The 56,802-nt window shown below is 50.0% G+C and carries 60 protein-coding genes (1 of these 60 only partly in view); 48 read left to right on the top strand and 12 right to left on the bottom strand.

The genetic code is table 11. The annotated features are described in order from the left end of the window. Window positions 1–122: 122 nt before the first annotated feature. Entirely contained in the window at window positions 123–407 is a 285-nt protein-coding gene (locus AC0TOY_RS00730; protein WP_023321974.1) for a ribbon-helix-helix domain-containing protein, read from the top strand. A 93-nt stretch (window positions 408–500) separates the two neighbouring features. Here the strand turns inward: AC0TOY_RS00730 and AC0TOY_RS00735 are convergent, their stop codons facing one another. The 4 genes from AC0TOY_RS00735 to AC0TOY_RS00750 form a co-directional block, all read right to left on the bottom strand. Next, entirely contained in the window at window positions 501–1,277 is a 777-nt protein-coding gene (locus AC0TOY_RS00735; RefSeq protein ID WP_196106718.1) for a site-specific integrase, read from the bottom strand. After that, on the bottom strand, window positions 1,277–2,095 hold the full coding sequence (locus tag AC0TOY_RS00740) for a hypothetical protein (RefSeq protein WP_196106719.1): 819 nt from the start codon (window positions 2,093–2,095) through the stop codon (window positions 1,277–1,279). The genes AC0TOY_RS00735 and AC0TOY_RS00740 overlap by 1 nt, the downstream gene beginning before the upstream one ends. Window positions 2,096–2,162: 67 nt before the next feature. Then, window positions 2,163–2,474 carry a hypothetical protein gene (locus AC0TOY_RS00745; protein ID WP_196106720.1) on the bottom strand — a complete coding sequence of 104 codons (312 nt, stop codon included), beginning with the start codon at window positions 2,472–2,474 and terminating at the stop codon, window positions 2,163–2,165. 38 nt (window positions 2,475–2,512) lie between these two features. Continuing rightward, a complete protein-coding gene (locus AC0TOY_RS00750) occupies window positions 2,513–2,839 on the bottom strand; it encodes a hypothetical protein (RefSeq protein WP_196106721.1) in 327 nt (108 codons plus the stop codon). A 564-nt stretch (window positions 2,840–3,403) separates the two neighbouring features. Here AC0TOY_RS00750 and AC0TOY_RS00755 point away from each other — a divergent pair. From AC0TOY_RS00755 to AC0TOY_RS00770, 4 genes are all read left to right on the top strand, one after another. Continuing rightward, window positions 3,404–3,976: a hypothetical protein gene (locus AC0TOY_RS00755; protein WP_240152786.1), complete on the top strand. Its 573-nt coding sequence runs from the start codon at window positions 3,404–3,406 to the stop codon at window positions 3,974–3,976. Window positions 3,977–4,132: 156 nt separating this feature from the next. Then, entirely contained in the window at window positions 4,133–4,837 is a 705-nt protein-coding gene (locus AC0TOY_RS00760; protein WP_001067848.1) for an IS6-like element IS26 family transposase, read from the top strand. 57 nt (window positions 4,838–4,894) lie between these two features. Then, window positions 4,895–6,118: a glutathione synthetase gene (locus AC0TOY_RS00765; RefSeq protein WP_248241411.1), complete on the top strand. Its 1,224-nt coding sequence runs from the start codon at window positions 4,895–4,897 to the stop codon at window positions 6,116–6,118. A 376-nt stretch (window positions 6,119–6,494) separates the two neighbouring features. Next, entirely contained in the window at window positions 6,495–6,782 is a 288-nt protein-coding gene (locus tag AC0TOY_RS00770; protein WP_196106686.1) for a thermonuclease family protein, read from the top strand. Here the strand turns inward: AC0TOY_RS00770 and AC0TOY_RS00775 are convergent. Beyond that, window positions 6,749–7,420: an SOS response-associated peptidase family protein gene (locus AC0TOY_RS00775; protein WP_196106687.1), complete on the bottom strand. Its 672-nt coding sequence runs from the start codon at window positions 7,418–7,420 to the stop codon at window positions 6,749–6,751. The two genes, AC0TOY_RS00770 and AC0TOY_RS00775, sit on opposite strands and share 34 nt — an antisense overlap. 155 nt (window positions 7,421–7,575) lie before the next feature. On the opposite strand from AC0TOY_RS00775, the gene AC0TOY_RS00780 reads away from it, so the two are divergent. Continuing rightward, on the top strand, window positions 7,576–7,905 hold the full coding sequence (locus AC0TOY_RS00780) for a hypothetical protein (RefSeq protein ID WP_047361365.1): 330 nt from the start codon (window positions 7,576–7,578) through the stop codon (window positions 7,903–7,905). On the opposite strand, the gene AC0TOY_RS00785 is transcribed toward AC0TOY_RS00780, so the two are convergent. Further along, complete coding sequence (locus AC0TOY_RS00785; RefSeq protein WP_096989114.1) at window positions 7,880–8,683, bottom strand: DUF4225 domain-containing protein; 804 nt, start codon at window positions 8,681–8,683, stop codon at window positions 7,880–7,882. The two genes, AC0TOY_RS00780 and AC0TOY_RS00785, sit on opposite strands and share 26 nt — an antisense overlap. Before the next feature lie 266 nt (window positions 8,684–8,949). Further along, entirely contained in the window at window positions 8,950–9,450 is a 501-nt protein-coding gene (locus tag AC0TOY_RS00790; RefSeq protein WP_095453880.1) for a ProQ/FINO family protein, read from the bottom strand. 217 nt (window positions 9,451–9,667) lie between these two features. Between AC0TOY_RS00790 and AC0TOY_RS00795 the strand changes: the two genes are divergently transcribed. Next, entirely contained in the window at window positions 9,668–10,165 is a 498-nt protein-coding gene (locus tag AC0TOY_RS00795) for a hypothetical protein (RefSeq protein WP_096989113.1), read from the top strand. An 880-nt stretch (window positions 10,166–11,045) separates the two neighbouring features. Here AC0TOY_RS00795 and repA read toward each other — a convergent pair. Next, complete coding sequence (gene repA, locus AC0TOY_RS00800; RefSeq protein WP_043135439.1) at window positions 11,046–11,906, bottom strand: incFII family plasmid replication initiator RepA; 861 nt, start codon at window positions 11,904–11,906, stop codon at window positions 11,046–11,048. A gap of 786 nt (window positions 11,907–12,692) precedes the next feature. On the opposite strand from repA, the gene AC0TOY_RS00805 reads away from it, so the two are divergent. The 40 genes from AC0TOY_RS00805 (at window position 12,693) to AC0TOY_RS01000 (ending at window position 52,619) form a co-directional block, all read left to right on the top strand. Beyond that, entirely contained in the window at window positions 12,693–13,247 is a 555-nt protein-coding gene (locus tag AC0TOY_RS00805) for a transcription termination/antitermination NusG family protein (RefSeq protein WP_192984836.1), read from the top strand. Beyond that, complete coding sequence (locus tag AC0TOY_RS00810; protein ID WP_196106688.1) at window positions 13,234–13,446, top strand: TraR/DksA C4-type zinc finger protein; 213 nt, start codon at window positions 13,234–13,236, stop codon at window positions 13,444–13,446. Before AC0TOY_RS00805 ends, AC0TOY_RS00810 begins: the two co-directional genes overlap by 14 nt. 114 nt (window positions 13,447–13,560) lie before the next feature. Next, the gene (locus AC0TOY_RS00815) at window positions 13,561–13,803 is read left to right on the top strand and encodes a hypothetical protein (protein ID WP_052977953.1); all 243 of its coding nucleotides are present in this window, start codon (window positions 13,561–13,563) and stop codon (window positions 13,801–13,803) included. After that, on the top strand, window positions 13,800–14,840 hold the full coding sequence (locus tag AC0TOY_RS00820) for a TcpQ domain-containing protein (RefSeq protein WP_248083240.1): 1,041 nt from the start codon (window positions 13,800–13,802) through the stop codon (window positions 14,838–14,840). Before AC0TOY_RS00815 ends, AC0TOY_RS00820 begins: the two co-directional genes overlap by 4 nt. 9 nt (window positions 14,841–14,849) lie before the next feature. Continuing rightward, complete coding sequence (pilM, locus tag AC0TOY_RS00825) at window positions 14,850–15,278, top strand: type IV pilus biogenesis protein PilM (protein WP_196106690.1); 429 nt, start codon at window positions 14,850–14,852, stop codon at window positions 15,276–15,278. A 50-nt stretch (window positions 15,279–15,328) separates the two neighbouring features. Further along, window positions 15,329–16,942 carry a PilN family type IVB pilus formation outer membrane protein gene (gene pilN, locus AC0TOY_RS00830; protein WP_248083239.1) on the top strand — a complete coding sequence of 538 codons (1,614 nt, stop codon included), beginning with the start codon at window positions 15,329–15,331 and terminating at the stop codon, window positions 16,940–16,942. 3 nt (window positions 16,943–16,945) lie between these two features. Beyond that, a complete protein-coding gene (gene pilO2 / locus AC0TOY_RS00835; RefSeq protein WP_196106691.1) occupies window positions 16,946–18,223 on the top strand; it encodes a type 4b pilus protein PilO2 in 1,278 nt (425 codons plus the stop codon). Beyond that, the gene (gene pilP / locus AC0TOY_RS00840; protein ID WP_196106692.1) at window positions 18,210–18,719 is read left to right on the top strand and encodes a type IV pilus biogenesis protein PilP; all 510 of its coding nucleotides are present in this window, start codon (window positions 18,210–18,212) and stop codon (window positions 18,717–18,719) included. Before pilO2 ends, pilP begins: the two co-directional genes overlap by 14 nt. A 4-nt stretch (window positions 18,720–18,723) precedes the next feature. Further along, complete coding sequence (locus AC0TOY_RS00845) at window positions 18,724–20,244, top strand: GspE/PulE family protein (RefSeq protein WP_196106693.1); 1,521 nt, start codon at window positions 18,724–18,726, stop codon at window positions 20,242–20,244. Next, on the top strand, window positions 20,234–21,385 hold the full coding sequence (locus AC0TOY_RS00850; protein ID WP_248083237.1) for a type II secretion system F family protein: 1,152 nt from the start codon (window positions 20,234–20,236) through the stop codon (window positions 21,383–21,385). The genes AC0TOY_RS00845 and AC0TOY_RS00850 overlap by 11 nt, the downstream gene beginning before the upstream one ends. Before the next feature lie 97 nt (window positions 21,386–21,482). Continuing rightward, a complete protein-coding gene (locus AC0TOY_RS00855; protein ID WP_043135452.1) occupies window positions 21,483–22,064 on the top strand; it encodes a type 4 pilus major pilin in 582 nt (193 codons plus the stop codon). 48 nt (window positions 22,065–22,112) lie between these two features. Further along, window positions 22,113–22,592 (top strand): lytic transglycosylase domain-containing protein, encoded by a 480-nt coding sequence (locus AC0TOY_RS00860; protein WP_196106694.1) that lies wholly within the window; start codon window positions 22,113–22,115, stop codon window positions 22,590–22,592. Further along, window positions 22,593–23,237, top strand: coding sequence for a prepilin peptidase (locus AC0TOY_RS00865; protein WP_196106695.1), 645 nt, complete (start codon window positions 22,593–22,595; stop codon window positions 23,235–23,237). Beyond that, complete coding sequence (pilV, locus tag AC0TOY_RS00870) at window positions 23,234–24,658, top strand: shufflon system plasmid conjugative transfer pilus tip adhesin PilV (protein WP_196106696.1); 1,425 nt, start codon at window positions 23,234–23,236, stop codon at window positions 24,656–24,658. Before AC0TOY_RS00865 ends, pilV begins: the two co-directional genes overlap by 4 nt. Before the next feature lie 696 nt (window positions 24,659–25,354). After that, the gene (locus tag AC0TOY_RS00875; protein WP_196106697.1) at window positions 25,355–26,479 is read left to right on the top strand and encodes a tyrosine-type recombinase/integrase; all 1,125 of its coding nucleotides are present in this window, start codon (window positions 25,355–25,357) and stop codon (window positions 26,477–26,479) included. Between the two features lie 111 nt (window positions 26,480–26,590). Next, window positions 26,591–27,052 (top strand): DotD/TraH family lipoprotein, encoded by a 462-nt coding sequence (locus AC0TOY_RS00880; protein WP_196106698.1) that lies wholly within the window; start codon window positions 26,591–26,593, stop codon window positions 27,050–27,052. Then, entirely contained in the window at window positions 27,049–27,843 is a 795-nt protein-coding gene (locus tag AC0TOY_RS00885) for a type IV secretory system conjugative DNA transfer family protein (RefSeq protein ID WP_043139477.1), read from the top strand. The genes AC0TOY_RS00880 and AC0TOY_RS00885 overlap by 4 nt, the downstream gene beginning before the upstream one ends. Continuing rightward, window positions 27,840–28,997, top strand: a complete 1,158-nt coding sequence (traJ, locus tag AC0TOY_RS00890; RefSeq protein WP_196106699.1) for a plasmid transfer ATPase TraJ — start codon at window positions 27,840–27,842, stop codon at window positions 28,995–28,997. Before AC0TOY_RS00885 ends, traJ begins: the two co-directional genes overlap by 4 nt. Beyond that, a complete protein-coding gene (gene icmT / locus AC0TOY_RS00895) occupies window positions 28,994–29,254 on the top strand; it encodes an IcmT/TraK family protein (RefSeq protein WP_192984854.1) in 261 nt (86 codons plus the stop codon). Before traJ ends, icmT begins: the two co-directional genes overlap by 4 nt. 14 nt (window positions 29,255–29,268) lie before the next feature. Further along, the gene (locus tag AC0TOY_RS00900; protein ID WP_196106700.1) at window positions 29,269–32,568 is read left to right on the top strand and encodes an LPD7 domain-containing protein; all 3,300 of its coding nucleotides are present in this window, start codon (window positions 29,269–29,271) and stop codon (window positions 32,566–32,568) included. Window positions 32,569–32,575: 7 nt separating this feature from the next. Then, window positions 32,576–33,055: a hypothetical protein gene (locus tag AC0TOY_RS00905; protein WP_072008254.1), complete on the top strand. Its 480-nt coding sequence runs from the start codon at window positions 32,576–32,578 to the stop codon at window positions 33,053–33,055. Window positions 33,056–33,071: 16 nt separating this feature from the next. Then, a complete protein-coding gene (locus tag AC0TOY_RS00910; RefSeq protein WP_196106701.1) occupies window positions 33,072–33,788 on the top strand; it encodes a DotI/IcmL/TraM family protein in 717 nt (238 codons plus the stop codon). 18 nt (window positions 33,789–33,806) lie between these two features. Further along, window positions 33,807–34,820, top strand: a complete 1,014-nt coding sequence (locus tag AC0TOY_RS00915; protein ID WP_072008255.1) for a DotH/IcmK family type IV secretion protein — start codon at window positions 33,807–33,809, stop codon at window positions 34,818–34,820. Window positions 34,821–34,822: 2 nt separating this feature from the next. After that, entirely contained in the window at window positions 34,823–36,088 is a 1,266-nt protein-coding gene (gene traO, locus AC0TOY_RS00920; protein ID WP_196106702.1) for a conjugal transfer protein TraO, read from the top strand. A gap of 9 nt (window positions 36,089–36,097) precedes the next feature. Continuing rightward, complete coding sequence (locus AC0TOY_RS00925) at window positions 36,098–36,913, top strand: hypothetical protein (RefSeq protein WP_196106703.1); 816 nt, start codon at window positions 36,098–36,100, stop codon at window positions 36,911–36,913. Next, the gene (traQ, locus tag AC0TOY_RS00930; protein WP_043139498.1) at window positions 36,913–37,440 is read left to right on the top strand and encodes a conjugal transfer protein TraQ; all 528 of its coding nucleotides are present in this window, start codon (window positions 36,913–36,915) and stop codon (window positions 37,438–37,440) included. The genes AC0TOY_RS00925 and traQ overlap by 1 nt, the downstream gene beginning before the upstream one ends. A 24-nt stretch (window positions 37,441–37,464) precedes the next feature. Further along, window positions 37,465–37,848, top strand: coding sequence for a DUF6750 family protein (locus AC0TOY_RS00935; RefSeq protein ID WP_043139501.1), 384 nt, complete (start codon window positions 37,465–37,467; stop codon window positions 37,846–37,848). A gap of 68 nt (window positions 37,849–37,916) precedes the next feature. After that, a complete protein-coding gene (locus AC0TOY_RS00940; protein ID WP_196106704.1) occupies window positions 37,917–38,123 on the top strand; it encodes a hypothetical protein in 207 nt (68 codons plus the stop codon). Beyond that, window positions 38,117–39,070: a hypothetical protein gene (locus AC0TOY_RS00945; protein ID WP_196106705.1), complete on the top strand. Its 954-nt coding sequence runs from the start codon at window positions 38,117–38,119 to the stop codon at window positions 39,068–39,070. Before AC0TOY_RS00940 ends, AC0TOY_RS00945 begins: the two co-directional genes overlap by 7 nt. A 22-nt stretch (window positions 39,071–39,092) precedes the next feature. Beyond that, window positions 39,093–42,170 (top strand): hypothetical protein, encoded by a 3,078-nt coding sequence (locus tag AC0TOY_RS00950; RefSeq protein WP_063434111.1) that lies wholly within the window; start codon window positions 39,093–39,095, stop codon window positions 42,168–42,170. Window positions 42,171–42,183: 13 nt separating this feature from the next. Continuing rightward, a complete protein-coding gene (gene traW, locus AC0TOY_RS00955; protein ID WP_043139513.1) occupies window positions 42,184–43,380 on the top strand; it encodes a conjugal transfer protein TraW in 1,197 nt (398 codons plus the stop codon). Continuing rightward, window positions 43,377–43,889 (top strand): conjugal transfer protein TraX, encoded by a 513-nt coding sequence (traX, locus tag AC0TOY_RS00960; protein WP_043139516.1) that lies wholly within the window; start codon window positions 43,377–43,379, stop codon window positions 43,887–43,889. Before traW ends, traX begins: the two co-directional genes overlap by 4 nt. A 53-nt stretch (window positions 43,890–43,942) precedes the next feature. Next, the gene (locus AC0TOY_RS00965) at window positions 43,943–46,090 is read left to right on the top strand and encodes a DotA/TraY family protein (RefSeq protein WP_196106706.1); all 2,148 of its coding nucleotides are present in this window, start codon (window positions 43,943–43,945) and stop codon (window positions 46,088–46,090) included. A gap of 88 nt (window positions 46,091–46,178) precedes the next feature. Next, window positions 46,179–46,430, top strand: a complete 252-nt coding sequence (locus AC0TOY_RS00970) for a type II toxin-antitoxin system Phd/YefM family antitoxin (RefSeq protein ID WP_043139525.1) — start codon at window positions 46,179–46,181, stop codon at window positions 46,428–46,430. Continuing rightward, window positions 46,427–46,714, top strand: a complete 288-nt coding sequence (locus AC0TOY_RS00975; protein ID WP_043139530.1) for a type II toxin-antitoxin system RelE family toxin — start codon at window positions 46,427–46,429, stop codon at window positions 46,712–46,714. Before AC0TOY_RS00970 ends, AC0TOY_RS00975 begins: the two co-directional genes overlap by 4 nt. A gap of 17 nt (window positions 46,715–46,731) precedes the next feature. Next, on the top strand, window positions 46,732–47,412 hold the full coding sequence (gene excA / locus AC0TOY_RS00980; RefSeq protein WP_196106707.1) for a plasmid IncI1-type surface exclusion protein ExcA: 681 nt from the start codon (window positions 46,732–46,734) through the stop codon (window positions 47,410–47,412). Between the two features lie 95 nt (window positions 47,413–47,507). After that, window positions 47,508–48,770, top strand: coding sequence for a secretion/conjugation apparatus DotM-related subunit (locus AC0TOY_RS00985; protein WP_196106708.1), 1,263 nt, complete (start codon window positions 47,508–47,510; stop codon window positions 48,768–48,770). Between the two features lie 4 nt (window positions 48,771–48,774). After that, the gene (locus AC0TOY_RS00990) at window positions 48,775–49,839 is read left to right on the top strand and encodes a DsbC family protein (RefSeq protein WP_196106709.1); all 1,065 of its coding nucleotides are present in this window, start codon (window positions 48,775–48,777) and stop codon (window positions 49,837–49,839) included. Between the two features lie 10 nt (window positions 49,840–49,849). After that, window positions 49,850–52,180 (top strand): F-type conjugative transfer protein TrbC, encoded by a 2,331-nt coding sequence (gene trbC, locus AC0TOY_RS00995; RefSeq protein ID WP_196106710.1) that lies wholly within the window; start codon window positions 49,850–49,852, stop codon window positions 52,178–52,180. After that, on the top strand, window positions 52,101–52,619 hold the full coding sequence (locus tag AC0TOY_RS01000) for a phospholipase D family nuclease (RefSeq protein ID WP_142966679.1): 519 nt from the start codon (window positions 52,101–52,103) through the stop codon (window positions 52,617–52,619). Before trbC ends, AC0TOY_RS01000 begins: the two co-directional genes overlap by 80 nt. Before the next feature lie 64 nt (window positions 52,620–52,683). On the opposite strand, the gene AC0TOY_RS01005 is transcribed toward AC0TOY_RS01000, so the two are convergent. Genes AC0TOY_RS01005 through mobA form a run of 3 tightly spaced genes read right to left on the bottom strand, consistent with a single transcriptional unit; the run spans window position 52,684 to window position 56,001 of the window. Beyond that, window positions 52,684–53,697 (bottom strand): hypothetical protein, encoded by a 1,014-nt coding sequence (locus AC0TOY_RS01005; protein ID WP_059295139.1) that lies wholly within the window; start codon window positions 53,695–53,697, stop codon window positions 52,684–52,686. Between the two features lie 26 nt (window positions 53,698–53,723). After that, the gene (traI, locus tag AC0TOY_RS01010; protein WP_248083254.1) at window positions 53,724–55,655 is read right to left on the bottom strand and encodes a TraI/MobA(P) family conjugative relaxase; all 1,932 of its coding nucleotides are present in this window, start codon (window positions 55,653–55,655) and stop codon (window positions 53,724–53,726) included. Window position 55,656: 1 nt separating this feature from the next. Continuing rightward, window positions 55,657–56,001, bottom strand: coding sequence for a plasmid mobilization protein MobA (gene mobA, locus AC0TOY_RS01015; RefSeq protein WP_043139551.1), 345 nt, complete (start codon window positions 55,999–56,001; stop codon window positions 55,657–55,659). A gap of 280 nt (window positions 56,002–56,281) precedes the next feature. Here mobA and AC0TOY_RS01020 point away from each other — a divergent pair, with 280 nt between their 5' ends. Continuing rightward, a complete protein-coding gene (locus AC0TOY_RS01020) occupies window positions 56,282–56,605 on the top strand; it encodes a hypothetical protein (RefSeq protein WP_052977998.1) in 324 nt (107 codons plus the stop codon). Between the two features lie 161 nt (window positions 56,606–56,766). Here AC0TOY_RS01020 and AC0TOY_RS01025 read toward each other — a convergent pair whose 3' ends face one another. Beyond that, window positions 56,767–56,802, bottom strand: the 3' portion of a protein-coding gene (locus AC0TOY_RS01025; RefSeq protein WP_196106712.1) for a DUF932 domain-containing protein. The gene runs 798 nt beyond the window's last position; 36 of the gene's 834 nt are visible here — the last part of the coding sequence; its start codon lies beyond the right edge, outside the window — the gene reads right to left on this strand; its stop codon occupies window positions 56,767–56,769.

Raw genomic sequence — 56,802 nt, forward strand, 5'->3', positions numbered from 1 at the left:
GAGCTGAAATTACGTTCGCATGAAAAGATTGCAGTGCAAGAGTTAGATGCTCTCATATCAATGCTATTTAAATAGTCAAATGCAATCAAAATGATATTAAAATAATGTTTAGGTGATATGAAATGGCAATCCAAAAAAAACCCAAAACTCAACCACCCGTTTCAAAGAATGATGCAGTAGAGAACTTTATAAACTCAGCACCTGATGCAAAAGTTCCCGCTTCGAAGGGAGTGGTAAAAGGAAAAAAACAGCAGATCACAATCACAATGGACCCTGAACTGATTCAGCGTATTGACGAGGCTGCTGCAGAGAACGGGCAATCGCGCGCTGCATTCATAAATATGTCTTGCATCAACATACTGGACTATGGTTTGCAAATTGCGGGCAAGAAGAAAATAAGCGAGTAGGTAACATCAAAAAACAATCAAAGAAATCTCCGTTTGATGTTGTTTTAATATTAAAACAACATCAGATTGAGGTGTTAGATACTTTCAGCTTTCTTAGATTTTTTTTAACAGCGCCACTGCCTCATCGCCAGGCATCTGGAACTGTACCCTGTGCCGTGCCGCCACATCGAGCGCAAACACCTTCGTATACACCTCCGTCGAGCTGATGCTCTTATGTCCCATTAAACTCTGGAGCACCTTGAGTGGTATACCGGCATACAGCATGTGCATGGCGTAGGAATGACGGAACGTGTGCGGTGTCACCGGCACGGAGAACGTCACCCCGTCGGCCGCAGCCGCTTCAACCGCTTCGCTGAGCCAGGTGCGGACCGTCCGATCGGTGATCTCCCAGATACGCGCCTTCTCGGTTCTGCCGCTTCGCTTGTTGCGTCGTTCAAGAGGTATTTTCAGCGTGGCCACCATCATCTCCAGCTGACCGACATAGTTCGCATCGGAAAGCGGAACCAGGCGATGCGCCTGACTGCCGGCAGGCGAGCGGCCGGCCGTTCGGGCCGCTTTCTCCGCCCGTTGCTTGAGTGTGGCCAGCTGCACGAACGGGTAGGGCGGAGTCAGAGAAAAATCACTCCGGGTCAGGGCCAGCGCCTCGTTAATGCGCGCGCCGGTGTTCCAGAGGGTGGCCAGCAACATCTTGCGGTGGAGATCGGGTACATAGTGGAGCAGGGCACTCACTTCCGGCGCCAGCAGATATTTCGGCAGTTCGTCCTGAACCAGTGCCATCTGACGCAGGGCCAGCGCCGCCGGATAGTCGATAGAAACTGGTAACTGAGCACCTGTGGCCGAATACCCTCCCAGGGTTACGAGTCCGGTCATCAGGATGATTCTCCGCCCGGGGATATGCGCAGTGCTGCCGCAATGATTTCCCGGTTTTCTTCGGTACGCGAGTTACCAAAATAGTCCACTTCCAGACGCAGGGAATGGTCTGCAGCCTCTATCAGGTCTGACACTTTCTGCAGGGCATTCTGTAGCTGCGGTGCCGATATCTTCCTTGGCACATCATGTTCATCCACGCCGTTACGGTGTACCAGGTCGTTACGCCAGTCAACGATGATACCCAGCGGCTCAGTTGGCCAGACGGGCGGAATATGAAGCACGGTCCCGAAATAGCGCTCAATGGTTTTCACATTATGAAACGTCATATTCGCAACAACATTCCTTGCCACAGGGCGGAACTTGGTAAGCTCCATCTCGCGGGCCGCCCGCTTCTCTTTCTTGTCTACCTTAGCAAAAGGTAAGTAATACTCTTCAAAGTATCTCTCGAGCGGCCAGTCCTCTTCCAGCAGAGCCCTGGCGCAGTACATCAGGTACGCCTCCATGACCGTCACGGCATGGACGAAAGACATCCTGTACACCAGTTCAGGCTGCTCTGTATCGAGCAGGGTATACAGCTCCTTCAACTCCTGCCTGGCGTGTCGGTAACGCTGATGAACATTGTTCAGGGAAGCCACAAACAGCCCGTGTTCATGATCCCACTGAGCCTGATCGGCGAGATACTCCTGTTCCCAGTAATACAGGTTAGCGGCCTGTTCCCATTCTTCTGAGCCGGGGACAACATCCGGATAATTTTCCGCAAGCCATTTATCAAATCGTTCAGATTCAATATCCATCATCTGGTCTTTCATGCTTCCCATAATGCCAGTACCCTTCAGTGTGGTTCTGTAAATGAAAAAATCCCGCCGATCATACTGACGCAGCGCCTCAACGTAACGGCTCAAAGGCCCGCATGGCGTCGGCCCTGGAGGCCAGTTCGGTACAGTCCCCGCACTGCGGGTCGATCTCTTCGTCAGTGGCCTCGTTATACCGCATACGCAGCCGCCATCCCGTCACGGGAGGAGCGTTCTGTATGGCCAGCACCATCCCTTCCGGTGACAGCAGTTCTCGGAGGGTGTAGCACGCGCCAATCCGGGTCGAATCCCGCAGCCACATCACAGGGTACTCACTGACCAGCTGGTCATACACACATTCCGGCGTATGGAAGTAATTCCCGTCCGCCCTGCATAAATCACACATAATCCTTCCTTTACTGAGAAATCCCGCCGGTCGGTACGTTAGTCAGGCTCGGTAAAAAATCTATCTCTATCTATAAAGAACTGCGCATTTTTAAGAAAGTTAGATGTGAGCAACTCTTTGTTTGTATCTTCATCGGGAAAATCCAGTGGACCATCTGGGATCTGATGCCAGACAGACAGGCTCCAGTCATCAGCCCCCCCTACCTGGAACGCCAGAATTCTTCCTCCAGCAGACCTGATAGTTGAGGATTGCCATAAATCTGGATATAGATCTGTGGAGCCCTCAAATACTGAACCAACATAAAACCACAGACTGTCATGTATCATTTGCAACCCAAATACAGCTTCCTTAAAAGTAAGGACCATTTTTAGTTCCTTATTAAATTATCTCGCCACGCAACCATAACGCACTCACCAACTGCTACATCTGACAGTCACACTCAGTGATTTTCCCATTCAGGCATCATTGCCTAAGTGATAATAAGCAGCCATATAGCCCCGCTATTAAATTACCGGAGAGCCGTTTCCGGCAGATCCGACTTTCTGGCGTACAGCGAATTTCCGGAAGTGTACCACGCACACGGAATAACCACACCGCCCTTTTCCGGTGGTGAGCGGGCGGTCGCGGGGCAGGGGGTAAACACTACATATGGCAGAAACTGCAGCAGACGACGTGGCATATCTTGTGTTTACGGGCCGCAGCGCGCCGGGGCGTTTTCGTTAGATCCGGAACAATGAGTTTTCGGATCCCGGGAAAAAAGGCGAGCCCTGCAGGGCATCAGCGATGCCGGAATGCAGGCAAATAAGACAGAAAGGTACCACCAATGAAAAGTGATGCATATTTTAAATACTGATGCATAACTGCAATACAAGACGTAAAATACATCAAATGTGATTATGGTGAGGAATATAAGCATAATGAATAATGGCATGAAAAAATCACAGGATGCGGCATTCTCCACCCTGACGGTGCGACATGTACCTGCTGACGTCGATGCGGCCATCACCGCCCAGGCAAAAGCCGCCGGCAAATCGAAAAGTGATTTTCTGCAGGCTTTTCTGTCGGCTGCGTTTGGGGATCTGATCGGTAATTTCTCACGAACCAGCGAGCTGGTCGCGCTGATGGATAAAGAGCTGGCCGCAGTCACCGGCCTGCCGCTCACGGATAACTGGTATGACGCTGGCCAGACACTCTCAGAAAACCGCGAATACTGCCGGCTGCTGAACATCGGCAGTGAGGCGGATCTGCAGCGTATCATGATGGGGGCCGTTCCCTGGCTTGCCCTGCGTGTACGTCAGCTTGAGACCGGCATTCCGCTGCTGCCACAGGGGATCTCGCTGACCTGTGCACTGTTCATCGAAGCTGCAGGGCATGAACTGCCGGCGCTGCAGCTGTTTCGCCGCCACCTGTTCTGGATGGCGGAAGAAAAGCAGTTTCGTGCCGACGTGGATGCCATCCGGGCCGCCCGCCTGCTGCCGCCACTGGCCTGGCCGGTATTCTGAAATCATAACGACGGTAATAGCCTTAAAAAAAGGAACTCCTGCCCGGTACTTTGTCCGCACAAGCCGGAGCCGGTACCAGGCAGCAGAAAATCTGGCACTGTTGCAAATAGTCGGTGGTGATAAACTTATCATCCCCTTTTGCTGATGGAGCTGCACATGAACCCATTCAAAGGCCGGCATTTTCAGCGTGACATCATTCTGTGGGCCGTACGCTGGTACTGCAAATACGGCATCAGTTACCGTGAGCTGCAGGAGATGCTGGCTGAACGCGGAGTGAATGTCGATCACTCCACGATTTACCGCTGGGTTCAGCGTTATGCGCCTGAAATGGAAAAACGGCTGCGCTGGTACTGGCGTAACCCTTCCGATCTTTGCCCGTGGCACATGGATGAAACCTACGTGAAGGTCAATGGCCGCTGGGCGTATCTGTACCGGGCCGTCGACAGCCGGGGCCGCACTGTCGATTTTTATCTCTCCTCCCGTCGTAACAGCAAAGCTGCATACCGGTTTCTGGGTAAAATCCTCAACAACGTGAAGAAGTGGCAGATCCCGCGATTCATCAACACGGATAAAGCGCCCGCCTATGGTCGCGCGCTTGCTCTGCTCAAACGCGAAGGCCGGTGCCCGTCTGACGTTGAACACCGACAGATTAAGTACCGGAACAACGTGATTGAATGCGATCATGGCAAACTGAAACGGATAATCGACGCCACGCTGGGATTTAAATCCATGAAGACGGCTTACGCCACCATCAAAGGTATTGAGGTGATGCGTGCACTACGCAAAGGCCAGGCCTCAGCATTTTATTATGGTGATCCCCTGGGCGAAATGCGCCTGGTAAGCAGAGTTTTTGAAATGTAAGGCCTTTGAATAAGACAAAAGGCTGCCTCATCGCTAACTTTGCAACAGTGCCATTTTTTGTACTCTGCGATTTATCCCATCAAGGCCGGGAATGCCTTCTTTTCAGCCCTCCTGAACATGCATCAACAAATCCATTCATCATCAAGGCATGCTCCTCGATTACCATTACTCATTATGCGTAGCGACTTTATGGATGATAATCGTGATGGGTTCAGGCTTATAGAGTTCAATGGTATAGCTGCAGGAATGGGGCCGTTTGGTCAGCGGATACATGATCTGCATCACTATCTACAACGGCAATGTCCCGCTGTCTTTTCTGATTTATCGAATCAGGCAACAGGGGCGCTTGTCGACAATCAAGCGATCGAAGGGTTATCAGCAGCGATTTGTCAGGCAACTTGCAGAATTAAGCAGGAGTTCGGAGACCCCGGCCCTGCCAGGTTCCTGATGATTGTGCAGGAGAATGAAAATAATGTGTTTGATCAACACTTGCTTGAGCTCGCCCTCCAGCAAAAAGGAATCGAAACGCATCGCAGGACTTTTCGTGAACTGCATAATCAATTGAGTACAGGCGCCGACAACAGGCTCATTCTCGAGGGTGTAGGCCCACTTGATACCGTCTACTTACGTGCCGGATATCAGTATTCTGATTATGAAGCATTCAATATCGATGAGCAGGAGTGTTGTCAGGCGCTGATGGCGACCCGAGTATTCATTGAGCAGCACCGGGTTGCAGTGAACGCCACAGTTGGCCAGCAACTGGCGACCAGCAAGCGAGTACAAATGCTGCTCTCGCAATTGGGTTACGACGAGTTTGTCGCATTTGGATTAACACTGCAGGAAGCTAAAATAGCAAAAACGATACTGGGTGAGATGTTACCCATCAGCCCGGATAGTATCAACCTTGCAAAAGAGTCTCCTTCGGAAACCTGGGTTCTCAAAAATCAGGGTGAAGGCGGGGGGCATTGTCTGTTTGGTGCGGATATCCTGACAAAACTGACGGAACTCACTCCACAACAATATCAGTCCTGGTCGCTGATGCGCCGTTTACACCCTCAGCCCCGAGCTATGCCCACCTTGATTGTGCGTAAAGGGGAGTTGCATAAGGTGAATGATTTGATAAGCGAACTTGGAATGTTCTCCGTGCAGACAGATAACAATCCCTCCAGTGCTGAGCACAGTTTTGCTGGATATCTAATTCGTAGCAAATCAGCTGAATCGACAGAGGGAGGGGTCCATAGTGGACAAGGTGTTTTAGACTCGCTGGTATACAGCGATTAGTCCCTTTCAAGGGGGCTGAAATCTGGTTATATGAAAGCATGCGGTAAGTGGTGTTTTAGCCCCAGTGGAGATGATGCTGTTTCTAGACTGAGTCGTAGTAAGCTAATAATAGTATTATAAATGAAGCCATGAGGGTATTTACAGGGCATATCTTATTAAGGGAACAACAGCAAAAACTGCTGCTATAAGAGGCTGCACCCAAAGTTCTTCAAGGTTCACATCATCGCTGCTGGGTCGATGCTGTTTCAGTTACGGGTCAATTTTCAATACCATTAGCTGTTCCTGTGACTACGGTCATTACGCGCTGTCGACATCAATTTGTACAGCAAACAGTCTTAGCGTGGGATATTTTCCGTTTTCCAAGCGGACCCCATCAATGGTGGCGCAGCGTAACGTAACCATCACGGGTGAAGAAACGGATCGCTACGGGCGGCGGCTGGGCACCGTGTGGCTTGGCGCGACGGATGTGAATGCCGCGCAGATCCGCAAAGGGCTGGCCTGGGTATACCGGTACCACGAAAAACCGACCCGGACTGACTACGCTCAGCTGGAAGCCGAAGCCCGCCGTCAGGGTATCGGGCTCTGGTCAGTTCCGGGTCAGACAGAACCATGGCGCTGGCGGAGCCATCATCAGGAGAGAGGTTCTGTCAGATACGCTCCCTGATTCCGCACGTTGCCGACCGCCGGGGAAACCGGATGCCAGGTGAATGCCTCAGCAGGCACCGCCCCCTGTCTGGCTGTCATGCCCGCCTCGTTACCACTGAGACTTTCGCGCAGCCAGTCCCGGGCGGCATCCGGCATCAGCACCAGAGGACGACGATCGTGGATATCGAGAAGCCCTTTGTCCGCAGCTGCCGTGACAATGACAAACCCTTCCCCGTCATCCCTCAGCCCAAACGGCCGCGCACCAATGGCAGCCATGAACACGGGCTGACCGTCCCTGCGGTAAATAAAATACGGCTGTTTTTTGTTCCCCTGGCGCACCCACTCGTACCATCCGTCAGCAAACACTACGGCGCGGCCGCGTTCCCACAGCGGACGAAACATACGTCCCTCAGCTGCTGTTTCAGCACGGGCATTAATCAGGGGCGCTTTGTGCCACCACGGCGGGGAATATCCCCACAGAACAGGATCGAGCTGCAGCTGGTCATTGCTTTCACTGAGCAACAGCACCCGGGTCCCCGGCGCCACGTTGTAGCGTCCGATAGGCTCCGGTACTGCAGAAAACCTGGCATCAACCTCACCGGCCAGATAAGCCAGGTATTCGGCGCGGGTCTGTGACTGAGAAAAACGTCCACACATAAGCGTTTCCTGCCGTTAAAGGGTAAGTATAGGAAAAATGGGATGCATGGATTGTTTAACGGCAACGGCACAACGATCCGGACAGGGAGGCAAAAGCAGGAAGGTACGGGACGTCTAAATAGTGTATTCTTTTTATCAGGTTAAAGGAGACGTGAATGACAGTGAAAAACCAGGAACTTATCGCGGCAGGATTCACCAGTAAGGATATCGAGCGAATCAAACGTCACCAGGCGACGGGGGACTCGCAGGAAAAGGTTCTGAAGGATCTGGCCGGCTATTTCCTGTCGGTAGCCTGGATCACCGGCGGGATGGCCATCATCACCCTGCTCACCGCGTTCTTTGGCAGCGCCAGCCATCTTATCTCCTGCGTGGTTGCCGTCGTCTTTCTGCTGATTGTGCTGCTTCTGGTGATGCCGGTCAGACTTGGCTATAAATCATGGAAGCTGATGAGATCACATATCAGCGATTCCGGTCATCACGGGTAAGGAGTTCCAGTACCACCTTTGCACTGACCCCCCATCCCAGAACCTTCATCGTCAGTTTGCCCGGAGACATGGTTTCCACCTTGCGGTAATAGTCTCCGGGAAGATAACGGAAAAGACGCCAGGCCTCAGCTTTCCCGGTCAGACCAAACACACCATAAACGCTGGCTGCAAGCGTGGTTGCATTAAAGATCCCCAGGCCGACATCGCGGCTGAAGCCCATAAACTCCGCTACGGACATGGCACCGTCCGCAAGGATCCCCTCTGAAGCAGGTTCATTCAGGAACTGACGGGCAGCCTCCCGTGATACCGTATTAAGGGCATCACCGACCAGAACGGCACCGGCAAGCATACCAGCAGGCGTCATCGTTGCGATCATCACACCGCCAAACACAGCCTGAACGCCGGCGAGAACGACCTTAATCCCGGATATGAAGTATCCGACAATTTTATTCTGCTCTGTTACATACTGAATTTCAGCGTAGATCCGGGCATAACCGGTTTTCAGCATGCGCGACTGTTCAAGCAGGAACTCATTCTCAGCCCTGAGGTTCTTCAGGCAGGCAATGCATTCTTCATCGCTCCTTGCTCTTCTCGCCGCGTCAAACTGTTGCATGACAACCTGTCTTATTTCATCCACGAATTTCAGACGGGTCAGTGAATCACTGAGGTGCGTGGCCGCGACGGTATTTGCGGTATTCACAAGCTTACGGGCTTCCAGATTGATCATTGTATCAGCCCACTGACGCCGGCTCTGCCCGGGAAAAAGCGCGATATCCATTACACATTCCTTATCTGTCGTCAGGACGAAATAACATTTATCGACCAGAAGAAGTAATATGTCTTCCCCTCTGGCGTTACCGAAATCAATCCACCCGAGAACCTCACTGTAAACCAGACCGCTACGGTTAGTTACCAGCCATTCATCAGCTGTTCATTCGGCATATCCATGTTTCTGCACAGATTTAAACTTTACCAGAACTTAATGAAATACGTCAGGGCAGGGGAAGAAACTCGAGCTAAGTGGCCATAAACTAGAGCGAAATGTTACTTCGAGTTCATTGCTTTTCTCAGCTTTAGTATCTTTTCCCTGGCGCGTTCCCTGTGTTCATCGCTGATAAGATCCACCGGCTCACCATTAAGGTTAAAACGGTGAGTTCCTTCCACAACCGACATGACATAGCGCGCACTCTGGGTATATCTGACCAGATATTGCTTAATCTGCACCTCAGAGATTGGCAAATCACGCTCTCTGGCATCATTCACCATTGCTTCAGATATCTTGAGGGCCAGCGGCTTGTATTCAGAAAACAACAATGGCCAGAACTGGCTGAGCCTTTCCTGGGTCCTGGTATTTTTCTTGTAATTCCGTCTTGCGCTGCCGCGCAATTTTGCCGGAATATCCTCGCGCATTCCTGGGGGACAATGTAGTTTTTGAACGTCCACTTTCCCTACCTCAACAGGTTCGGCCGGAGCTTTAACCTTAAGCTCTTTCGGCTCAATAATAATGCGCCGACGTTTTTTAATGATGATGGTGGTATCGGCCATGGCTTTACCTCTGCTGGGATCATTCTGCACGGGCAAGTACAGAAGGATTAAGTACCGGTTAAAAGACAACAACTACTCAAATTATAGTCTATTTTCAAAGGGTTAACTATGCCCAGGGCTGAAAATCAAGCAAAAACATGCTCACATTTTATTAGCAATATCAGCTACTTAAAAGGTTGCTCGAGGGTTTACAATATTAGGAATATTCTTTTGCGCAGTGCCGGAAACGGCGGCAAAAATCCTGTGCATCAGCCAACATAAGAACCGGAAAATGACGCTCCTGAATCACGAAACTCGGTACTATCTGGAAGTGACCACGTTGCTCAAAGAAGACATTGATGATTATAACTTCTATTGTCGCAGCAATAATGTGCCCAGCATTACCATATGGCGTTCAGTAAGTTACAGAAGATTTGATGTCGTATGTTCCTGGGAACATCTTGAACATAAAAATCATGAAGTCGTTTGCCACCCACTGTTCGGGCCATGTATAACCGCATACGCAGAAAAGCAGCTGAAAAAAATGATAAACCAGCATGACTGGCGCGGGCCGACCCCTCCTACCCTGGAACTCTCAAAGTGTCGCCAGCTGGTGACCTTCAGGTTGATTCAGAATATAGAATGCGCACGCAAGCTGGCAATCGACAGTTACCTGTTTATTACCTGCCTCATGGAGGAAGTACGAAATCTTCAGGAAGGGGAGCGGATTCTATGATGCGCGTTAGCGCATGTAAGGCGCTAGGAAGAGTTTCATAATAAACAACAGTCAGAGGCGCCGATACCCGGCGCAGCCGGCTACTGTTTTGATAGATTCCGCCAATCGGTCCCTTCGCCCTGCAAAGCCATACCCGCTAAAAGCTACGCAGAAGCTGCTGTAAGCGGTCGGAGTGAGCACGTCAAGGGTTTACCCGCTGACGGGCTGTATCTCCGCGTTAGCGCCGTCAGGCGCTTACGAGCGCACTACTTTCTTACCTCTCGCGATATAACCTCCAGCGCGCAGATGACTAGTTACAACATCCATCATTAAAAGCGACGTTGTTCCGGGCCTTCGGCCCGGGGCGGCCTCGCTTTTCAGTGGTGGGTTCCGGCTCAGAAATTACAGATTTGCACCCGCGCAGTTCAAAAACTCAAATAGTATGTTGTAACTGGGCCGTCTGGGGCCCGCCGCTTTGCGGTGGGAGGTAGCTTTGAAATCTGAGCGGCGCGACCGTAGGTCGCTGCAAGTGAAGTCATTCTTGAGTCTGGCCACAGGGCAGACGACGAACAGGTTATGTTTTTATATGAAGTATTTATATGTCTTTAACAGAGAGTACAGAGCAGGGGTTTAAAAGGATCTACGCACTTTAAAACATGAACGTTTAGCGCTTTAGAACCATATCGAGTTTAACTTAATGGAACGGTCCCTTGCAGTTATGTGGGGACAATTCATTTTGGCGTTCTGTGACATCATCCAGGGGGCATAATTTGTCGGTTTTGATGATACTGAAGGGCCTGGTTCCGGCGCCTTGCATATCGCAATGTACATTAAATGTACGATGGTTTTTGACTGACGTGAGTAATCCTCCGGCGCCAGCCGGATAGCGTATAGGTAAGGCTCAAGTTGTGGTGGCCAGGCGGGTGTGATTATTACCGCGGGACATCAGCATTCGCTCTTTGACACGCCGCGATACTTCTCTGCGAACTGCATCATGATTACCGGTGAACCGTCCCTCAGCGATTTCACGCGTCAGTTGTTGCTTCACGATCGATTCAATATCACGGCGGGTGCGGGTAACGTCCTTGCGAGCACGCGCACGTTTCAGGCCGTGCAGCTTACGTTCCGACTGGTAGCTACGGAAACGTTCGCGAACATAACGCCATGCTCTGGCGATTAACTCATCCATTTCCAGCCGTGGCTTATTCTGCTTTTCACGCTGCTTATTTTCCCATTCAACGCGACTGCGCCGCGCAGCTGCAACAGCAACATCTGAAACATCAAGAGCAGAGAACAGCGCCGGCGTGAACGTTATGTCCGTAGGAATATTGCAACCGATCTGCGGATCATATTCAGTCTGATACGTGATGAGCCCCAGTTCCGCCATAAAGCGCAGCGCCCGGGTAGCCCGGGTAATGGATAGGTTACCCTTTTTAGATTCGGTGGCCAGACCGCACTCAATGGCAAGGTTTGTAATTGAACGCTGAACACGGTTGGCCAGCGGATCGTAGTGAAAACATAATCCCTGGAGTAACGCATCTATGGCGCGCCGGCGAAGCACTGGCGGCATCCTGCGACGAAGCCCTAAGGAGCGCATAAATGCGACGTGCATAGAAAAATCAAAACGGGACGTAAAGTCAGCAGATTTTTCCATCAGCTTACGGCAGAACGGCAAAGTTTTCTTGCCTTCACGTGGCGTAAATTCAGGATTCGGGTTCCGGACCTGCAGATATTGCGAGACCAGAGTTGGAGAGTTAGCCACCGCACCCTGCACTTATGACTGGCGCGGTTAAAATGAGTTGAAATGGGCAACACATAAGATATAATTCTTCCTAGGTTATACCTATCGATACCCTCTTGTTCTACGACGGCCGGTCAAAGCGACAGTAGAACAGAGGGTTTTCACTTTCTGAGGCTTCGTTCACCTCTTCTGCCGCTGATATTACCCCATCTTTTCTAAGTTGCAAATCCTAAGATCTTCTAAGATCTCGTTTTCTTGTCAACGCGATGTGATCTCCTTCACACCAATTTTTAGCACAACGCTTACTGCCCCCCTGGCACTGTCAATGCGTATTAATCCTAATAACCCCCTTAAATGTTCAAAAAACACTCAATTAATCAACTTTTTTGTAAACGTCACCTGATCAAAAAACAAACACCGCCACGATCTTTTATTCTGCTCATTGGATCTAACGCAGGAGAAATGATCGAGGTGAGCAAAAACAACGATCATTTATTCTGATTACTCTGCATGTTATCCACAGGGCAGTGTTATTACGCTGTTTTGCAGGATGTTTACAGCGTTAAATATTGAGGTTATAAAGCAACACAATATGACTGAGCCATAAAGGCAACCAACCAGTCTGGCTTTACTGAACTTTGTTCCTTCGGGGAAGAGTGAGCACGCCTCTTCTAATCAAACTGCAGGTACAAATATCAGTAAGGTAATGTTCATTGTGAACGCCTTTCTTTCTTGGCCACTTATCCCACGGTCAAGAAATGGCGGAGCTTGCAAAATAATCCATACCTCTAATGCGAGACACTTATCATGGAAGCGTGGTATCTGCTTTGCTACCAACCGGGCAAGGGAAATTTGTACAAGGCGCAATTAAGCCTCGACAGAAAAAACATCAATTTCTTTTGTCCTATGTTACGTACCTATCGGGAACGCAAAGACTGTAACAGTTTTAGAATGAGTGTTGAGCCATTGTTTAATGGCTACATATTTGTTGCGTTCGACCCTGAGATAATTCATCCGGCTAAAATCGAAACGGAATGTCCCGGTGTTAGTAAATTTGTACGCTACGGAAATGAAATAAAAAGCTTGCCGCCTCATGTTATTGAAAGCCTGATGGACCTTCCTTTTTGTACAGATGAACTCGACAGATACCGCCTGACGTCTTCATCGACAAAAACCCGTCCAAAGAGACCACCCAAAAAAACCAGACGACGCATGAACAATCCTCAAAAGGTCCAAAGCAGCCTCTACAGCAAAATCAGAGAGATTGTTGAGATCGACGAGGAGCCGTTACGTACGGCGATGTTCGTGGCATTTGCTGAAAGCCTGGCTGAGCAAAGGAGGAACGTTAATGGATATAATTGATCATCTTCAGGATGAAGAAGAATTTTTATTAAATCTAAAAATTGAATCTCGTCGCGCTAAACCGATTATGCCATCTGCAACTCATTGCCAGCGCTGTGATGCTGAAATACCAGAGACCCGACGGGAACTGGTTCCGGGAACTCAACTCTGCGTATACTGCCAGGCAGCAAATGAAAAACTACAAAAACACTTTCACTAATGCCCTTTAGTACCCTTGCTACTCTTGGCCAGCTTATGCTGGCCTCTTTTATTTCAACGCCCCCCTTTTATTTCTAAACAGACCTTCTTATGAAGGCTCATCTTTAGGCCCATCATGAAAAATAAATACCTAATGCACCGCGTTACACCAGAACGCAAAGATGAATTAAATGGCGTAGCTGTCGATCTTGGATATAAACAACGGCAGCCTATTACCGTCAGTGATGTTCTTAATGCGCTTATTGATATGTGCGTAACGGGTGCTGTAAACCGGGAAGATCTTACCAAACAGATCCTGGCCAACTTTGAGAAACCCAAATCAGCTCCAGGCCGGCGCGTCACAGGACAAAAATTATGAATAAGCCCATTACCTGTTTAATTCCCCTTTGCCTGACTGCGTGCCAGACCACTCACGTCAGTAGCCAGCCTGATGCCTTGAGTCTTGTCGATCAGCTGCTGGGCGCTCAGCTGGTAAAAATCCAAATCGAACAAAAAAGCCTCGCGCTTGCAAGTGGCCTAAATTTCCAGCCATTAAAAACGAGTCAGCCAGTTGCGGTACAGAAAGCACAGCTTACGCCTTCAGTTAAAAGCCTACCGGCGCCAAATAGCCTGCTTCCTAAACCAGTTATTGCTAACTCTCAACCGGCCAAAATCCCCAATGTCAGTTTCACCGGGGAGGCCAGCAGCCTTCCGGGCCTGGTGTCAAAGGCAGGGAACAAACAATCTCTGGATAATGCCCTGGGAGTAATCATCCCCTCAGGCTGGACAACGGTGAAGTCTGCTCGTTTAAAATCGGGCTTCAAAACTCTGGTTAGCTGGAGTGCGGGCGATCAATGGCCACATACGTTAAGCAAACTCGCGCGCGAAAATAAACTCCAGGTGACCATTCAATGGGCCTCTCGCCAGGTTCTGGTAGATTTGGCCGATACTCAGCAAGAAACAAAACCTGTGGTGTCTAATCCGTGGGCACAACCTAAATTACTGTCCACGCCGGCTACACCGGCCAAACCTGCCGATCCGGATAAATCCAAAGCTTCTCTGTTAACCACACAAAAGGCCAGTACCCAAAAGGCATCTTTACCACCCCCTCCGCCGACCAGGAAAATCTGGCGCGCAGAGACAGGTACAACCCTTAAAGACGCCATTTTCACCTGGGCTGCAGAAACAACCTGTGAGGCTAATCCTGGGAAAAAATGGACCGTAGCATGGGTAACAACCACGAACTATCGTATCGATGCGCCACTGCAGTTCAGCGGTACATGGCGGGACGCGCTTAATCAGGTATTCACGCTTTATCTGAAAGCCTCAGTACCTCTTTATGCCGGTACTAATACAGCCCAGTGCGTGCTTAAGGTTGATGATAAGCCGGTGGTGGATGATAAAACTGTGCGTTAAGGAGGCCAGATGGGCTACCTGATTTTGGCGATATTCACATCCTTATTACTGCTTGCATCTGGCTCCCTACAGCGTGATAACGCGACTTCAGAGGCAGCTTATACTCAGGGCACTATTAACCAGCAGGCAACAGATACCATGCGGTATCTGAACTCACTTGTTGACTACCTTTACCAACACCCAATTAGCGATGGTTCGGTTCCGGATGCGCAGCTGGGATTCACGCCCCCTGGCGTAAAAAATATCATTCAGAGCGGCCGTTTATGGGTCTATCAACCAAACCAGCACGGACTACTTCGCGCGCTGGCCACAGCCTCGTCTCAGTCGGCTTTCATCGGAACAGTGAAATCCCGCCGGCTGGTTGACCTAAGCGGTCTCGATATGCAGGTCTCCGTACCATCACAAATTCCAGACGACTATATCGTTTACCTCAACTAAAGTCCTTTTCCTCCAGGTTCTCCTGGCTTCCGACACGACGAGAAATCCTCATGAAACAACACTCCATGACCCGGGTGGCAATTGCTTTTGCCGCCCTCGGGCTGCTGGCTGGTTGCTCTAACCTTCAGCGAATCGACGAAACGCAAAATACAGCTGCAGCCGATTTTGATACGGCCAGCCGCAAGATGTCCGTCCCGCCCGGCACACAGCCAGTAAGCGAGATCTCAACTCAATGGATAAATCCGGTCCCACTAAATTCAAAAGGTGGTCAGGAGTTACTCCCTGGATGCTCTGTCACTCTCATGCGTCCGGGAGAGATCAGCCTCGCCGATGTAAGCGCGTTTATCACCCGTACTTGCCGGGTTCCGGTAGTCATTACGCCAGATGCTCGCTCGGCTGCAATGTCCGGAGGAGCGACGGAAAAGATATCAGGCCCAATACCGGCGCCAGTGCCTGCACCTGATGCAACGGGAATGATTCCGCTTAATCAGATGGGTGCAACTACATTGCCTAAGGCAGTAACCGGCACGGATGTTCTGAAAGGCGTTCACTGGCAGGGCGCACTTTCCGGACTGCTGGATCACGTTACGACTCGTTTAGGGCTTTCCTGGCGCTATGAGCAGGGCAGAATCGCTATTTTCTACCTGGACACCCGCTCGTTTCCCATAACGTTCCAGGATTCACAGAACTCGTTCTCATCCAAATCAGTGTACGGCACAACGTCATCGTCCGGGGAGGGCTCTTCTGGGGAGGGAAATACTTCTCAGACAACCACGACTGATATGAACACAAACCGCTATAAGGAGCTTGAAGCAACAGTTAAGTCGATGCTGACGCCAGAAACGGGAAGAATGTCCATAGCTGGCGGGATGCTAACCGTAACTGACACTCCGCGGGTTCTCACTGCAGTACAGCGTTATATTGAAGGACGTAATACTGAACTCACCCGCCAGGTTGTGCTGAGCGTGAAAGTGTGGTCGGTAACCAAGAAAAGGCAGGATCAGCTGGGTATCGACTGGGATGCCGTTTTCCGCTCTGGTAGCGTTGGCCTGTCACTGGGTAATGCGATGTCCGGAGTGGCCAACACGGCGATGACCGGCGGGTTATCCATTCTTGATGGAAAATTTGCTAACTCAAACGCCTTTATTCATGCCCTTTCTCAGCAGGCCAACGTTTCAGTTGTCACACAAAATACCAGCGCGACAACGAACCTCAACCCTGTCCGTGTACAGGTCATTACACAACAGGATTACATCAGTCGCGTCAGTACCGAAAATACCGCGAACGTTGGCTCAAGCACGTCTGTAGAGAAAGCAACCATCTCCACCGGCTTTAACATGACCATGCTGCCGTACATCATGCCGGCATCAGATCGTATGGAACTCCAGTATTCCATATCCATGAGCGACGACCCGGAAATGCAGCCAGAAAAAGTCGGGGACGTAACATTGAAGCTGCCAAAGACGAAAATGCATAACTTCGCTCAGAACGTCATCCTGAAATCTGGTCAGGCATTACTGCTCAGTGGTTATCTGCAGGCTAACAACACTGCAAATAAGCAGGGGGTAGGTTCTCCAGGCTTCTTTGGACTTGGCGGTGGTTATAACGCTGAGAAAGGAGACACGATACTCGTGATCGTCATTACGCCGACTCTGCTGGGGTAAACAATGCAGCACAACACTATTATCCATTCCGGCCGTAACATTTGGGTCGCTGGTTTGCTCTGGAAAGTGGCTGAGGCAAACCGAAAACTGGATCACCGGCGCCTCGCGCGAAAAGAAGATGCAGATCATTTCATTTCGTTTGTTCAGCCCTCTGGTGTCCTTATTGGAACGGCCAACCTCAGCCTCACGGGACTAACGCCACGTCAGTCTGGCAACACTTATGCCCTGGCACCAACCTTACTCCCGTTATTAGGTGAAAATGCGTGGGCGGTCTTTGAGCTCGAAGACGGCGGCTATTATTTTGTGGCCACGACTGGCGGTTCTCTATCCCTCCTGTCTGATATTACCGGCGGCCTCGAAGAAATCAGAAAGGCGGTTGAACGTTATCTTAGCTATACCGGCGCTGAAGCAACCACAGTCGCATTTTGCCCGGTAGGGTTTATGCCTGGCCTGAGCGCCCCGAAAGGGGATATCAGTCAGTTACTGGCTTCCCTCACTCGTGAGCGTGTCTTTCGCCTCAAACCGATATCCACACGGCGTCCAGTAGCTATCTGGTCACTTACTCTTTTACTGGCCATCGCAGGATGGTACGGATATACAGTCTGGCAGCATAACCAGGAGCTGAAAGACCTGGAGATAAAGCGACTTGCTATAGAGAACGCCCAGCGGCTGGTTAAGAAAGATCCTCCAAAGCCCTGGGAAAACGTACCTGACGCAAAGGCTTTTATACAGACCTGCAGTGAAGGCTGGAACGTTCAGTTGAGCATGGCGGGATGGCCATTTAAGGCTGCGATGTGCGGCAAGGATGAAAACGGCTTATTCGTCAGATTAGCCTGGCGTAAACCCGAAGGCGGCACGCTGGCACCATTTCGTCAGCGTCTGGCGTACTTTTATCCCGATCTAAAACCATTTTTTAATATTCCCGGTGAGGCCGATACCGGTGGGGTAAAAAAACCGCTAATCGCTGCTATTCGAAGTTCTGCTCAGGAACATATTGGAGACGGTGATGAAATCACACAGCGCTTAACAAATTACGCCCAACAAATACAGGCGAAACTGGTTTTGAGGGAAGACAATAAAGGTAACGTAATTGTTGACGGTAACCTTGTCGATTTACCCTGGCGTACTTATTCATTTCAGCTCGATACCGACATCCCCCCTGAAAATCTATTTGGTCCTGACTTAGATAAATCAGGAATTCGTTTAAATGCAATTACAATGACTTTAAGCAACGCCAGGCTGCATTACATCCTGGAAGGAACACTCTATGCGACTCGCTAAATATATGCTTACCGCTCTGATGATTCAGAGCATTGGCTTTTGCGCAAGCGCAGCGGAAGGCGAAACCGGGAAAGTAGTCTCAACGCCTTCAGCTACGCCAGTTCAGAATCTGACTATTAGTGAACTTGAAAGAATACAGGCTGAGACAGTGCTTTATGAGGCTCGAGCAAATCGTGCGAAAGCAATACTCAACTGGCAAACAAACGGGAATGGGCTTGATGCACCAGTTCCCGTATTAAGCGCGGCAGCCTCAGCAGAGAAGGTTACAGAACAGGCACGGATTGAGCGGTCTGAAAGCGTTCCCCGAATATTAGAAATTGCCGGCAGTGGTGGCCAGCTGACCTGCAGAATGCTCATGCCAGATGGTACTGTAGTGGAGGCAAGGAACGGTCAACGGCTTCCCGGGTCTGTTTATACAGTAGCAAAAATAAGTTCCCAGGGTGTTCAACTGAAAACTGATGCAGGAAAAATAATTTCTCCATCTTTTACGGAGTAAAGCCATGACAGAGGTAGCTCTTCCGTTCGTTCAGAGCGAGGATATTCATATTCCAAATCAGATTGCGACTCGTATCCATTTAAAGGAAGGTGAATCGCCTTCTTTATTTATTTCAGAGAACGATCGTAACGATGTTCAAATCCAGGCTTTCGTAAGGAAAATTACAGATAAAAACAAAGAGACCGTTTTAAGGTTTCTGCCGCTCAATGAAATTCATGCGCTGAACAAAGGTGACAAACTTCAAAGCGACCTACAATTGACCGACTCGCAAAAAAAGGTCGTAGAATTGTTTAGGCTCGCTGTAAATCGAAAGGCATCGGATATTCATATTGCTATTGGTGAAGAGGGGCTTGCGTTTATAAATTTGCGTATACATGGCAGTCTTATTCGAGTAAATACAGTCCCTAAACAAGAGGGATTAACTCTCGCCTCGACCATAATTCTGTCTATGTGTGATGTGACGGAATCTCAGTTCAATAGCAACCGTCCTCAGGACGGGCGCATTGAAGCGAAATATCTCGAAGGCCTGAATTTATTTGGCGCACGCTATTCACATACTCCGACGGTTCACGGGATTCATGCCGTAATGCGCCTGATTCCTGACGACAGCGAAAATCCACCAACGTTAAGCAAGCTGGGTTTTCTGCCCGAACAGCAGAAACTACTCAAGAAAATGTTAGCCACTCCAGAAGGGATGGTCATAATGAGCGGGCCTACAGGGTCCGGGAAAAGTGCAACACTTCGCACACTGGCCAACATGTATCTGAGTTTCCATGACTACGCTCAGAATCTGGTAACGTATGAAGATCCCCCGGAGGGACGGATAAAAGGTGCCGTGCAGTGCCCTATTATTGCCAACAAAAATAACCCGGAAGACGTTCTGCGCGCATGGCGTCTTTATCTTGCAAACACCCTCCGTATTGATCCCGATGCAATTCTGGTCGGTGAAATGAGGGACGCTTTCTCAGCACAGTCCTGTGTAACAAACGCCATGACCGGCCATCTGGTTATGACAACATTACATGCCAACAATCCCTTCAACATCCTTGAACGACTGCTGACGCTTGAAATCAGGCCTGAATTACTTACTGATCCTCAGCTGTTTATTGGGCTGGTCAGTCAGAGGCTGGTTCAGGTGCTCTGTGAGCATTGCTGTTTGAGCTGGGAAGATGTGGTTAAGGATTTGAGCGAAAGCCAGCAACAGCTGATATCTGAAACCTGTGATATCGGCACTACGCGCTTCAGGAATCAAGCCGGATGCAAATGTTGTGAAGAAGGTATTGTAGCTCGCCGTGTGGTGGCCGAAGTGATACATCCTGATGCGCAGTTTATGCTTTGTTTCCGTGAACGCGGAAAACTGGCCGCGCGCGAATACTGGATAAAAAAAATGGGGGGCATAACCCGGAATGCGCACGTTCTGCAACTCGTTAATCAGGGGCTGGTAGACCCCAGGGCGGCGCAGCGTATTTGCCCTCTTGATGAAGATCGGCGGCTTCTGACAGAGGGAGCACAAGATGAAGTATAAAATCGACTCCTTAATGAGCGGACTTTCAGCTCTGTCTTCAAGCACGTTGATAAGTAATGCCAATGAGTTGCGTAAAACCTGTAACCGCTGGATTTACCGAAAAACGTTCTCAACCGGTGATCGACTCAAGCTTTATGAGGAGCTTGCCTTTCTGCTTGGCAATAATCAGCGGCTGAATGTGGCTCTGGAAAATATGCTATCCACTGCATTAAGCGGCGGGCCTGCGGCAGCGCGTGCTTCGGTCTGGCTCGAAGATATTCTTTCAAGCCTTAACAATGGCCTCGCTCTTGATCAGGCTCTGGCGGAATGGGTTCCCCGGGGCGAATGCGCAATAATCAGTTCGGGTCTGCAGGACGGTAACCTTCCCCTGGCGCTGGAGCGAGCCTCGACGGTGGTTCGCGGGATCGCTGAAATGAAGTCGAGTGTCTTCAATGTCCTGGCGTACCCATTTGTTCAGCTGGCGGTGGTGACTGGCCTGCTGAAGATGATCCACGATTACTTTTTGCCTCCACTGTCCCGTATGTTTCCCCGGGAAGACTGGAGCGGTGCAATGTGGTGGCTCGGGATTAGTGCTGATGTTGTGGCCAAACAGGGTATCTGGCTGGGACTGTTTTTCCTGTTATTTTGTGGCTGGACGGTCTGGTCTCTGCCAAACGTAGGGGGACGCCCGCGGCGCATTTTGGATCACCTGATCCCCTGGTCATTGTACCGGGACTTTCAGGGCGTCGTTTTTTTACTGAATGTGGCTGCGCTACTCGGCGCCAACATCAAAACTCTCGATGCCTTAAATAAACTTGCAACCCACGCTTCTCCGTACATGCTGGAGAGGCTTAACGCCATACGACGGCGGGTAAACGCCGGCGACCACCTGGGGCTGGCCATGCGCAACGCCGGGTACAATTTTCCATCACTTGAAACAATTAACAAACTGGTGCTTCTGACTGCAGGGCAGAACAGCGATAACAGTCAAATACTGATTGAGCGATATGCCATGTATATGTTGAAGAACACCATAGTCTCCATGAAGCGGAGAGTTGTCCGCTTATCTCTCGCCTGTTTTTGTCTGATCGGTGCATATATGGGCATGCTGCTATTCGTTATCCAGCAACTGAATGACCTGGCAGATCAAATAGGCAGATAATTTCATATCCATTTTTTTCAAACCCTCGGGAGCCCCAGTCTGGAGCGCCCGGTTCATCGCTGGTCGCTAGACCTGTCTCTTCAACAAGGAAATACCAATGAGTAAACAATGCACTTTACCTGCCACACGGGTTCATCGTGGCGTACTGAGTATCGAGATGGTCATTATTCTGGCCGTACTCGCAATTGCGGCCGTGACCATCTTTCTTAATGCCAGCAGTCTTTTCAGTAAAAATGAAACGTCTACGGAAATGGCCAACGCGCAGCAAATTACCGTTAATACACGAACATTGCTTAAAACCGGGGGCATTTATAGCTTCAACGGCGCCGCGGATATGACTGGCTTGTTAATCAAGTATGACGGCGTACCAAAATCGATGTCGGTAGTAGGTGATGCCTCAAGTGGTACAGCAACTCTAATCAACGTCTGGGGCGGCGCAGTCACCGTCGAGCCAACTGCCTCCAGCGGTGGTAAAACGGGGTTCACTCTGACGTACGATAAAGTGCCTTTGGCAGCCTGCACCGTCATGGCTTCACAAATGTCTTCTTCATATGGTGAAACTACCGTTAACGGAAGTAAGACGGTAGGCACCGTCAGCTCTGCTACTGCAGGAAGCCAGTGCACGAAAGATAACGGTTCAGCAGGTACTAACACCCTGAAATTTACCAGCATGACCTAATCAACCTAACCCGGGCAGGTCACTCCTGCCCGTTCAAGGAGGCATCCGATGAAAGTTATTACTGGACTGCTGGCCCTGTTGGTTGCTGGCTCCTTTTCGATTTCTGCTGCAGCTTTTTGCTTTAAGGAGGCTGGAGCCCGATACCAAATTGACCCACGGTTATTGATGGCCATCGCGCAGCAGGAAAGTGGAATGAACCCCACAATTATCAATACCAACCGAAATAAGTCCGGAAAAGCGGTGAGCTACGATTATGGCGTTATGCAGGTCAATTCAAACCACATCCCCAAATTAATGGGCATGGGGATTATAAAATCAAAGGATGACCTCCTGAATAATCCCTGCCTGAATGTTCAGATCGGAGCCTGGATACTGGCGACACATTTGCAGAAATGCGGTGTGAACTGGTCCTGCCTCGGCTCTTACAACGCGGGTTTTTCTGAGAATAACGAGCAGGAAACGAAACGGCTAAATTATGCCAGAAAGATTTACCGGCGCTATAACATCCAGCTGGCGGGGCATCCCTGAATGAGCCTGACAGCACTGTATCTTTTTGCTCTGCCGATGATTTATCCCGCGGGCAAAAAATTACTGCACATATCCGAATCGTACATAGAGCGAATGGATAGTGAAAGTGAACCGGAAAATCAATTGCACCATGAGCTGCTTAAGGTCTGGCTCATTCTGTGCGTTGTGCTGATTGCGGTTGGTTTGGCCGGGTTTATGGAGCCGGTACAAATCATCAGAGGACTTCTTGTTGGAGCCTGGTGCCTCGTGCTTGCCGCTCTGGATCTGGCGCGTTTCTGGCTTCCATTTCGCTTTACCGCATCACTGGCCATAACTGGCGTTATGTTTTCGATATGGGTACTGCCAGAGCGTCACCCCGCCCAATTGCTGGCAGAAATCAGTTTCATTTTTATTCCCCTGGAGCTGGTTCGCCTGTCGGCGAATTACTTCCAAAAAGATGAGGTATTTGGCAAGGGGGATGTTTGGTTAATCACAGCGCTCGTTTGCTGGTACCCGGCATTCGATGTACTTGCCGTCACGCTAATCGCGTTATTAGCAGCAATTTGTACTGGCGCCATGACCAAGCAACGTTACCTGCCATTTGGCCCGTTTCTCTGCCTGTTCGCCGTTATCCCGGCGTTCACCACACTGGACATAATCATATGAAGAAGAAAATTCACCGTGGCATGGTGAGCATTGAGATTGCTATTGCGCTGGTTATCGTCATGATTGCCGGAATATACGGCATGAGCAGGTACAGCCAGTATTTAACCGAGCTCGAATGGTCTGTTGAGGCGCGCCATATGGATGCTGTAACCGCTGCCGCAAAGAGCTACATCCGTGACAACCGAGAAACACTACAAAATCAGGTTGGCGCGGGTGGAAGCGTAAAACTTACCGGCGCGCAGCTGCAGCAGGCAGGTTATTTGCCGCAGGGGTTTACGCTAACTAACACCAGTGCTCAAACTTTTCAGGTCGCGATTGTTCGCAATCCTTCTGACAATACAAAACTGGTTGGTTTTGTCCTCACACAGGGAGGTCAGCCAATATCTTATAAGGGCCTGCGATATATCGCTCAGTCGATTAATGGCGCCGGTGGTTATATACAGACTACTAATCAGGCCGAAGGGGCATATGGCTCCTGGAAAATGAACTTATCAAGTTATGGTTTGACTGGTGAATCAGGGCGCCTGGCCGTTTGGCTTTCCTCCGATGTTCTCGGAGCTGACGATCAGGAAAGCGATCGTCTTTATCGTTATGCATTAGCTAGCCGGCCTGAACTCAATCGCATGCACACAGCGATAGATATGAACAATAATAATTTAAACAACGTCGCAACGGTCAATGCGAAAACAGGTGCTTTCACTGAAAACGTCACTGCAAAAAATGGCAATTTCAGTGAAGGGGTAACTGCCAAAAATGGGACGTTCTCAGAAAATATTAATGCCAAAAATGGTGTTTTCTCTCAGGGTATAACAACTGGCTCAGATATTCGTTCTAACGATGGTTGGCTAATTACTCAGAACTCCAAAGGCTGGATGAACGCTACCCATGGCGGTGGATGGTATATGTCCGATGACGACTGGATGCGTAGCCTTAATAATAAAAACGTGTTTACTGGGGGGGAGATTCGTGGTGGTGCATTGACCTCTGAAGGTAGACTCACGATCGGCGAGTATTCCTTACACCAAAAAGTGGAAGTTGCCGGCACAGCCTGTCCGCAAATCGGTCTTCAAGCGCGTGATGCTTCTGGTGGCGCACTTTTCTGTCAATCCGGTGTGTGGAAGTCTTCTGGCTCCTCGGTAAATATTGGTGAAGGAATAATCGACTATGGTTCCCACATGGAAGAGTTTGGCACGGTCTACCAGATTCCGGATGATTCATGCGTGACTGTCAATTATCCAAGACCTATGAGGACTGTTTTTGCCATCAACGTCAGCATAGTAAATAACCGGAATACGAGTGGTGGTGAGATATCAAGCGCTTATGCAACAAAGCTCAACGTAAGCCAATTTCAAATCTGCGTAAAAAATAAGGGCTTCTCAGCTAAGCAGGACGTGGAATGGCGGGCAATTGGAGTGTCTTAACTTCTCCCAAAGGCTCTACTCCTTCTCTGTCAAATCCGGCCTTGACGCCTTAGGTAGTAGAAGCCACCGATAGCGACTTCTACTACCAGGCCGGATGTTCCGAAGAATTGTTATTTCTAGTTGAGGCAAACTGCATCGCAACGATAATTTGAGTAATGTTGGGGAGTGCTTTGCAGTAACCAGTTGCTGCCCGACTTTGTTACCTCGCAGCTTGAAGTATCATCATCATAGCCAATTTTGATCACTCGAACGTAACTTAAAGCGCACATCGAATGCTGCCCCATGTCTATCTTATTGTTAGGAAAAGTTGAGCTGTAGGTGGTGACTTTCTCGTCTGCACCCAGCTTACCCCACACACCGGATTGACAGCTTAGTTAGAGGTGCAGTTTACAATGGCCTGAAAGCATGCATCTCCCTTCGAGTTGTTCGGTAACGAAATGATGAACCGGTTGTTATCAGGATCGAGCACCATTGAATCTGGTGAGTTGTGGTTAGATCCACTTGACCAACCTCTTAACCCATATGAACCTCCAATAGCCACTGTTCCCGTTGGACAATAGGCATAAATAGTTGCGTGATTCACGCATGATGTTTCGCCATATATAGTCTGCATTTTTATTTTTGACGCACCTGACCACACACCGGATTGACAGAAATAATAGCGGAACTATGATTCCCAGCTTTTGGGGTAAACACATGCTGAGAAAACGCCTAAAAAACATGCAACTATCCACGGCGTTGGATAAATATTATGAAACGGTATCACGCTATAAACGAGGTGCATCCCAAGAATTTTATCGGGTCAATGTAATAAAAAGACAACCACTGGCTCAAATGATGATGGATAAAATATCATCAGTAGATATTGCGGATTATAGGGATAAGCGATTATCAGATGTAAATCCGAAAACAGGTAAGCGCATAAGCGGCAATACTGTGCGGTTAGAGATGGCATTGCTGTCAAATTTGTTTAGCATTGCCCGTATTGAATGGGGAACCTGTCGAAGTAACCCAGTTGAGCTTGTACGTAAACCTAAACCATCACCCGGGCGCGAACGCCGATTATCCAAAAAAGAAGAAAGGCAGCTTAATGATTATTTTAGGAATAAGAGTACGGAGTTGTATTGCATATTTCAGTTAGCCCTGGAAACAGCGATGCGCCAAGGTGAAATTCTTTCTCTAAAATGGGCTAATATCAGCTCTGATTACAGCCAAGCATTCCTTCCTGAGACAAAAAACGGTCACGCCCGAACTGTACCTTTTACAAAAAGGGCAAGAGACATCCTTAAAACAATGACGCCGTTTATATCAGAGCGGGAAACGGTATTTTCATACTCTTCGAACGGTTTCAAATCAGCCTGGCGCAAAGCTGTTTTAAGTTTAGAAATAGAAGATTTGCACTTTCACGACTTAAGACATGAAGCTATTTCGCGTTTCTACGAATTAGGGACGCTAACGGATTTAGAAATAAGTGCTATCTCAGGACACAGAACTCTTACCATGCTTAAAAGATATGCACATATTAAGACAACGTATTTAGTCAAGAAACTAAACACGAGAAAGAAAAAAGGAAATACACCTGACCTCTTTATGCCATACCCAGCAAAAGTTTCCTGCTTTGAAAATGGCACGGTTGAGCTACATTTCCCTGATTTTGAGGAACTTAACGTAATCGGAAAAACGTACGAAGAAACGGTATCTTATGCTTCATCAGCGCTTCTGAGAGAGCTGGCCATCCGATTAAAACAAGGGCATTTCATACCTTTCCCTAGCAACATAATACCGGATGACCATACGTATACCGTTATTTCTCCAGTCTAACTCGAAGCTGGCGCCAGCCGGCTTCTTTAATCATCATTCCAAACTCTAACCCTTTATATTCCACCCGGCCGGTTTGTTCGGCTCTATTCATCATTTTCTCGAGAATGACCTATGAAACGACACGTACTCGCGGCGCTGCTGCCTCTGTTGCTTGCTGGTTGTCAAACAGCCTCTGAGGTTGATTGCAAACCAGCCATCCCAAACAGTAATTTACAAGCCAATGCCAACGCCAGTCAGGCAGGTATGACGACATTATTGAAGTCTGGCGCCATTAATCAGAAAGCCTTCCAGTTAGGAAATGGAATAACTGCCAATAGTCAACGAATCAGCATTGAATGGGATGGTGATGCAGTTGAGTTGTTAAATACCCTCGCCAAACAACGTGGTTATCGATTTGTCTATACCGGCACCCGGCTGCCGCTTCCTGTCAATGTGCATGTGAATAATATGACGTTTGAGCAGGTCCTCGATCTCGTTCGTGTCCAGACTGGCTGGCGAGCAAAATTAGTTCAGGAAGGCGTTGAGTTACGGCTTTACTTTACGCTCCCGGATAAAGGGGGTCGTCTCGCATGAAACAATTCGCACTGGCAGGCCTTATGCTGTTCTGTGCTTTGTCGGCTTATGCAGATGAGATGGATGCTCCTCCCGGAGATATTTCCTCTTATTTGAATCCTGAGATAAACGATTTCAATGGCCTCAGCGAAACCGTGTGGCAGATGCTGAATGATGCCGGCCGAACGATCGGATTCCAGGGCGGAAAGGCGCAACGTTCATACGAACTCAGGCAGGCTCTTATCACAAGGGACGATATCCTGAGTAAAACTTATGACTTTCGTCCTCTGATAAGTCGCCAGGGATACTTACCACCGGTCATCGCAACATCAACCGACCTTGCACATATCACTGCAGATCAAATCCGTACGGCTTACAGAACATACAACATCATTGTCCCGGCTCGGTTCGTTAGCAACCCTCCCGGCTGGCGTTCATACCTTTTACTGGGACTTTCAGGTAAACGCATTGATGCCCCGGATGCTGCGGTTCGGCCAAAAAACAGCAAAGAGAAAGCCGTGTGGGAGGAAGCGATTCGCAAGGGGTGGGAAGAAGGACGCCAAAGCGCAGATCGCGCGCTGGAAGCAAACTTTAACCGTCTTACCCGCGATTACACCGGCATGCTCCGTTACTCCACGCTTCTTCAGCAGGGCATTATCCAGGCACCAGACATCAAAGAAACTCAGCAAAGTGTAACCGGCACCAGGGATGAGTTGATGATCGGTGACAAAGTGAAACGCATTCAGGACCCGGCTGGTTTTGTTGTTGATAAAAACCGCTGGAAGCCCTCAGTTCGTAAGGAACCACAATGACATTCCCTTCATTCGACTTCCATGCGCATGGCGGCATTACGGGAGATGGTCTGAGATCATTTCTCGTCCATTGCGCCAAAAACAACGTGTCCGATATTTTTCTGCAAGGTGGCGGACCGTTGGTTGTGGATTTGCATGGCCGCAAAATTCGCGCCAGCGAGTTTCGTATTGAACCACCTCAGTTAACCCGGTTAATGGATGACGTGTTTTCGGAGCAGATCAAGGGCGACCTGAAGGCGGGAAAAGGGGTTGATAGAGCACTGCAGCTGACCGGCGATATGTATAAGCGCTACGGACTGGAACGCGGTGAAAGCCAGCGCTTTCGCTGTAATTTTGTCCAGGCAACGATCGGCGATTACGACACGGTACCGGCACTGACTCTAAGGACGATCCCAACGGTCATACCGGAGCTCGACACGTTGGGGCTTGAAGATGATTTGCTGCCTTGTCTGATGCCTCACAATGGGCTTGCTTTGATCACCGGCGAAACCGGGTCAGGTAAATCCACCCTTATGGCGTCGATTTATCAATATATCGCTCATAACGATCCCGACCGTAAGATAGTCACAGCTGAAGACCCAATCGAGTTCCTGCTGAATTTTCCCAAAGCGATACTGATGCCTGAACAGTCACAAATAGGCCGGGACGTAGCGTCATTCGCGGAACATCTTCGACTGACCTTGCGCCGCGCGCCTGGCGTGATTGGCGTAGGTGAAATTCGTGACCTGGAGACACTGAGCGGCGCTATTGTGAATGGACAGTCAGGGCACTTCTGTTTGTCCACTATGCACACGAACTCTCCTGGCGAAACAATTCCCCGCGCACTGATGCTGGTACCTGAGAATCAGCGTGAAGCGATGGCATGGAATTTACTCAGTAACCTGCGGTATGTCGTTACCCAACGCCTGCTCCGGACAACAGACGGCAAACGCCAGTCGATAAGGGAATATCTCGTTTTCGATGATGAAGTAAAAATCGAACTCGGTAAGTTGAAACATACTCAGTGGCGTACGTGGATCGATAACCACCTGAGTGAGCGCGGTGAACGAATGAGTGATAAAGCCTGGGCTCTTTTTGAGAGTGGGCGTATCAACGAAAAAGAGCTACTCACTGTCATTTCCCAACGTGAATTAGACAGGAGGGCAGCGATGTGAAAACCAGCCAATGGCGAGACGCAGGGCGACGGCTTGAAATTGCGGGTGTGCCGGTCGTTCTCTTCTCATTGTATGCCGCATGGTTTCAGTGGCCAGAAACAACAACGTTCTACATCGTCACCGGCATCATTATTTTTTTCCGCATCCTCTCCTTCTTCGGTTTCACCATCACCATTTTGTGGCAACGCCTTCTCCGCCTACTGCGGGGCCTTCGACTGACGGGTCGTCCGTGGTGGTACCGCAAGTTCTTTGAGTAACGAGGAACAAAACAATGCAAAAACGTACTTACCTGGCCATTACCAAGGAAGCAAAAAAGGAAGCCCTTCGCGCTGCAGGCCGGCTTCCTAACGGAGATTACGCTCTCGAATATGACAGATCGCAAAAAGTATGGTTTGCGAAAGCCGAGGCAGATCTTGAAAAAGTTAAGGCCTGGCTACCTGAAAATATCGTTACAGGACAATCCAATACTGTCACCGAAAATTTATCGCCTGCAGAAGAGTTCGCCCAGAAACTGGAGGATGCCGGTTTTATTCTTCCGGATAACGGTTTGCCGGAAATGGACGGAAAACGGCACAGGGTCGCAACGGAGGGAGATAAACCTGGGACCAAATCTGGTATCTACCAGGGTTATCTGGATGGCCGCCCTGCTGGCTGGTACCAGAATCATCGCTCCAGTGAGGGAAAAGTAAACTGGACCTCGACGGGTACATACCAGTATGACCCGGTAGAAGCCATCAAACAGCGGGCACTCGCTGCACAGAAGCGCTGGGACAGAGAGATTAAAGCGCATGATGATTATGCTCGTATCGCTAAAACACTCTCGAGCCAGTGGTCGAAAATGCCAGATGCGCCAGACACACATGCGTATCTTGCCCGCAAAGGGGTTACCGCCAGTGCAGGGGTAAAGCTGGATAAGTACGATAACCTTGTCATTCCACTTCGTAACACAGATAGCGAGCTGCGGTCGCTGCAGTACATCAAACCGGACGGCACAAAAAACCTGAAGAAGGGTGCTGAGAAGACAGGAAATTACTTTGTCGTTGGGGGGGAGCTGAATCCGCAAGTGCCTCTTCTTTACGCAGAAGGATATGCCACCGCAGCAAGCCTCCATCAGGCCACCGGTATGCCGGTAATAATGACGGTTGACGCCGGCAACATGGTGACAGTGTCACGCAAGCTTAGTGAATTGTATCCCGATTCTGCGCACATCATTTTAGGTGAAGATGACTTCACAAAAGATGATAACAAAGGCCTCAATAAAGCCCGCGAGGCCGCAGAAGCTATCGGTGGCACTTACATCATCCCGCAGTTCACCGAAAGCGAACGTGCCCTTGCTTTTGCCGGCGCAGGTTCATTCAGTGATTTTAATGACATTCACGCCTCCCGCGGTATCGATGCCGTTCGCGATCAACTTGCGCCTGTGCTCGACCCGTTGCTTCCTGACTGGCGTCAGGCCTTTAATGAGAATAACTCTATGCCAGACAATCAAATCTTACCGGAGCCACCAACAGAGCATGACGCTGGTCCTGCACAAGAAGAGGTAGACCTTTCAGAATATGCAGACTTCATGAGCCAGGCGCCTGCCAGCCCTGTACCAGAAGACAGCATTCCTGGTAACACCCACGCAGAACCTGTTACTGAACCAGGCCTGACCGCGGATGCAGTTACGGTATCGCCGGCAGCAGAGACCTCGCCAGAATCAACAGCGCAGCTCTCTGAGCATAACGGCCATGTACCTGTTCCTGATGCTGAACAGCCCAAACCGGAAGTCGAACTGATTGATAAGCCGGTGCAACCTGAAGAGGTTGTTGAACCTCTTCAGCCACTCGCTCCTGAGCCTGCACCAGAAGAGCCTGTACAGATGCCCACACCAGGTGTGGTTGAAGCTTCAGAAACAGAGCCAGTCGTTAAACCGAAAGAACCTGTATCAGACGAGCCTGTGAATTCTGATACCACTGAGCCTGAGATTATGGCGCCCGCCGGCGACAGTGAACCAGCGGCAGCCGAAAATGGGTTTAACTTTACCTTTGGGCGCCATGCGGGTGATATCAGCCCGGGCGATGACCCTACACCTCTGATAAATCTTGATGAGCTGCTTCAGGGGCTGACAAGCCGTCAGGAAGGCAGAACCTGGATTTATTCGCTCGATGGACAGGATGCTTTCCGCGATTACGGCGACCGCATTGTAATGGCCACTCCCGAAGCCAGCGAGAATGACCGAATGATCCTCGCGGCGCTCCTTTCAGCCAAAGCGAATCAACGTGGTGCAGTTGAAATTACGGGCAGTGACGAATTTATTCAGCGAACTATGGGGCTGATCGCTGATCACAACATCGATGTCCATTTCAAAAATCCTCAGCAGCGAGAGCAATTTGAGGCGCTACTGAAAGCCCGGGTCGAGAATACCGTCCCACAAAATGGTCTGAATATCGGTCCTGAATCAGGTCCTGAAACCTCAGCGCCTGTATCGCCGGCACCTGGTCCTGGTGTAGCGGAACCAGCAGTATCGGATAGTAGTGCCAGGCCGAAAGAAGCAACGGAGCAGGCAGTCACACCGGAATTAAGCGTCCTGGATAAAGAAACCTTGCGCACAGGCCTGACTGGAAAACTGCTCGATGCCGGAAAGGCACCGTATAAGTTTGATAAATCAAACTCCGAAAGCTTTTACGTGCAGATGCGTACCAAAAGCGGCAACAAAACGTACTGGGGCGTCGAGCTGGAGCAGGCGTTAAAGGACAGCGGTAATCAGCCTGGCGATATGGTCAAACTGCAGTATCTCGGGAAGAAGGCCGTCACCGTCAATGTGCCGGTGAAAGATGCCGATGGCAATGTGACAGGTTTTGAACGACTTGATACGCATCGTAACCACTGGACAGTAACCCCCGCCCTCGACAACCAACTCCTGGTAGCTGACAAGCATGCAGTGGCACCGGCGGAACTGGCCGCTTACGACGGCAATGCGTTCTGGAAACTGCAGCAGCAGATTATTCAGAATAACAATCTGCCACTTTCTGCACCTGCACCCAGCGGACACGGGTTGCTCTACACCAGTCCTGATGGAAAGGGTCAGATTGCGCCTGAGGTACCGCCAGTAAACGCCCCCGTACCGAATCATTCTAAAGCTGCGGGTTCTGTAGTAATGGCGGCGCTGGATGATAAGGGTGAACTACTGGCTCATCTGGTGAAAGGCCACGGGGATTATCTGCAGGGGGTTATTCGTCATGAAGGTGAATTGAAAAATGTCCTTGCGCGAATCTGCACGACAGAGAAAGGCAATACGTATCTTGCCTTAAACAGCGTACAGGACAACGGCAAACTCCAGCTGATTGGCCACGCTTCAGCAGTTAACACGCTCAGGAACGCGGAAGTGAACTACGACACTTTTGCATTTCAGATGAAGGGCAAGGACGAGCACAAATTTGCGGTTCCCCTGATATCTCCAGAAAAGATCCCGCCGGCACTGCACAGCAAACTGGGTTTCTCGCAGGCATATGCGCCACCTAAATCCGAGGAGCCGGTTCAGACACCTCATGTACAGGCTAAGCCGGCTATTCAACCACAACCGATGTGAGGTCATCATGCACAACATACGTCGCACCCTTTTATCCACATTAATCTGCCTGGCGTGCATCCCTTTTGCTGATGCAGCGTCCTGCAGAGCGGGTACTGCTGCGCAGGCAGGAAGTCAGGCCGGTTACAACCGGGCTAAAGAAGCAGCCGAGGCATGGTCGCAGCGGCAAAATAATGTTTCCGCATCACTCGGGGATTGCCTGGGAAATATTTCAACGACGATTACAGCGCCAACATTCCCCAATCTGGCCGATGCCTTAAACCAGATCGGCCAGAAAATTTGCTCTGCAGCGCGCGATAAAATTAATGACTATGTTCCCTCAACAATCGACCCATGGGGTGATTTGCCTTCAACTGCAAGTTTATCGTCTTACAGCTCATACATCCCGGCCACTCAGTCCCGTTCTGCCGTTCAGCTGCAGGCAACACCGCAACCAGCTGCAGGTGATTCAGGGACAGGCTCATCATCCTTCATATCCCTGAACTGATGGAAGACACGCAGAAATGAAAAAGAAATCAGCCTCCCAAAAGGAGGCTTCTCCTGTGGTAGATGAAGCCCAGCGCAAATCTGACGACTCGATGATTCCATTTATGGATGCACTGGAGTTACAGCAAAAAAACATGCTTAACGCTGGCTTCGCCCGGAAAGCACTCCAGGTTGCGCTTATCGCCTGTACGGTAAGCGCTCTCCAGTTTCCTGTTAACGCCTGGCTGGTCTACAAGGTGGCTAACCCGCCCACAAAATACTTTGCGACCAATAAGGGTAGCGTTTTGAAGCAGGTTCCCACTGATGAGCCTGCTTACAAAGATGACGATGTAATCGACTTTGGCGATAAGCTCATACGTTCAGCGTTCCAGCTCGACTTTAAGAACTACCGGACGCAAATAAGCGATCAGCAACAGAAATTCTCTGAGGAAGGTTTCGCCAGCTACTACAACGCGCTGACGAATTCGAATCTGTTCTCCAAGGTGAAAACTGAAAAAATGCTGATGTCTGCAAACGTCACCCGCAAAGGGATGATTTACCGGCGTGGCCAGGAAAGCAAAAACGGACCGTATATGTGGGATATTCAGTACCCGGTCACTCTGAGCCTTGACGGTCAAACCAGAAGCTTACCTTCGCAAAACTTCATCTTCATCGTTCGCATCCAGCGCACGGATGTCTCGCTCAAGCCAGAGGGTATTGAAGCAGTGTCAATTATCACCCGAGACGCTGGCTAACTTTATTCAGGTAAAAAAATGAAATATTTGATTATTCCGGCTGTAGCGATCGCGCTATCAGCTGCACCTGCGCTTGCCGCTGACTGGGCCCCAGCCCAAACAGGAAACACCCCGACAACCGAGTTACCAGCTGCACCTGCGCCAACAACACCAACAGCCCAGACCAACAACCAGCCACCGCAGGAAAACGTTCAGACAGATATAACAGCACCTCTTCGACAGTCCGCGCCGCCAGCCCCCCCTACCTCAGCTCAAGCCTGGGCAATGAGCCAGGCTAATCCACTAGGGGATCAGCAGGGGATTGAAATGGTTGGTGAAGTCATGGACGGTGCTAGTCGTGGCCGCGCCTGGCAGGCTGCTGATATCGTCCCCCGGATCTCAACACTAACCATTAACCTGTCACCCGGCGCTTCTTTACCTGTGTTAAGGACCACAACATTTCAGGCCAGTACAGTCATGTTCACTGACAACACTGGCGCGCCCTGGCCACTGGCTGCCCCGCCTTACAACGGGAATTCAACGGGTTTTGCGGTCAATTTCATTCCTGAAAGTAGTGTGATGACCGTACAGGCCAAACGTTTATATGATCGTGGAAATGTAACGGTCTATTTGAAAGGTCTGGCGGTACCGATAATTATCGACCTGAACAGCGGTGAGGCCAGCAACCAGGCGAAATCACGCGTAATAGACAGTCGTCTGGATCTTCGTATCCCTCAGCGCGGGCCACAGGCTAAAAAACTTCCTACCGGACAGACGAAAATTGGCCTGAATAATCCAACACTTCAGGCGTTTCTCGACGGCGTGCCACCAAAAGAAGCGCGCCGGCTAAAAACACAGGGTGAGTTACCTGATACACAGGTATGGCAGATGGGTGACGATCTCTATATCCGCACACGCAGCGAAATTCGCGATGAATTTGAGCTGACACAGGCTTCCGGCGATGGAACCTGGCTCTATAAATTACCTCTCACGCCTGAGGTTGCCTTTTCCCGCGCCGGCAAAACTGTCTATTTATCAATTTCTCTGGAGTAATTATGGGAGCAGATAAAGACGTCGGCCGGGACGTCAAAAAAACCGGCATTATCTTCGTCACTGTTATTTTTGTGATACTTGCGGTTGGGTTCCTGTTGGTTTCGTGGATGAGCGCACCACAGTCGGTATCCAAAATCAACGTGGATAAAGCTGCAGGCGGTTCAGGAAAAGCAGCTCCGGAAACGCCGCAGTACCATAAAATTCTTCGTGAGAACAACGAAGCTGGGGCAAAACAGGCCCAGGCCGCAAACTCCAGCTTCATTGCATCAATTGGTTCCGGCACTGTACGTCAGGTTCCCCCAATAGATGCGACCCCAGCTCCGCCGCCCGTGCCTAAGCCAGCTCCAGAAGCTCAGTATGCTCAGCAGCAACATGTGCCCCAGCAAAGTCTTGACCCTGATCGTAAAAAAGCACTTGAGGCCTTGTTGAAAGAACTCGTAGCACAGCGGGTTGCTCCCACGGGCGAACTGGCAGGTGTCGCCGGCAATATGACCGTAACCGCAGGGGCACAGGCGGGAAATGCCGGAGAGAGCAGAGCCGTTAACGCCTATTCAGGATGGACTGAAAGTCTGGCACCAGTAACTGTGCAGCCGGCATCTTACAACTCTGGCCAGAATGCTAATCGCGTTTTAATCCCCATGGGAAGCCGCCCCGGTGCGGTGATTGATACTGAGATTGACTCCGACAATACCAATTCGGATGTACTGGCTCATATTCCGGCCGGTCCTTATCAAGGGGCTCAGTTGGTGGCCAGAGGAATTCAGCTTGCAGGAGACGGGGTTAAGATCCATTTCACCCAGATGAACTGGAACGGAGACACATGGCGCGTCGATATTTCGGCAGCTATGCCTGATACGCTCCGATCCTCCGTTGCCTCGAGCGTGAATAATCGATACGGCACCCGAGTTATATTGCCGGCAATCGCTCATGGTCTTGGGCTTGGTGGCCAGCTCTATGCCAGCGCCAACACTCAGATACTGAGTAATAATTACAGCCAAATCGAGGGCCGTGTTGGCATGCCAAATGGTGAAGCTGTCGCCGGTACCATTTTAGGTGGTGCAGCTCAACAGGCAGGCCAGGTGATCGCAAACGATGCTCAGAAGTTACCTGTGAAGCAGGTGATAGTCGATCGTGGCCAACCTGTAGCGCTTCTTTTCATGTCAGCTGTGACTGAAAACGACCGAGTCACCAACTCTACTCCAACCAGCACAAACACAGGTACTCGCCAGCCCTCAGCTGGGTCCTTACTGCCTGCAGCTCAACCCTAAGGGACCATCATGAAAGATAGTTTTTTTGATCCGGACCTGGAGCCGGAGGATTCCGCATTACCTGAAGTTACTGCAATTCCCGAAAATGAGAGAGAGCCCCAGTCAGACAAGACGCCAGCAAAAGAAGTACCTGCAGCGCCTAAATGGGGGCTGTGGGGTTATGACCTTAAAACGCTACTGCTTGCCGGCGCTGCCGTGATTGCACTTCTGGCGTATGCGTTTTGGCCAGATGAACCGCCAGCCCGGGCGCTTATTCCTGATCCACCCACACCTGCTCAGCAGGAGGTGAAAGCAGGGCAAGAGCTCACTGCCCCTGGTAAACAGGACAGCGATCTGAATTCACCCGCTCCTGATGAATTGACAGAGCCAATGCCATCCCAGCCACTGCCTGAAGACAGTGATCGGGAGCTTACCGGAACGACAGGGTCCTTCGATAACAAGAAGGTCAGTGAGCTTAAGGAGTACGGCGAAGCAAACCGGCAGGCAATAACACTCCTGAATGACAGGGTAAGGGATAGCGAAAAACGCCTGGCTGATATCGAGGCAAAGTTAAATAGCCTCAGTACAAAGCAGGCGGCTTCACCTCAGAAGGGCACCGCCACTACGACCGCTCGCCGCGTGAAAAACGTATCAGCAGCCGGCAGTAGCGGCCTGAAAGGCTGGCGCATTAACACCGTATATCCGGGGATGGCCTGGATAACCCATAACGGTAGTACATGGTCCGTCCAGCCCGGGGATCAGGTAAATGGCCTGACAATCCGCAGCATTGATGCTGAGCGTCGAATCGTCGTAACCAGTAAAGGCGTAATTCGCCAGGGGGATTGATGGACGCTATCCAAATCCTGGTCCACGTAGCTGACAACCTAAAGACCAGCGGCATACGTCTCATTCTGGCACTGGGGTTATTTTTTGGCGCCCTGGGCTGTCTGGGCACCCTGGTATCGGTCGTCAAGCGCTCCCGCAGCGGTAAGCCGGCAAACGGCATGAAAGCCCTGGCGTCATTTTGTCTGGGCGGTGCTCTCATCGCCATGCAGCAAATGATGAACAAAGCGGCTCACACGCTGAGTTTCGGAGATGTGTCATTCGATGCCATCGCCTATGCCCCCGAATCTATGGGGCAGGCGAAACTGGCCATCGATGCCGTCTTAACGCTTCTGCGTGTGGTCGGGGTTTTATTTTTTTATATGGGCATCAGACGAGCCAGAAGGTCCCTGGTTGATGGCCATACCGGCTTGTCAGCCCGTGAAGATGTTTCCACCGGAATAGTTATGGGAGTTGTTGGCATCCTGCTGGCGTGTAATCCCGAACTACTTAATGCACTGCAAAAAACACTGGGTTTAACCTGGAATTAATTCAACAACAAAGAGGTAGTAATAATGCGTAATTTCACACTGTTCGTTTCCGTTCGCATCCTGATGGCGCTGTCTTCACTGCGCGCACGATTAGGAGCGGTCCTTACATTATTGCTTGGGCCGCTGACTTTACCTGCGTATGCAGACGATGATCTTTTCGGCATGTTTGATGGTGTGGCGGAAAGCGCAGATGGCTCAGGAAAAAGTATCCTCAAACTTTCCAAGTTCGGTGGGATTGGATGCGTGGCAATTGGGGTATGTCTTTGGGTTGCTAAAAAGAAAAATCCTCAAATTGGTTGGGGATGGGTACTGACCTTCATGGGTGCAGGCTTCGTCATGATTGCCCTCGACCAGTTCATCAAAAAAGGTCAAACGACTATCAAGCTGAATCCAGTAGACGTCGGCTAAATCCTGAAACTATCGCTCCGGCCGTGCGCCGGAGCTTTGCTCACTAATCCGGAGGAATACCCTTACCCATGAACATCGAAATTTATTATTCAGAAGCCCATGATCGTATTTACGCTGCCGAAAAAGGAACAAAACAAGAAACAGACGTAACAGAGCAAGTAGTCAGAGCCGTCATGGGGAAAATTGGTGGTGTTGGTTATAAAATCCCGGTTCAGAGTCAGGGAAAAATCGTAGCTGAAATAGGGATGTTCCTGCCGGAGCTGCCTGAATGCTAAAACTTCATGAGAGGTTATACACGATATGCCCCATTGAAATTGAGGCATGTTTAGACGAAGAAAAAGATAATAAGCCGGATTCCCTGCTTATTAAGCCGCCTGAAAATGTGGCGTTTTGTTCAATCGTCGAACCCATTAGTGAGGGATTTCATTTCTGCGGGATCACGCGCGATGCACAGGGTAACGATAACGAAATCTATCTTCTGCCAATAAATCACCTCTCCGAACAGCTGATGAAGCTACGTTCTTCAACAGCTGATAACGAGCTCATAGAGCTTTTACTTAAACGCAGCCGGCGATGGCTGCGCATGGATCTGGAATATCTGCGTTTAGCATTCCCGGTTAAACAGGAAACGTTCGATGTGGGTCAACAAATCTGGGGCCATGATATTGCTGCCCCCTCACCTGTTTTAACGCAGCGCGCACACCGACTCACAGGCGGAAAATGTGTCATCTGCGAGCATTACAGCCGGCATAACACACTCTTTTTCAGAGACGGCAATCCGGATAATCAAGTTGATGCAAATCTTGGCGTTGTTTGCCCTATTTGTGCGTGCAGTCGCCGTCTTAACAGTTTGGGAGCGAATGACGGTGTGATGGTTTATCTGCCTGAACTAAAACCAGAAGATCTCAGTCTCTTGTTAAGAACGGTAATCACTGCGCGAAAGCATGGAGATGATCGCCAGAAAAAGGGAGCCACAGCAGTTCTACACTGGCTAATCGAGCATCGAAAAGAAGCAGAGTCTTTCTGGGGTACGAGTCACCCAGGAGAGTTTGGGCAGGCGCTTATACAGGTTCCCGAGGAGAAAAGAGAAGAGCTACAACAGCGATTAAGACACATCGCTCTTATTCCAAACCCCGACATCTTTAACGATCACATTGAAAATCCGGCAGTTAAGCCAACAGCATGGCAATCTCTGCTAAAAGAATATCGCAGTCATCCCTGACCGCCCACCTGAGAGTAACTCCATGAAAAATCCTTTAGTCTCTGCGCTTAAATGCGTTGAAGAGGCGTTGGCCTACGCCTCTCGATATGCATTGGGACATGACTTCACCCGCTACTGCGACTTACGCACGACCATAGGACTGACCGACGATGACAAAAAACGCCGGCCGGAGATGAACGCCCCCTATATCTTCCTGACTGAGCAAGGGCATTACGCCAGTGTCTTTGAGGTAGAGGGGACCTACTGCCAGTTTAATGAGCAGGAGGCTTTAACAGAGGAAGAAAAGCGAGATCCCTCCCTGTTCAGTAATTACATCGACCGCCTTCAGAACCTCCTGAACAGTGAATTCAAGAATGTTGGCCATAAGCTGAGCTTTGTCTTTGAAAAGGACCCTGATAAAGCCGAAGAAGAGTTGCGTAAACTACTGGCTCACCAGTATCGCTCACTCAAACGTATGGGGCTTGATTTAACCGATATACTTGACGAGCGAATTGAAAAAATGGTGCCGTTTGTGGCCCGTGAGCGCGCATTTTTGGTGGTATACACCGCGCGTGAGGCGTTAGCCCCGACGGAAATAAAAGATGAGGAAAAAAGAAGAGAGACGATACTTAAAAACACTCCGGGTGCCCGTTATGGCCAAAATCCGGCATTCCAGGAACTGGAAGGTTTAAAAATCCGCCACGATACGTTCGTCAGCACCCTGGAAAACCAGTTTGGTAAGGGTGATTTCGGCACGCGTATTCGGTTAATGAATGCCCGTGAGCTTGGCTTTCATCTACGTGAGGAAGCAGAGAGAAATAGCACCTCATCGACATGGCGACCTTTTCTGCCCGGAGACATTAAATGGCCTCACGGATTGCCGAAAGGTGATGATCATTCTTCCCTGCTTGCCCCTCATCTCAATTACCAGCTGTTTAACAGTAAGCCTGAAGTTGAAGGTGATTTCATCCGTCTCGACGGTTTATGGCACTCAACTTTAGCCGTATCGCTCGGACCGCAGCAGCCTGAAACGTTCAGCCAGCTTTTCAGCAAAATGAGTCGCACCCTTCCCTGGCGTATACGAATGGATTTGATGCCTAATGGCCTCAACGTCCTGGGTGGGAAAAAACTGGTGCTGAGTATGGCGGCCCTCCTGCCGCCTATTCGACCGATCTATAACTCAGTTCAGTGGCTCGAAAATGCCGGCAAATCAGAGCCTGTATGCGTAATGACTATCTGCGCATCAACCTGGGGGCGCACAAAAGAGATTGTTAAACGAAACAGAACTCTTCTGAAGAAGGGTCTTCAGTCATGGGGTATTTGTGAGGTTACAGATACATTTGGCGATCCTGTTCGCGCCTGGGTATCAACGATGGTCGGTGCCAATGCGCTGAGTATTCCATCATTAATGTTTCCTCCACTTTCAGAAGCACTGGCGCTTCTGCCATTACAGCGACCGGCAACACCCTGGGCTGATGATGCCAGCATTATTTTTGGCACACCTGACGGCAAACCTTTCCCGGTCAAACTTGCGAGTAACCTTCAGACCAAATTTACTGAGATCGTGGCCGGGGAACCGGGAACCGGTAAATCTGTCGCGCTGGGTTCGTTGAGTGAGGCAATACTGTTTTCCGGCCAAAATAGCCTGCCGTTTTTATCTTACATAGATAAAGGGTTCTCGGCGCAGGGGCTGGTCAGGCTGATTCGTGACGCCCTTCCATCTCACCGGAAGCATGAAGTGGTTGGTCTGATTCTGGAAAACAGCCGTGAATATTGCAAAAACCCTTTTGATGTCCAGCTGGGAATGAAATACCCACTGACTCCTGAGAAAGAATATCTGGTCAATATTTGCGAAACTCTCTGTGTCAATCCGGAGACTGGTATCCCTCCTAATGCTCAGGATTGTCGCCAGATTCTCAGTAAGGTCATTGATAAAGCCTATGAATTTAATGCTGATAAACAACCGGTATTTTATGCGCAGACACTCGAACCGGAAGTAGACGAAGCCCTGGATAAGACGGGGATACGTCACGAATTCGATGAGACGTGGTGGAGTAAAGCTACGTGGTACGAAGTTCGCGATTTGCTTTTTAAGAAAGGAGAGATCAAAGCTGCGACGAGAGCTCATTACCAGGCAATGCCTGAGCTGAGCGACCTGCAGCTTTATCTCAATGACGAAGACGTCAAATCCCAGTATGGAGAGATCACGCGCCAGGGTAGTGGTGAAAAACTGCTGTCTTACATTGGTCGCTGCCTGGGTGACGCATTAAGTTCCTATAAAATGCTTGCCGGCAGAACGGTATTTGAACTTAATCCGGATACCCGTGTTATCGCAATCGACCTTAACAATGTCGTAGGTGGTAAAACCCGAGCCGGGCAAGTTAAAACTGGTCTTATGTATCTCTATGCTGGCCAGCTGGCCGCCGGGCACTTTGAGCTGCCTCAGTACCGCAACGAGCTCATGAGTCATTTGCCTGAAGCATACCGTCCTTTCCATCACGAACGTCTTGTTCAGCTGGCGCAGGAGGTAAAAACCAAAATCTACGACGAGCTGCATAATGCGAAGGACATCCCCTTCATTATGAACAAGCTGGTTACTCAGGATCTTGAAAACCGTAAATTCTTTATCCGCACCGTTTTAAGCTCTCAATACCTGAACCACTTCCCGCACGAAATACTGAAGTCTGCGAACAGCCTGTACCTGATGCAGGTCAGTCATGAAGATTTACCGCTCCTGACTGAGCATTTTGGTGTGCCGGCGCATACGGCTCAGGCTTTCCGGTATATCGGCTCGGGTGCATCTCCTGACGGCAGCGGAACCCACTTCCTCGCAGTATTCCGGCTCAAAACAGGGCGTGTGGTACAGATACTCAAAAATACCCTTGGCCCTAAAGAACTCTGGGCGCTGAACTCCACGCCGAAAGATGCTGCGCTACGTGATCAGCTGTACGAAATGCTTGATGGCCGCACCGCTCGCTCAATTCTTGCCGACGCCTTCCCTACGGGTAGCGCGGTTAAATTGATCGAATTACGCCAGAAAGAAGCGAAAGAGACAGACCACGGCAACGTGATTAACAGACTGGCCAGCGAGCTGATCGCCGCCCGCAGCCTGCAAATCTGATTCAGGAAACTCTATGAAGATAAAACTTTTGGCGGCCGTAACAGGCAGCCTGATGCTATCCAGCTTCACGGCATCCGCTTATACGGTCAACGTTAACAGCAGCATACCAATCACTACACAGGTTGTGCCTCAACTCTCAACGGCTAACGCGACGTTGGGCACTATTCTCACCACCAACCAACAAATAGGAGGGGCGATTAGCTCAGGTAATGACAAGATTGCCGCAATGATTCAGCAATCTACCGAGAACATGCAACAGTATGCGACGTATGCCCAACAGATTAAGAATCTGGAGGACGCCAGGCGCAGTTACACCGTTCCTGACTCGATCTGCAGCGAATCTTCGTCGGGCCAGGCAACACAAATTTCCCGTCAGGCCGGGGCTAAACAGGCAAGTCTGTCCCGCGGTGGGGGCGTTAACAGTTCCTCAGTCAAAAAAGCCCTTTCATCAAAACCTGATGCGCCAGAGAAGGACCTGTTTGCCACCGCTGACATCCACCGTAACTACTGCACCAAAGAGGACGCTGATGCCTGGGGAGACCTCTGTAACGGCGTATCCGATCTGCCCGGAGGCGATAAACAAATCCGCTCATTACTGGCTGGCGCCGGCCCGGAGGATAAAGCCCCGGAGCTCACATTTAGTCAGGAGCAAACCGACGCTGCCATGATGTACCTGAAAAACTCATCGCGCCGTAGCGTGGGACGAGCGCTGAAAAAAGGTGAAGTCAAAACCGACAGCGGTCGCCAGTACATAGGAATGATGACAGAACACGATTCGATCCAAAGCGCTGCTGAACAGCCTCAGCTGGCCATGGTTGCGGCCAGCCAGCCAAACGAAGCAACGAAAGATGTACTGGCAGAAACCCTGCAAACACCATCCAGCAAAGCATGGTATGACGCGAACGCCTCTGAAGAGGCAAAACGTACCGGCATGATGTCTCTGCGTGAATTTGAGTCCTTCGAAGTCAACCGTCGCTATGCCAATACCGATTACCAGACCGACCTGCAGGGGATGGATGGTGATAACCTGGTACGCGAATCCATCCGTGTCCAGAGTCTTCAGAACGCTCTTCTTCTGGGTATTAAACAGCAGCTGCATGAGAACGCTATCCTGATCGGGCAACAGCTCAGCTTACAGGGCGCTCAATACTATGAACCACGTCTGGCGCAGAAACTGCAACAGGCTACTGCAGGGGCAACTCGTCAATGAAGAAAATTGGAAAAAAAGCATGGTTCACCGCCAACCTCGTCCTCCCGCTATGGGAGGCTGGTCGCATGGTTCACGCTGCCCGATACGCAGCAGAGAAAAATGCAGAGCGGTTTCGCCGCCTAAAACCGGAAGCAACCAAAAAAGAAACCGAGACGCTCAGTTTTGATGAGGCCGTAGCCGCCAGCGGCCAGAGCCGTGAGTCGTTGATACGGCGATACCTGCTGGCTAAACGGATCTGGTTGATGATGTTCTTCATGACGGTCGGGATTTTGATGCTACTCCCGATCGTGACCCTGGCATCCGGTCTCCCTGTGTATGGGGTATTCCTGTTTCGGTTACTGAGCATGATGTTCATGCTGGCCGCGTTTGCCGGCATGCTGTTCGTAAATGCGATGAAAAATCAGTTTCGAATATGGCAACTGCTTAACAAGGAGTTAGGCCCGTTTATCCAGTGGCGAACCTCGCAAGCATGGATTAAAGACGTATTCACCTGGCGTTCCCCTGCCTGATTTCATCTGTGTCGTCCTACGGACGCGCATTCTGCTCGTTTTGGAAAAACTCTATGAAAAGACTGCTTCTGTTACTGGCCGCTCTCGGAGCGGTCAGTTTGTCGTTGCCAGCTTTTGCAGACAGTATCAATTACGACACCATTACCGGCGCCGCGACACGCAACTCTGACCTGTCTCGTCAGTTGCTTATCATGGTGTTTGGCGATGTTGTAAATAATCCTCTGCAACCGCAAAACGTCAGTTTTATAGGCCTGTTATATGGTGTCTTTAACGCCATTATCGCTGGTCTCGCATTTATCTGGTTTATGGCGATCACACTGCGTGCCACCGTACTGACCGGCAATCGCGGGAGAGTATTTGGACAGGGGAATACAATGATGGCGCCGGTGTCCTCACTGGCTGGCTTCATGGCCCTGGTACCAACGCCTTCCGGATGGTCCATATCCAATCTGGCATTCTTGTGGATGGCCTCGATTATGGGTGTTGGCAGCGCCAACCTTCTTACCGACAAGGCTGCTGATGCAATCATGGATGGTCAGTCCCTGATAATGCAACCCGTCGCCGGTGAGACCATCACTGCTGCACGCGGAATATTTGACATGTATCTGTGCAAAGCGGCGCTTAACACTGAACAGGCTGAAATGCACCAGGTTGGGAGCAGCAATACGCCCGCAATGTCTGAGCAGCACTCCTCCGATGGGCGCGAGATTCGTATTACGAACGGCAGCGCTATATGTGGGAGCGCAGAACTTCCGCAAACCAAAGACAGTGACTCATGGTTCTCTTTTAGCGTGCCGATAAACTCCGGGCCACTTGAAAATGCACAGATGAGCGCCTTTTCAGAGATCAATAACACTCTCTCCAGCAGTGCCGAAAACTTTGTGAGCGCGTGGAAAAGTTACCAGGAGGGCGGTCAGTCCAGACTCCCTGATGTGGAAGAGGAAATCCAACAAGCAGCACGGCGCTATGAAGACACCATAACAGCGGCAGCAGCAAGCGTAAATAATGAAGGAACGATTCGCAATGAACTTGCAAACTACCTCAAGCAAAGCGGTTGGATCGCTCTCGGTGCCTGGTACCAGTCTTTTGCAACAGCAAATCAGAAAGTAAATTCTATTGCCAACAAAAGTCCTGTAGTAACCGGTCAGTCAAATTTAGGTGAGGTTGGAGTAGGTAAGCTTCATCAAGAAATACGTACTGCCCTAGCCGCACAAAGGAAAAATTCTAGTTACACCCCTCCTCTTGGTTCGGTTAATGCCGCAGGGAATGAGAATTTTGAGGATGTACAAACGGCTAATGATGCAATACTAAAAATAATGCCTAGCTCTCAAAAATTAACCAGCTGGATTATTAACTCAGTTATGACTGATAAAAACAGTGATAACTCTGAGCAAATTAATCCTATGCTAAAAATGAAAGCAATAGGCGATTACACCTTAGTATCTGCTCAACTCACCTTCACCGCCTTTACTGCAGCGAAAGCGGCCGTTGATTGGGCCTCCGCTGACGGGAACGGAATTGCAAAGATAATTAACACTGTTTCTGGTGTTGGTTATATAGCTAAAAGCATAATGAGCTCAGTTTCCCCAGTGGTGTACTTCATTCTCTTCATACTACTGAGCGTGGGGTTTTCTCTTTCGATATTCCTGCCATTCATACCGTTGATATATTGGATCACAGCCTGTACGTCCTGGCTTGGTAGCGTGTTAATCGGTACAACTGCTGGGTCTCTGTGGGCCGCGACCCATATTGGGACGGAAGAGGATAAAGGTAGTCGCGCTAATTATGGCTATATCTTCCTCATAGATGCGGCTATTCGTCCATCCCTTATGGTGTTTGGGTTCTTCTTTGCAAGCCTCGTAGTTGTTGCCATAGGTACGCTTCTGAACATGCTAATTACCCCAGCCCTCGCAAACGTGCAGGCTGATTCAGTAACCGGTCTGGCAAGTATCATCGGGATTTTGATGATCTATGCTCGTCTTTGTACCACGTTGGTTTCGTCAGCATTTAGCCTCCAGGTTTATTTACCGGATTACGTGATAGCTTGGCTTGGAGGACGGGAAGCTGCTCAAATGATGAAAGGTGCAGTTGAATCTACCCGCAGTATGTTTGCAGGTTTTGGCGGTAAAGCTGGACAAGCACCAGGCCTGAAAAAAATCGACTCGGTTAAACCAGGGGATGATGCCAACGGGTTTAAATAATGCGATTACCGCCGCAAAAAAGACCTATATTTAGGTCTTTTTTGTGCTACATTTAGATCAGCACCTTCATCTGATACCTGAGGTAAGCATGCCAAACACTATTCATAGCGACACAACGGCAAGTGTCAGCGAACTGAAGAAAAATCCCATGGCCACAGTCAAAGCCGGCGCGGGTTATCCGGTGGCGATAATGAACCACAACCAGCCTGCTTTCTACTGTGTACCTGCTGAACTCTATGAAAAGATGCTGGAATATATCGACGATCAGGAACTCGCTGCGCTGGTTGAAAAGCGGAGCAATCAAGCCCTGCATGACGTTGAGCTGGATCAGTATCTATGACCTATAAGATTAAGTTCAGGACTGACGCACTCAAAGAGTGGAATCATCTTGATAAATCTATCCAGCAACAATTTGCCAAAAAGCTAAAGGCATGTGCAGAAAATCCGCATATACCTTCGGCAAAACTGAGGGGAATGCCTGACTGCTACAAAATAAAATTGCGTGCCTCAGGCTTCCGGCTTGTTTATCAGGTTATTAATGATGAATTAATCATTGCTGTCGTTGCAGTTGGAAAACGGGAGCATAGTCAAGTTTACAATCTGGCCAGCAAACGGCTCAGATAGATATCAGGAAGATAAATATGTCAGTAAAACACTTTGACACTTACAGCAAAAATTGGCCCGTAGCTGTGACTGGAGTTTTATCCATTGGCTATCTGCTTGTTGTTTTACCCTTCCATTTCGCTTATGGCTTCTGGCTGTTTTCAATGCTAGACAGCCCGAGATATGGCTTACGCCCGCAAGATTATTCGCAGGCAGTATTTGTTTGGATTTCATTAGCTATTGCCATTTGCCTGACGTGTTACTGTATATATAAGCAAAGAAAAAATCTCAAAGCGTTCTCCAATTTCTTCCGCGAATCAGGATTAAATAACCCTTCGCCACAAAATATTGCCATGAATCGCACTGGCTGGGGTTACCTGGGGCTTGATACGCAAAAAGGGACTATTCTCTACATCAGCCACCCGGAGACGTCCATTCTGAACTTCTTTTTCCCACGCGACGTTCGTGTAATGGGGTTTGGAATGTATGACTGGAAATCAGTCGAACTTGAGGGCAACAGGCTGACAATTTATACCGGTAATCCAGAGCTCCCAACGGTCTCAATTACTTCCGGTAAAGCAGCAATGCTCTACGAGAAAATCAATGCCATGCGTCATCAACAGTGGAAATACGAGTATGACGTACCCGGATGCGTTGAGCTCCAGGCTAAGAAAATCGCAGAAGCAAATAGCCTGAACCTGGTGCTACCGCCACAGTAACACTCTCCCACAGCAACATCCTCCGCGCATATCCACTTCGGGGCACCCTATTCAGGGTGCCTCTTCTTTATATCTGAATACTGCAGGGTCCTCTCATGGCACAACCTGTCCGTAAGGACGTTCAGTCTAATAATGACTGGACGATGGCCGCTGTCGGCCTGTTTATTACACTAATGGTAATGGCTTTATTTTTTAGGCAGTTAACCATTGAATGCACAACCACCCTTCTCTACTGGCTCTGGAACCTGGCTGACTTTCCGCAATTTCATAGTGCAGCTTCGTGGCGAATCAACTTGCTGGCCAAGACGCATAACAATGCCGAAAACGTGTCATGGAGTGAGTTTTTCACTGTCATGGATGCCACGGCAGGTATTTTGCTAATAGCTCTGGTACCACTGGTGATCGTCGGCATTGTTGCTGTTCGTCGGCACCAGGCGAGCCGAACCAGCCGTGATATATCCATTAATACGCTGCCCCGAATCATGGCGCAGTTCTCCCCTGCCATTCTGCCGGCACTGAGCTATGGGGACAGGAAAACGCAGCTATTGAATGTAGATCCGGCTGAACATCGCAGCGCGATGACGCCAGATGAATTTGTCATCGAGCACAAGCTTGTTGTTAACAACCGGCTGAAGAAGGACCAGGCAGAAAAACTCTTCATCGAGCAGTTGGGTACACCGCTGCAGCACGATATAAAAGACTTTGACCGCTTCAACGATCATGAACGCGCAATGTTCGCGATTTTTGGGTTGCAGCATTTCCTTGATAAACGTGGCGAAGCGGAGCAGCTGTTAGATGCACTGAACCGCTCCACTCTTAAGTCAGACCGCAAATACCGCAACAAGATTGGATATCCCAACCTCTCACTGGCCACTTCAGCATATCGCAAAGTCACTGCAACGCCGGCAGCGCAAAAATGGATTAAGCAATACAACTATGTGCGAACCGCCATCGCGGCACTGCATGACAACGATCTGCATCTCCCTATTAGAAGGTACCGCTGGCTTAAGGGGCTTGATCGTACGCTCTGGTATGCCCTTGCTTCCACAGGCCGGCCCTGGCCATTCGTCGAAGGTGCTGGCGTGGTCAGCCAGGCACACTGGGAGAAGCTGGCTTCACGGTATCGGGTCCGATTAATCAAACCGATCATGTCACTGGCCATCGAGGGACTTGAAACAGATTTGAGAAATATAGGCGCTGTCGTAGTAGAACCCGCCCCGACAAAACCCTCTCCTGCCGATGTTGATGACGAAGACGACGATGAAGACGAAGCAGGAAATAACCAGTTAGTGAATTCCGCAGCCGACGAACAGCATGTCCATCGGCACGTACATACATTCCGCCCAAAAATGAGATAACCCCATGTCAGAACAAATCGTAAACCAAACTACTACCGAAATTCATGGACAACACCTCCAGATTCGCCTCAATGGCCATAGCCTGTTTAATCTCTATCGGCCGCTGAATGATCGCTACCAGCTGACGCTTGAGCTGGATAATGGACTGCACACTATCTGGCTGCGCCACGCTTACAACGGCGTTGCCAAACTGTTTTCTTCGGAAGACCAAAAGCTCGCTGAAAGTATTATGGACGCTACGGCCAATGCTCTGCAGAGCATGGCCATTAATGCTCCTGATGCTAAAGAACAACGCAAATCTGGCTTTCGCTGGTTGATCCCGGTTGCTATGACGGCGTTTCTCGTTGGCTCATGGACCACCTGGTTATGGCATTCATCTTCTTCAGTACAACCACCAGTACCAGTAATGGCATCGCAGCCGCCGGCATTACCCCATGAATCAACCCCTGTCGGATCACCGGCCCCTGTGCTCGTAAAACCGGCACCTGCAGTATCTGTTGGTTCCACTGTGCCGGCTGTATCAACTCCACCGGCAGAGCCTGGTTCGCTTTCAGCTGAGGAAGCTGCTGAAGCCCGTAATCTCCTGGCAACACGTCTGAAGAACGGTGCTGCAAAGCAGGAGTTTACTATTCAGCTCTCTTCTGGCCACCCGCGAACGCTATACATCTTTTCCGATCCGGAGTGCCCAAATTGCAAGATTTTTGAGCCGACCGTGCAGGCTTTCTCCTCGCAGTACAACATTGAGATTTTCCCTGTGACGCTGATAGGTAAAGCCCGAACAGCAGAACAGGTTGTTCCAATGCTGTGCGCACCTGCAGATAAACGGGCGGATATGTGGCGCGGCCTTTTCGACATTGGCGCCGGCATGCTGAACCCGAGTGCGAAAGCTGATACGCCAGCCTCCAGTTGTGAAGCAGGGCAAAACGCCCTGGCCCGTAACGATATGGCTTTTGAACTCTACAAATTGCCTGGCACGCCGACCGTCATAACCGATGACGGTCGTCTGGTTCCATTACAGGCCATGACAAGCGATGCAGCTCTGCAGGCTTTCATGAATAACGCGCAATGAGGGATTTAGGATGGATCTAAAAAGTCGCCATGGGCCGTTAGAAAACAGGCTCGTTAGCCGGCAAGTGCAGGGGCGTCTGGCAGAACGAATAATGCTTGCCCCGTTCTCTGTACAGCTTTTCCTGGCGTGCTCGCTTATTTTTGGTGTGGTATGGCCCGCCACCCTTCTGCTGTCTTTGCCATTTAACATCATCCTGCTGGTCGCATTCAGCGATCAGCGTTTTAGATTACCCCTCCGGATACCGATGGATGTAGGTGGCTTCGACATCTCCACTGAAAGAGAAGAAAGCTGGAATATCCCTTTTCTGAAACTGAATCTGCCTAAGATAATCGTGGGGAAAGCGAAAGGGGTCCTCTGTCTTGGTATAGGACGTGGCCGTGACCGCGGCAAAGAGTTATGGCTTGAAAGCTCTGATGCTCTGAGGCACATGCAGATCATGGCCACAACCGGTGGCGGTAAAACTGAAACCCTCTACTCGCTGTACTTAAATGCGCTGTGCTGGGCGCGGGGATGCTGCATTTCTGATGGTAAGGCTCAGATAGATCTCGCCGTGGCAACGTGGTCAATGGCCAGACGTTTTGGGCAGGAGGACGACTGGCACGTTCTTAACTTCATCACCGGCAATGACGACCGCTTCAAAAAACTGATGATCGGGGATAAATCCCGCCCTCAGTCCAATAGTACCAACCCGTTCGCCTATGGCAGTCCGACCTTCATTATCCAGCTGATGGAGTCACTGTTGCCTGCAGGAAACGGCAGCGATGAAGGATGGAAGGATAAAGCCCGAGCCATGATGAATGCCCTGATCTACGCTCTGTGTTATAAGCGCGCGCGCGATAACATTATGCTGACTCAGGCCGTCATTCAGTCCTATCTGCCGCTTATAAAATTCGTCGGGCTGTATCGTGAAGCTCTTGAAGAGGGATGGCACGAAGAGGGCTATAAGCCCATGGAAAACTATCTGGCCAACCTGGCCGGCTTTGATATGAAACTCATCAACCGCCCCGGGGAATGGTCCCAGGGTGCGCTTGACCAGCATGGCTATCTCATCCAGCAGTTTACCCGCATGCTCAGCATGTTTAACGATACCTATGGCCACGTCTTTCCCAAGAACGGTGGTGATATCGATATGCAGGATATCCTGCATAACGATCGCACCCTGGTAGTGCTTATTCCGGCGCTGGAGCTTTCTGATAACGAAGCAGCCACCCTGGGTAAGCTGTACATCTCTGACATCAGGATGAATATCGCAAAGGACCTGGGTAACAAAATTGAAGGTTCCCCGGAACACACACTTACGGTGAAGAAATTCGCCAGTAAATTCCCGTTTATGCTTATCTGCGATGAGGTAGGTTACTATTTCGCACCAGGGCTGGAAAAACTTGCGGCCCAGATGCGAAGCCTCAAATACATGCTGGTAATTCTGGCGCAGGACCTGCAGGCGATGATGCGCCACGGGAAAGAGGTTCATTCAGTTAATGCCAACCTCGGTACCAAACAGTTTATGAAAACTGAGGATACCGAAGATACGCTGAAGATGATCCGGGCTGTTGGCGGGACCGGGCAGTACGCTGAGCAGCGCACCATGAGCCGAACCGGCATGGGAGGCTACGAGGACGTGGATCGCGTTGAGTTCAGAGACAGGGATAACATCCAGCTGGATGAGCTCAAGGCTCTCAAGGAAGGACAGGGCATCATTGTCTTTGAAGATCGCCAGGTACGTAGCAGTTCTATCTACATTCCTGACAACGAAAAGATTTCAAAGCTGAACGTCAAAATTAACCGTTATGTACCCTTACGGCGTCCTGACTTCAGTGATTTATGCAATGAAGTACCTGCAGCTGCGCGCCGGCGCCCAGTCTCACAGGATCGAGTTTCTAATATTATCGATATCTGTCGCTCGACTTTACCAGGGGCATGGAATAGCCGCCTGAATGCTCGCTTAGCCGATAAAACGCTGATGGCCATAACCAGTGTAGCCACCGACCTTGATAACCGTGACGACCTGAATTTCACGCCAGAACAACGTGGCATTCTCTTATTCGAAACGGCTATTGAATCCCTGGAGCAAACCGGTGGACGCTATTACTGGCTGAAAGAGCAGGAATCCATTCGTATTTCCAAAAAGCGAATCGAAGAGGCGCACAGGAACAGTGCCGGCATTACGCTTCCTTCCACTTCACAAAGAGAGCCGGTCCCGGACCAACCACCTCCGGTCGGCCAACATGTATCCCAACCAATTTCAGAGAGCAACCGCGGTTATGACGACTGGTATCAGAACATTACTCAGCACGATTATAGTGACGATTTTACTAGTACCTCTGACGACATCAGGTACTGAATTACGCATCACCTCGGGGTTCTCTCCCGGGAAGGGCGCAATTAATAACATTCTGACGGCCATTGACAGCGCTCATGAGACCATCGACGTCGCTGCCTACAGTTTTACGAGTAAAGAGATCGCATTAGCGCTTGAGCGAGCCCGGGAGCGCGGTGTCAGGGTGCGAGTAATGGCTGATGCTAAAGATAATGGAGGGCGATACTCTGCCGTGACCTGGTTACAGCACAAAGGGATTCCGGTAAAACTAAACGGCCAGTACGCCATACAGCATAATAAATTCATGGTGGTCGATAGCATCACAACCCAGACAGGCTCATTCAACTACACCTCAAGCGCAGTTAAGCGAAACGCAGAGAACACGATCGTAATCTGGAATGAACCATCTACAGCTCGCGCTTATCAGCGGGAGTTTGAACGCCTCTGGGAAGAATCCAATTAGCCATAGTCAAAAAGCCGGAAGGGTGCTCCCCTCCGGCTTTTTTTTCGTCCTGGCAGTGCCACAGCTATTTGCGAAGATATTTTTTCTTGATACGGAACGCCGGGATAAAAAACGAAGCAACCACTCCAGCCATGAAAGTGGTTATTCCCAGTGCAATCTTGGACAGGATACCCTCATCCAGTATCTCGTAGATGAACAGCGCACCTAAACTCAATAACATTGCGATCAGGGTAAAGCGAACCAGACCGGCCAGGGGCAGTTCATGCACACTGGTTTTGACATACATCTCCCCATCCTCTCTGCTGGTCTTATCACGATCCAGCACATCCCTGACAGCATGCATATCGATCACGGGTTTGTGAAAGGTCGTCTCATCCGTGCAACACAGCTGGTTAGCCAGGAGGTCCGATATTGATGGCCATCCTGCTGGCCACTTACCAGGGAACGCTACCCCATAAGCGCGCAAAAGTGGGAGCGCAAAGGCATAGTGAGTAACCTTCTGAACATAGCGATTATCAAGAACGGCCCATACATCCAGCCCTCCTGCAGTATCCTGAACGTACACAGAGATTCGATTTGCTTCAGGATAATCATGGGGATAAACCCGTGCCGGGATATATTCGATACCGTGATGGCGGCAGAAGTTAACACGATTTTTACCTTCACCCGGGCAGAACAATCCCAGCTGAGGAATGAAGGTATAGCTCGTACTTTTCAGCCCGTAATCAGAAAAAATGTGGCGCCGTATATCGTGTTCATCTTTGTCGCTACAATAACGATCGGGCCACCAACGCCAGCTGCAGCCGAAGGTATGTAAGGTAGGAACCAGCATTTCAGTTGCCGAGCAGGTTTCAAAATCTCGCGGGAAAAAAGGAATGATGCTGCAGAAAAATTCCTGCCCGAAATGCGGCCCCCATTCTCCTCCAGTCATGGTCCCATGCAGGTCTAGTGGTATCCCTGACGTACCGCCTCTTGCTGCCATATCGATACGAAACTTCAGGTCAACAAGCTCCCTGGCGGCTTCCCTCACCGGTTCTGGCAAAGACGATAAATCCGCATGTTTTAGCTTCTCATCCATTCAGACACCACCTCCATGGTATGGCGTTAGTTCTTAATATTGGGCTTGGGCGGTACATGAGGCCGCATATTTCCACCTGCAGCTGGGGCATCATGCCGGGTCTCAGTCGGGGCATGATAACCTGCCTGCTGGCGCTGAACAGGATGCGTCAACGGAACTGTTTTTCCTGACGATGCGTTGAAATGCGGGATGTATTGAATGGTCCCGTTAACGAAGGATTTATCCCCTCGAATCTCAACTTTCTCACCACTCTTCTCACCACAGATGTGCAGCGCCATAGCGATGTTTTTACCCTTCTCTGCCGGTGCATCGGCAACCTCAATAAGCAAACCACGATCAAGCAATACAGGGTTGCCACCGGAGCTATATACAACGGCACCGTCGCGGTTAACCTGTGTTTCATAACCACGAATTTGAGCAGGACGGATATCATCAGCAACAGAGTTGAGGATGATGTTGCCGGAGATGGCTGCCGTGCGATTGTTTCGCTTCTCCCGATATGCCCAGCCACGAAGTTGCGAGATAGCAGCAGCATCATGTTTGGTGGCCTGCATCTCTACCCATGCTCGATACGATAACGGTCGGGAACCTGGCATCTCTTTAAGCGCTTTACGCTCTTCTCGGATTTGCAAACGCAAAGCGGCCATATCTTTCATTTTTTCGACTTCCAGCGCGCGGAACATCAGCTTACGAAGCAGAGGATCACGCTGTGAAATTCGGACATTATTTTTCCGGATACGATAGCTTGCTGACAATTCACGGAAACGTGTTCTTACGGAGTCGGCCGAAATTCCAGGGCGAACAAAAGCAGTTTTATACGCTTTATAGCGCGCAATTAAATCCTGACGAGCTGCGGCACGCTGAACACGGCGTTCAGCGCGGGCGCCCTTATCACGACGATGAAGACGATCGTTGTACTGGGTTTGAATATCTACCGTGCTCAGCAAACGTTCTCTGCCCACGTGATCAGTTTCACGATGAATCGTGGCAGGAATGAATTTACCGATTAATTCCTGCTGACTGTCTAGGGTAAGTTCAGGATGGAGATCGCTGGCCTTGATAGGTGCCTGGGTATCGCTCCCCAAATCATAAATAGCCAGGCCCTGACCTTTCGGACGTAGCTCGAGTCCAGCTGAAACTAATACGTTATGAACATCATCCCAGGTGTAGTCGGGCTGAAGAAACACTTCATCAATTTTTCCGCGGCAATTATCTACAGCATAAGAAAACAGGCTTTCTTTATCACCAAAGTGCTCCAGCTGGCGCGCAGCTGAAGGCGCAGATTTATAGAAGCTGCGGTTACGAACGATCGCGCCGTCTTCGTTAACTTTGTATGGGCCATTATCATGTTTCCATCCGTTCTTCAGCTCGAGCTCACGGCAGCAGCGGTCCAGGGTGAAGTGATCGTTATACAATGAGGCAGCTTTATAGCTCACCGGGTTAATGCGGTTCACCGTCAGATGGCAATGCAAATTATCAGTATCATCATGAATAGCGAAGACATACTGATGCCCTTCCATACCCATACGCTTCAGACAATGGCGAGCCGAATCAAAAATCTGATCTGGAGTAGGTCGCTCGGATTCCGGCCAGGACAGAATGACGTGATATACAGGGTCGTTACAGCGGGTGTTTTGCATGGCAACCATATCCATTTCAGTGGATGCCGTGGCCAGAGAGAAGCAGTTGGTTTCACAGATGACTTTATCGCAACGCACCTGCTGGCGTCCGTCCGGGAACGTTGCGATAACATCCTGTGAATCGGGTAGTGCATTACGCGTTGCATACCCTACCAGGTCGTTGAAAATCTTGTCCTCAGAACGGGACTTACGGACAAAGGGTTTTTCAGGCGATAGCGTTTCGCTCATCTCAACATCATCACGCAGGATGGTATATGAGACGAGTTGAACAAAGCTTGATTTACCATCACGACGGCGTTCAGCCACTACCGCAAGCATTTTAGTCCTCTGTATTGTTCAGGCTGTCAGCCCTGAATTTCATTAACGTCTTCTGCAACTGAGCCAGTGTCTCGGCAAACTGCTTACTCAGCTCTGGAGTCATCATTCCCTGCTTTTGCATCTCAGTATAAAGATGCTTTTGCAGGCCCCCCAGTTTAAGAATTTCATTCATCTGCCGGGTGTCACCTTTCGCGACAATACGTCTTCCGAGAGCAGCTCGCCGCAAAAACTCACCTGTTGAAATGCCGGCAGCTTTGGCACTTTCCTGTATCTGTGCTTTCTCTTCAGGGTAACAACGAACGCTGCCCAGCAACGCTGATCGCTGGCGTCTTTCACTCTTACTCATTCTCAATCCTTGCACGGCCTGACAGGCTTGCACGATTAATAGGGTGTCGGGACGGAGTCCTGACCAGGGCGTTTTGTGGGACCGTCTGCGTGCAGGCGGTGCTACAAAACATACCCTGTCCCACGTTTGACACTAGTTTTATGTTCCTGAGCTGAAGTATATGTGATTTCGGCTTCGCCGTCACTGGCTTACGCCAGGAAAAACATGGGTTTGCCACTCTGACAGGCGAAAAGGTATACTTCTGTCTGAATAATTTCGTTGTGTAGGAAGGAAACATTGAATGTCTGATAAAAAATGGTATAGCGAAGAAGATATTGTACTGGCTAAAGATGCGCTTAGTGAGCTCCCGGATCTTTCAAAGAAACGCCTTACTAAAACTGACGTTCTTGAGCAGCTGCGTGACCAGATTATCGAGCTGTCAGAGAAAAAAGGTTATAGCATCGAGGATATACGGGATGCGCTTTCTACGGCTGGTATCCCAACCAGCGTGAAAGCAATTCGGGAAATACTGAATAGCAAAAAGAAACCCACAAACCGTGCAAGCAAATCCAGAAAAAATTCTCAGTCTGAAAGTACGCAAGATTCAATGAACAAAACTGCCTGACCTAACCAGGGGAGCCCCTGGGGGCGGACGGGTGAAAGGTAAACGCTACGAATGTGGCGATTACCTTTCGGCGGGCGGGGGTGATCAGTTTGTTCAGGTTCAACACCTGAACAAACTGAAAGGGAAAAAAAAGGCGGGGAATTATCCCCACCTGATTAAGATTAGGCTTTAAGCTCCTTCATTTTTTCGGCCATTTC

The organism is Enterobacter sp. PL_is379, from assembly GCF_055817355.1.

What these genes read in the sequence shown, in the direction of transcription:
- AC0TOY_RS00900 (WP_196106700.1), top strand. Translation starts at nt 29,269, where the DNA reads ATGCAAAAACGTACTTACCTGGCCATTACCAAGGAAGCAAAAAAGGAA.
- AC0TOY_RS00970 (WP_043139525.1), top strand. Translation starts at nt 46,179, where the DNA reads ATGCCAAACACTATTCATAGCGACACAACGGCAAGTGTCAGCGAACTG.
- AC0TOY_RS00815 (WP_052977953.1), top strand. Translation starts at nt 13,561, where the DNA reads ATGAAAAATAAATACCTAATGCACCGCGTTACACCAGAACGCAAAGAT.
- AC0TOY_RS00780 (WP_047361365.1), top strand. Translation starts at nt 7,576, where the DNA reads ATGACAGTGAAAAACCAGGAACTTATCGCGGCAGGATTCACCAGTAAG.
- AC0TOY_RS00790 (WP_095453880.1), bottom strand. Translation starts at nt 9,450, where the DNA reads ATGGCCGATACCACCATCATCATTAAAAAACGTCGGCGCATTATTATT.
- AC0TOY_RS00730 (WP_023321974.1), top strand. Translation starts at nt 123, where the DNA reads ATGGCAATCCAAAAAAAACCCAAAACTCAACCACCCGTTTCAAAGAAT.
- traQ (WP_043139498.1), top strand. Translation starts at nt 36,913, where the DNA reads ATGGACGCTATCCAAATCCTGGTCCACGTAGCTGACAACCTAAAGACC.
- AC0TOY_RS00910 (WP_196106701.1), top strand. Translation starts at nt 33,072, where the DNA reads ATGAAAAAGAAATCAGCCTCCCAAAAGGAGGCTTCTCCTGTGGTAGAT.
- AC0TOY_RS00850 (WP_248083237.1), top strand. Translation starts at nt 20,234, where the DNA reads ATGAAGTATAAAATCGACTCCTTAATGAGCGGACTTTCAGCTCTGTCT.
- traI (WP_248083254.1), bottom strand. Translation starts at nt 55,655, where the DNA reads ATGCTTGCGGTAGTGGCTGAACGCCGTCGTGATGGTAAATCAAGCTTT.
- AC0TOY_RS00750 (WP_196106721.1), bottom strand. Translation starts at nt 2,839, where the DNA reads ATGGTCCTTACTTTTAAGGAAGCTGTATTTGGGTTGCAAATGATACAT.
- AC0TOY_RS01005 (WP_059295139.1), bottom strand. Translation starts at nt 53,697, where the DNA reads ATGGATGAGAAGCTAAAACATGCGGATTTATCGTCTTTGCCAGAACCG.
- AC0TOY_RS01000 (WP_142966679.1), top strand. Translation starts at nt 52,101, where the DNA reads ATGACGACTGGTATCAGAACATTACTCAGCACGATTATAGTGACGATT.
- AC0TOY_RS00775 (WP_196106687.1), bottom strand. Translation starts at nt 7,420, where the DNA reads ATGTGTGGACGTTTTTCTCAGTCACAGACCCGCGCCGAATACCTGGCT.
- AC0TOY_RS00945 (WP_196106705.1), top strand. Translation starts at nt 38,117, where the DNA reads ATGCTAAAACTTCATGAGAGGTTATACACGATATGCCCCATTGAAATT.
- AC0TOY_RS01020 (WP_052977998.1), top strand. Translation starts at nt 56,282, where the DNA reads ATGTCTGATAAAAAATGGTATAGCGAAGAAGATATTGTACTGGCTAAA.
- pilO2 (WP_196106691.1), top strand. Translation starts at nt 16,946, where the DNA reads ATGCAGCACAACACTATTATCCATTCCGGCCGTAACATTTGGGTCGCT.
- AC0TOY_RS00965 (WP_196106706.1), top strand. Translation starts at nt 43,943, where the DNA reads ATGAAAAGACTGCTTCTGTTACTGGCCGCTCTCGGAGCGGTCAGTTTG.
- excA (WP_196106707.1), top strand. Translation starts at nt 46,732, where the DNA reads ATGTCAGTAAAACACTTTGACACTTACAGCAAAAATTGGCCCGTAGCT.
- AC0TOY_RS00935 (WP_043139501.1), top strand. Translation starts at nt 37,465, where the DNA reads ATGCGTAATTTCACACTGTTCGTTTCCGTTCGCATCCTGATGGCGCTG.
- AC0TOY_RS00855 (WP_043135452.1), top strand. Translation starts at nt 21,483, where the DNA reads ATGAGTAAACAATGCACTTTACCTGCCACACGGGTTCATCGTGGCGTA.
- AC0TOY_RS00905 (WP_072008254.1), top strand. Translation starts at nt 32,576, where the DNA reads ATGCACAACATACGTCGCACCCTTTTATCCACATTAATCTGCCTGGCG.
- AC0TOY_RS00740 (WP_196106719.1), bottom strand. Translation starts at nt 2,095, where the DNA reads ATGGGAAGCATGAAAGACCAGATGATGGATATTGAATCTGAACGATTT.
- AC0TOY_RS00975 (WP_043139530.1), top strand. Translation starts at nt 46,427, where the DNA reads ATGACCTATAAGATTAAGTTCAGGACTGACGCACTCAAAGAGTGGAAT.
- AC0TOY_RS00940 (WP_196106704.1), top strand. Translation starts at nt 37,917, where the DNA reads ATGAACATCGAAATTTATTATTCAGAAGCCCATGATCGTATTTACGCT.
- AC0TOY_RS00875 (WP_196106697.1), top strand. Translation starts at nt 25,355, where the DNA reads ATGCTGAGAAAACGCCTAAAAAACATGCAACTATCCACGGCGTTGGAT.
- pilM (WP_196106690.1), top strand. Translation starts at nt 14,850, where the DNA reads ATGGGCTACCTGATTTTGGCGATATTCACATCCTTATTACTGCTTGCA.
- traX (WP_043139516.1), top strand. Translation starts at nt 43,377, where the DNA reads ATGAAGAAAATTGGAAAAAAAGCATGGTTCACCGCCAACCTCGTCCTC.
- AC0TOY_RS00985 (WP_196106708.1), top strand. Translation starts at nt 47,508, where the DNA reads ATGGCACAACCTGTCCGTAAGGACGTTCAGTCTAATAATGACTGGACG.
- AC0TOY_RS00770 (WP_196106686.1), top strand. Translation starts at nt 6,495, where the DNA reads ATGGTGGCGCAGCGTAACGTAACCATCACGGGTGAAGAAACGGATCGC.
- trbC (WP_196106710.1), top strand. Translation starts at nt 49,850, where the DNA reads ATGGATCTAAAAAGTCGCCATGGGCCGTTAGAAAACAGGCTCGTTAGC.
- AC0TOY_RS00745 (WP_196106720.1), bottom strand. Translation starts at nt 2,474, where the DNA reads ATGTGTGATTTATGCAGGGCGGACGGGAATTACTTCCATACGCCGGAA.
- traJ (WP_196106699.1), top strand. Translation starts at nt 27,840, where the DNA reads ATGACATTCCCTTCATTCGACTTCCATGCGCATGGCGGCATTACGGGA.
- mobA (WP_043139551.1), bottom strand. Translation starts at nt 56,001, where the DNA reads ATGAGTAAGAGTGAAAGACGCCAGCGATCAGCGTTGCTGGGCAGCGTT.
- AC0TOY_RS00785 (WP_096989114.1), bottom strand. Translation starts at nt 8,683, where the DNA reads ATGGATATCGCGCTTTTTCCCGGGCAGAGCCGGCGTCAGTGGGCTGAT.
- pilP (WP_196106692.1), top strand. Translation starts at nt 18,210, where the DNA reads ATGCGACTCGCTAAATATATGCTTACCGCTCTGATGATTCAGAGCATT.
- AC0TOY_RS00880 (WP_196106698.1), top strand. Translation starts at nt 26,591, where the DNA reads ATGAAACGACACGTACTCGCGGCGCTGCTGCCTCTGTTGCTTGCTGGT.
- AC0TOY_RS00845 (WP_196106693.1), top strand. Translation starts at nt 18,724, where the DNA reads ATGACAGAGGTAGCTCTTCCGTTCGTTCAGAGCGAGGATATTCATATT.
- AC0TOY_RS00805 (WP_192984836.1), top strand. Translation starts at nt 12,693, where the DNA reads ATGGAAGCGTGGTATCTGCTTTGCTACCAACCGGGCAAGGGAAATTTG.
- AC0TOY_RS00950 (WP_063434111.1), top strand. Translation starts at nt 39,093, where the DNA reads ATGAAAAATCCTTTAGTCTCTGCGCTTAAATGCGTTGAAGAGGCGTTG.
- AC0TOY_RS00760 (WP_001067848.1), top strand. Translation starts at nt 4,133, where the DNA reads ATGAACCCATTCAAAGGCCGGCATTTTCAGCGTGACATCATTCTGTGG.
- AC0TOY_RS00990 (WP_196106709.1), top strand. Translation starts at nt 48,775, where the DNA reads ATGTCAGAACAAATCGTAAACCAAACTACTACCGAAATTCATGGACAA.
- AC0TOY_RS00865 (WP_196106695.1), top strand. Translation starts at nt 22,593, where the DNA reads ATGAGCCTGACAGCACTGTATCTTTTTGCTCTGCCGATGATTTATCCC.
- pilN (WP_248083239.1), top strand. Translation starts at nt 15,329, where the DNA reads ATGAAACAACACTCCATGACCCGGGTGGCAATTGCTTTTGCCGCCCTC.
- AC0TOY_RS00820 (WP_248083240.1), top strand. Translation starts at nt 13,800, where the DNA reads ATGAATAAGCCCATTACCTGTTTAATTCCCCTTTGCCTGACTGCGTGC.
- AC0TOY_RS00810 (WP_196106688.1), top strand. Translation starts at nt 13,234, where the DNA reads ATGGATATAATTGATCATCTTCAGGATGAAGAAGAATTTTTATTAAAT.
- pilV (WP_196106696.1), top strand. Translation starts at nt 23,234, where the DNA reads ATGAAGAAGAAAATTCACCGTGGCATGGTGAGCATTGAGATTGCTATT.
- traO (WP_196106702.1), top strand. Translation starts at nt 34,823, where the DNA reads ATGGGAGCAGATAAAGACGTCGGCCGGGACGTCAAAAAAACCGGCATT.
- traW (WP_043139513.1), top strand. Translation starts at nt 42,184, where the DNA reads ATGAAGATAAAACTTTTGGCGGCCGTAACAGGCAGCCTGATGCTATCC.
- AC0TOY_RS00885 (WP_043139477.1), top strand. Translation starts at nt 27,049, where the DNA reads ATGAAACAATTCGCACTGGCAGGCCTTATGCTGTTCTGTGCTTTGTCG.
- AC0TOY_RS00925 (WP_196106703.1), top strand. Translation starts at nt 36,098, where the DNA reads ATGAAAGATAGTTTTTTTGATCCGGACCTGGAGCCGGAGGATTCCGCA.
- AC0TOY_RS00755 (WP_240152786.1), top strand. Translation starts at nt 3,404, where the DNA reads ATGAAAAAATCACAGGATGCGGCATTCTCCACCCTGACGGTGCGACAT.
- AC0TOY_RS00735 (WP_196106718.1), bottom strand. Translation starts at nt 1,277, where the DNA reads ATGACCGGACTCGTAACCCTGGGAGGGTATTCGGCCACAGGTGCTCAG.
- AC0TOY_RS00860 (WP_196106694.1), top strand. Translation starts at nt 22,113, where the DNA reads ATGAAAGTTATTACTGGACTGCTGGCCCTGTTGGTTGCTGGCTCCTTT.
- AC0TOY_RS00915 (WP_072008255.1), top strand. Translation starts at nt 33,807, where the DNA reads ATGAAATATTTGATTATTCCGGCTGTAGCGATCGCGCTATCAGCTGCA.